The 56,099-nt window shown below is 73.1% G+C and carries 53 protein-coding genes and 3 tRNA genes (1 of these 56 running past the window's edge); 21 read left to right on the top strand and 35 right to left on the bottom strand.

The genetic code is table 11. The annotated features are described in order from the left end of the window. A protein-coding gene (locus ACT7CP_RS00280; RefSeq protein WP_445442887.1) for an MFS transporter crosses the window boundary here: on the top strand, positions 1-102 show its 3' portion. The gene continues 1,284 nt to the left of window position 1, outside the view; only the last 102 of its 1,386 coding nucleotides appear in the window; the start codon falls outside the window, past its left edge; the stop codon is at positions 100-102. Positions 103-114: 12 nt separating this feature from the next. On the opposite strand, the gene pcp is transcribed toward ACT7CP_RS00280, so the two are convergent. Beyond that, positions 115-756 (bottom strand): pyroglutamyl-peptidase I, encoded by a 642-nt coding sequence (gene pcp, locus ACT7CP_RS00275; RefSeq protein ID WP_445442886.1) that lies wholly within the window; start codon positions 754-756, stop codon positions 115-117. Positions 757-938: 182 nt separating this feature from the next. On the opposite strand from pcp, the gene ACT7CP_RS00270 reads away from it, so the two are divergent. From ACT7CP_RS00270 to ACT7CP_RS00255, 4 genes are all read left to right on the top strand, one after another. Further along, positions 939-2,210, top strand: coding sequence for a hypothetical protein (locus ACT7CP_RS00270; RefSeq protein WP_445442885.1), 1,272 nt, complete (start codon positions 939-941; stop codon positions 2,208-2,210). 105 nt (positions 2,211-2,315) lie between these two features. Further along, a complete protein-coding gene (locus tag ACT7CP_RS00265) occupies positions 2,316-3,590 on the top strand; it encodes a hypothetical protein (protein WP_445442884.1) in 1,275 nt (424 codons plus the stop codon). A 117-nt stretch (positions 3,591-3,707) separates the two neighbouring features. Further along, positions 3,708-3,980 carry a hypothetical protein gene (locus ACT7CP_RS00260; RefSeq protein ID WP_445442883.1) on the top strand — a complete coding sequence of 91 codons (273 nt, stop codon included), beginning with the start codon at positions 3,708-3,710 and terminating at the stop codon, positions 3,978-3,980. Positions 3,981-3,994: 14 nt separating this feature from the next. After that, positions 3,995-4,267, top strand: a complete 273-nt coding sequence (locus ACT7CP_RS00255) for a hypothetical protein (protein ID WP_445442882.1) — start codon at positions 3,995-3,997, stop codon at positions 4,265-4,267. Positions 4,268-4,316: 49 nt separating this feature from the next. Here ACT7CP_RS00255 and ACT7CP_RS00250 read toward each other — a convergent pair whose 3' ends face one another. Both ACT7CP_RS00250 and ACT7CP_RS00245 read right to left on the bottom strand, forming a co-directional pair. Beyond that, the gene (locus ACT7CP_RS00250) at positions 4,317-4,967 is read right to left on the bottom strand and encodes a class F sortase (protein ID WP_445442881.1); all 651 of its coding nucleotides are present in this window, start codon (positions 4,965-4,967) and stop codon (positions 4,317-4,319) included. 5 nt (positions 4,968-4,972) lie between these two features. Next, positions 4,973-5,683: a CHRD domain-containing protein gene (locus ACT7CP_RS00245; protein WP_445442880.1), complete on the bottom strand. Its 711-nt coding sequence runs from the start codon at positions 5,681-5,683 to the stop codon at positions 4,973-4,975. Positions 5,684-5,976: 293 nt separating this feature from the next. Here ACT7CP_RS00245 and ACT7CP_RS00240 point away from each other — a divergent pair, with 293 nt between their 5' ends. Together ACT7CP_RS00240 and ACT7CP_RS00235 are read left to right on the top strand one after the other, a co-directional pair. Continuing rightward, a complete protein-coding gene (locus ACT7CP_RS00240; RefSeq protein ID WP_445442879.1) occupies positions 5,977-6,480 on the top strand; it encodes a sigma-70 family RNA polymerase sigma factor in 504 nt (167 codons plus the stop codon). Beyond that, positions 6,477-7,316, top strand: coding sequence for a hypothetical protein (locus ACT7CP_RS00235; RefSeq protein WP_445442878.1), 840 nt, complete (start codon positions 6,477-6,479; stop codon positions 7,314-7,316). Before ACT7CP_RS00240 ends, ACT7CP_RS00235 begins: the two co-directional genes overlap by 4 nt. Positions 7,317-7,377: 61 nt before the next feature. On the opposite strand, the gene ACT7CP_RS00230 is transcribed toward ACT7CP_RS00235, so the two are convergent. Together ACT7CP_RS00230 and ACT7CP_RS00225 are read right to left on the bottom strand one after the other, a co-directional pair. Continuing rightward, positions 7,378-8,145: a meso-2,3-butanediol dehydrogenase gene (locus tag ACT7CP_RS00230; RefSeq protein ID WP_445442877.1), complete on the bottom strand. Its 768-nt coding sequence runs from the start codon at positions 8,143-8,145 to the stop codon at positions 7,378-7,380. 136 nt (positions 8,146-8,281) lie between these two features. Continuing rightward, the gene (locus tag ACT7CP_RS00225; RefSeq protein ID WP_445442876.1) at positions 8,282-9,478 is read right to left on the bottom strand and encodes a glycosyltransferase; all 1,197 of its coding nucleotides are present in this window, start codon (positions 9,476-9,478) and stop codon (positions 8,282-8,284) included. A gap of 63 nt (positions 9,479-9,541) precedes the next feature. Between ACT7CP_RS00225 and ACT7CP_RS00220 the strand changes: the two genes are divergently transcribed. Continuing rightward, positions 9,542-10,438, top strand: coding sequence for a UbiA family prenyltransferase (locus ACT7CP_RS00220; RefSeq protein ID WP_413961868.1), 897 nt, complete (start codon positions 9,542-9,544; stop codon positions 10,436-10,438). Beyond that, positions 10,435-11,868 (top strand): phytoene desaturase family protein, encoded by a 1,434-nt coding sequence (locus ACT7CP_RS00215; protein ID WP_445442875.1) that lies wholly within the window; start codon positions 10,435-10,437, stop codon positions 11,866-11,868. The genes ACT7CP_RS00220 and ACT7CP_RS00215 overlap by 4 nt, the downstream gene beginning before the upstream one ends. 56 nt (positions 11,869-11,924) lie before the next feature. On the opposite strand, the gene cls is transcribed toward ACT7CP_RS00215, so the two are convergent. The 6 genes from cls to ACT7CP_RS00185 form a co-directional block, all read right to left on the bottom strand. Then, a complete protein-coding gene (gene cls / locus ACT7CP_RS00210) occupies positions 11,925-13,391 on the bottom strand; it encodes a cardiolipin synthase (protein ID WP_445442874.1) in 1,467 nt (488 codons plus the stop codon). Positions 13,392-13,560: 169 nt separating this feature from the next. Continuing rightward, entirely contained in the window at positions 13,561-14,151 is a 591-nt protein-coding gene (locus ACT7CP_RS00205) for a dienelactone hydrolase family protein (RefSeq protein ID WP_445442873.1), read from the bottom strand. Positions 14,152-14,233: 82 nt separating this feature from the next. Continuing rightward, a complete protein-coding gene (locus ACT7CP_RS00200) occupies positions 14,234-14,983 on the bottom strand; it encodes a HEAT repeat domain-containing protein (RefSeq protein ID WP_445442872.1) in 750 nt (249 codons plus the stop codon). Beyond that, positions 14,980-15,711 carry an alpha/beta fold hydrolase gene (locus tag ACT7CP_RS00195; RefSeq protein WP_445442871.1) on the bottom strand — a complete coding sequence of 244 codons (732 nt, stop codon included), beginning with the start codon at positions 15,709-15,711 and terminating at the stop codon, positions 14,980-14,982. The genes ACT7CP_RS00200 and ACT7CP_RS00195 overlap by 4 nt, the downstream gene beginning before the upstream one ends. A 90-nt stretch (positions 15,712-15,801) precedes the next feature. Next, entirely contained in the window at positions 15,802-16,911 is a 1,110-nt protein-coding gene (locus ACT7CP_RS00190) for a Gfo/Idh/MocA family protein (protein ID WP_445442870.1), read from the bottom strand. Further along, positions 16,908-17,714, bottom strand: a complete 807-nt coding sequence (locus ACT7CP_RS00185; RefSeq protein ID WP_445442869.1) for a sugar phosphate isomerase/epimerase family protein — start codon at positions 17,712-17,714, stop codon at positions 16,908-16,910. The genes ACT7CP_RS00190 and ACT7CP_RS00185 overlap by 4 nt, the downstream gene beginning before the upstream one ends. Before the next feature lie 240 nt (positions 17,715-17,954). Here ACT7CP_RS00185 and ACT7CP_RS00180 point away from each other — a divergent pair, with 240 nt between their 5' ends. Then, on the top strand, positions 17,955-18,347 hold the full coding sequence (locus ACT7CP_RS00180; RefSeq protein WP_445442868.1) for a VOC family protein: 393 nt from the start codon (positions 17,955-17,957) through the stop codon (positions 18,345-18,347). Positions 18,348-18,382: 35 nt separating this feature from the next. Here the strand turns inward: ACT7CP_RS00180 and glsA are convergent, their stop codons facing one another. From glsA to ACT7CP_RS00165, 3 genes are all read right to left on the bottom strand, one after another. Continuing rightward, positions 18,383-19,354 carry a glutaminase A gene (glsA, locus tag ACT7CP_RS00175; RefSeq protein WP_445442867.1) on the bottom strand — a complete coding sequence of 324 codons (972 nt, stop codon included), beginning with the start codon at positions 19,352-19,354 and terminating at the stop codon, positions 18,383-18,385. A gap of 261 nt (positions 19,355-19,615) precedes the next feature. Beyond that, positions 19,616-21,373: a RecQ family ATP-dependent DNA helicase gene (locus ACT7CP_RS00170; protein WP_445442866.1), complete on the bottom strand. Its 1,758-nt coding sequence runs from the start codon at positions 21,371-21,373 to the stop codon at positions 19,616-19,618. A 141-nt stretch (positions 21,374-21,514) separates the two neighbouring features. Further along, positions 21,515-22,585 carry a GTP-binding protein gene (locus ACT7CP_RS00165; protein WP_445442865.1) on the bottom strand — a complete coding sequence of 357 codons (1,071 nt, stop codon included), beginning with the start codon at positions 22,583-22,585 and terminating at the stop codon, positions 21,515-21,517. A 41-nt stretch (positions 22,586-22,626) separates the two neighbouring features. On the opposite strand from ACT7CP_RS00165, the gene ykgO reads away from it, so the two are divergent. Next, positions 22,627-22,749, top strand: a complete 123-nt coding sequence (gene ykgO / locus ACT7CP_RS00160; protein WP_043667673.1) for a type B 50S ribosomal protein L36 — start codon at positions 22,627-22,629, stop codon at positions 22,747-22,749. A gap of 42 nt (positions 22,750-22,791) precedes the next feature. Here ykgO and ACT7CP_RS00155 read toward each other — a convergent pair whose 3' ends face one another. From ACT7CP_RS00155 to ACT7CP_RS00135, 5 genes are all read right to left on the bottom strand, one after another. After that, positions 22,792-24,012, bottom strand: coding sequence for a sensor histidine kinase (locus ACT7CP_RS00155; RefSeq protein WP_445442864.1), 1,221 nt, complete (start codon positions 24,010-24,012; stop codon positions 22,792-22,794). A 7-nt stretch (positions 24,013-24,019) separates the two neighbouring features. Then, positions 24,020-24,709: a response regulator gene (locus ACT7CP_RS00150; protein WP_445442863.1), complete on the bottom strand. Its 690-nt coding sequence runs from the start codon at positions 24,707-24,709 to the stop codon at positions 24,020-24,022. After that, complete coding sequence (locus ACT7CP_RS00145; RefSeq protein ID WP_445442862.1) at positions 24,706-26,985, bottom strand: bifunctional lysylphosphatidylglycerol flippase/synthetase MprF; 2,280 nt, start codon at positions 26,983-26,985, stop codon at positions 24,706-24,708. The genes ACT7CP_RS00150 and ACT7CP_RS00145 overlap by 4 nt, the downstream gene beginning before the upstream one ends. 151 nt (positions 26,986-27,136) lie before the next feature. Next, positions 27,137-27,895 carry a hemerythrin domain-containing protein gene (locus tag ACT7CP_RS00140; protein ID WP_445442861.1) on the bottom strand — a complete coding sequence of 253 codons (759 nt, stop codon included), beginning with the start codon at positions 27,893-27,895 and terminating at the stop codon, positions 27,137-27,139. Between the two features lie 2 nt (positions 27,896-27,897). Next, positions 27,898-29,070 carry an SDR family oxidoreductase gene (locus ACT7CP_RS00135; RefSeq protein WP_445442860.1) on the bottom strand — a complete coding sequence of 391 codons (1,173 nt, stop codon included), beginning with the start codon at positions 29,068-29,070 and terminating at the stop codon, positions 27,898-27,900. A gap of 159 nt (positions 29,071-29,229) precedes the next feature. Here ACT7CP_RS00135 and ACT7CP_RS00130 point away from each other — a divergent pair, with 159 nt between their 5' ends. Then, positions 29,230-30,075, top strand: a complete 846-nt coding sequence (locus ACT7CP_RS00130; RefSeq protein ID WP_445442859.1) for an SDR family oxidoreductase — start codon at positions 29,230-29,232, stop codon at positions 30,073-30,075. Positions 30,076-30,143: 68 nt separating this feature from the next. Here ACT7CP_RS00130 and ACT7CP_RS00125 read toward each other — a convergent pair. Then, a tRNA-Leu gene (locus ACT7CP_RS00125) sits at positions 30,144-30,230 on the bottom strand. Between the two features lie 222 nt (positions 30,231-30,452). On the opposite strand from ACT7CP_RS00125, the gene ACT7CP_RS00120 reads away from it, so the two are divergent. The 7 genes from ACT7CP_RS00120 to pknB all read left to right on the top strand — a co-directional run bounded on the left by ACT7CP_RS00120 (position 30,453) and on the right by pknB (position 39,677). Beyond that, entirely contained in the window at positions 30,453-31,175 is a 723-nt protein-coding gene (locus tag ACT7CP_RS00120) for an FHA domain-containing protein (protein WP_445442858.1), read from the top strand. Then, the gene (locus ACT7CP_RS00115) at positions 31,172-31,753 is read left to right on the top strand and encodes an FHA domain-containing protein FhaB/FipA (protein ID WP_445442857.1); all 582 of its coding nucleotides are present in this window, start codon (positions 31,172-31,174) and stop codon (positions 31,751-31,753) included. Before ACT7CP_RS00120 ends, ACT7CP_RS00115 begins: the two co-directional genes overlap by 4 nt. A gap of 4 nt (positions 31,754-31,757) precedes the next feature. After that, on the top strand, positions 31,758-33,020 hold the full coding sequence (locus ACT7CP_RS00110; protein ID WP_413961847.1) for a PP2C family protein-serine/threonine phosphatase: 1,263 nt from the start codon (positions 31,758-31,760) through the stop codon (positions 33,018-33,020). Continuing rightward, a complete protein-coding gene (locus ACT7CP_RS00105) occupies positions 33,013-34,410 on the top strand; it encodes an FtsW/RodA/SpoVE family cell cycle protein (protein ID WP_445442856.1) in 1,398 nt (465 codons plus the stop codon). Before ACT7CP_RS00110 ends, ACT7CP_RS00105 begins: the two co-directional genes overlap by 8 nt. Then, positions 34,407-35,858, top strand: a complete 1,452-nt coding sequence (locus ACT7CP_RS00100) for a peptidoglycan D,D-transpeptidase FtsI family protein (RefSeq protein ID WP_445442855.1) — start codon at positions 34,407-34,409, stop codon at positions 35,856-35,858. The genes ACT7CP_RS00105 and ACT7CP_RS00100 overlap by 4 nt, the downstream gene beginning before the upstream one ends. Continuing rightward, positions 35,855-37,777, top strand: coding sequence for a serine/threonine-protein kinase (locus tag ACT7CP_RS00095; protein WP_445442854.1), 1,923 nt, complete (start codon positions 35,855-35,857; stop codon positions 37,775-37,777). Before ACT7CP_RS00100 ends, ACT7CP_RS00095 begins: the two co-directional genes overlap by 4 nt. A 145-nt stretch (positions 37,778-37,922) precedes the next feature. Continuing rightward, the gene (gene pknB / locus ACT7CP_RS00090) at positions 37,923-39,677 is read left to right on the top strand and encodes a Stk1 family PASTA domain-containing Ser/Thr kinase (RefSeq protein WP_445442853.1); all 1,755 of its coding nucleotides are present in this window, start codon (positions 37,923-37,925) and stop codon (positions 39,675-39,677) included. A gap of 233 nt (positions 39,678-39,910) precedes the next feature. Here pknB and ACT7CP_RS00085 read toward each other — a convergent pair whose 3' ends face one another. The 3 genes from ACT7CP_RS00085 to ACT7CP_RS00075 are packed head-to-tail and all read right to left on the bottom strand — an operon-like array spanning position 39,911 to position 41,507. After that, entirely contained in the window at positions 39,911-40,549 is a 639-nt protein-coding gene (locus tag ACT7CP_RS00085; protein WP_445442852.1) for an anthranilate synthase component II, read from the bottom strand. Next, positions 40,546-40,704: a hypothetical protein gene (locus tag ACT7CP_RS00080; protein ID WP_413961841.1), complete on the bottom strand. Its 159-nt coding sequence runs from the start codon at positions 40,702-40,704 to the stop codon at positions 40,546-40,548. The genes ACT7CP_RS00085 and ACT7CP_RS00080 overlap by 4 nt, the downstream gene beginning before the upstream one ends. Before the next feature lie 2 nt (positions 40,705-40,706). Further along, positions 40,707-41,507 carry a class E sortase gene (locus ACT7CP_RS00075; protein WP_413961840.1) on the bottom strand — a complete coding sequence of 267 codons (801 nt, stop codon included), beginning with the start codon at positions 41,505-41,507 and terminating at the stop codon, positions 40,707-40,709. Between the two features lie 106 nt (positions 41,508-41,613). On the opposite strand from ACT7CP_RS00075, the gene ACT7CP_RS00070 reads away from it, so the two are divergent. Continuing rightward, a complete protein-coding gene (locus tag ACT7CP_RS00070; RefSeq protein WP_015488825.1) occupies positions 41,614-41,853 on the top strand; it encodes a cell division protein CrgA in 240 nt (79 codons plus the stop codon). 398 nt (positions 41,854-42,251) lie between these two features. Here ACT7CP_RS00070 and ACT7CP_RS00065 read toward each other — a convergent pair whose 3' ends face one another. Next, the gene (locus tag ACT7CP_RS00065; RefSeq protein WP_445442851.1) at positions 42,252-43,115 is read right to left on the bottom strand and encodes a rhomboid family intramembrane serine protease; all 864 of its coding nucleotides are present in this window, start codon (positions 43,113-43,115) and stop codon (positions 42,252-42,254) included. Beyond that, on the bottom strand, positions 43,115-43,654 hold the full coding sequence (locus ACT7CP_RS00060; protein ID WP_413961838.1) for a peptidylprolyl isomerase: 540 nt from the start codon (positions 43,652-43,654) through the stop codon (positions 43,115-43,117). The genes ACT7CP_RS00065 and ACT7CP_RS00060 overlap by 1 nt, the downstream gene beginning before the upstream one ends. A 121-nt stretch (positions 43,655-43,775) precedes the next feature. On the opposite strand from ACT7CP_RS00060, the gene ACT7CP_RS00055 reads away from it, so the two are divergent. Further along, complete coding sequence (locus ACT7CP_RS00055) at positions 43,776-44,408, top strand: hypothetical protein (protein WP_445442850.1); 633 nt, start codon at positions 43,776-43,778, stop codon at positions 44,406-44,408. A gap of 199 nt (positions 44,409-44,607) precedes the next feature. Here the strand turns inward: ACT7CP_RS00055 and ACT7CP_RS00050 are convergent. The 10 genes from ACT7CP_RS00050 to dnaA all read right to left on the bottom strand — a co-directional run bounded on the left by ACT7CP_RS00050 (position 44,608) and on the right by dnaA (position 56,099). Next, positions 44,608-44,680, bottom strand: a tRNA-Ala gene (locus ACT7CP_RS00050). Positions 44,681-44,760: 80 nt separating this feature from the next. Further along, positions 44,761-44,837: transfer RNA gene (locus ACT7CP_RS00045), tRNA-Ile, on the bottom strand. A 48-nt stretch (positions 44,838-44,885) separates the two neighbouring features. Beyond that, positions 44,886-45,293 (bottom strand): DUF3566 domain-containing protein, encoded by a 408-nt coding sequence (locus ACT7CP_RS00040; RefSeq protein WP_011931227.1) that lies wholly within the window; start codon positions 45,291-45,293, stop codon positions 44,886-44,888. Further along, on the bottom strand, positions 45,286-47,973 hold the full coding sequence (gene gyrA / locus ACT7CP_RS00035) for a DNA gyrase subunit A (protein ID WP_413961836.1): 2,688 nt from the start codon (positions 47,971-47,973) through the stop codon (positions 45,286-45,288). The genes ACT7CP_RS00040 and gyrA overlap by 8 nt, the downstream gene beginning before the upstream one ends. A gap of 82 nt (positions 47,974-48,055) precedes the next feature. Next, a complete protein-coding gene (gene gyrB, locus ACT7CP_RS00030) occupies positions 48,056-50,101 on the bottom strand; it encodes a DNA topoisomerase (ATP-hydrolyzing) subunit B (RefSeq protein WP_445442849.1) in 2,046 nt (681 codons plus the stop codon). A 188-nt stretch (positions 50,102-50,289) separates the two neighbouring features. Next, positions 50,290-50,802 (bottom strand): DciA family protein, encoded by a 513-nt coding sequence (locus ACT7CP_RS00025; RefSeq protein ID WP_012297501.1) that lies wholly within the window; start codon positions 50,800-50,802, stop codon positions 50,290-50,292. Beyond that, positions 50,799-52,016, bottom strand: a complete 1,218-nt coding sequence (recF, locus tag ACT7CP_RS00020) for a DNA replication/repair protein RecF (protein WP_445442848.1) — start codon at positions 52,014-52,016, stop codon at positions 50,799-50,801. The genes ACT7CP_RS00025 and recF overlap by 4 nt, the downstream gene beginning before the upstream one ends. A gap of 7 nt (positions 52,017-52,023) precedes the next feature. Further along, positions 52,024-52,911: a phosphogluconate dehydrogenase (NAD(+)-dependent, decarboxylating) gene (gene gnd, locus ACT7CP_RS00015; protein WP_413961833.1), complete on the bottom strand. Its 888-nt coding sequence runs from the start codon at positions 52,909-52,911 to the stop codon at positions 52,024-52,026. Between the two features lie 20 nt (positions 52,912-52,931). Beyond that, complete coding sequence (gene dnaN, locus ACT7CP_RS00010; protein WP_413961832.1) at positions 52,932-54,083, bottom strand: DNA polymerase III subunit beta; 1,152 nt, start codon at positions 54,081-54,083, stop codon at positions 52,932-52,934. 582 nt (positions 54,084-54,665) lie between these two features. After that, a complete protein-coding gene (dnaA, locus tag ACT7CP_RS00005) occupies positions 54,666-56,099 on the bottom strand; it encodes a chromosomal replication initiator protein DnaA (RefSeq protein WP_413961831.1) in 1,434 nt (477 codons plus the stop codon).

Raw genomic sequence — 56,099 nt, 5'->3', positions numbered from 1 at the left:
ATCACGGGCGACACGCGCTTCGGGATCATCGGGATCGTGATCGTGCTGCTCGCGGGGCTGCTGCTCATGCTGCGGGTGCGGGGGGCGGACGCGCGGGCCTGACCCCGCCGCGGGTCAGTCGAGCGACCCGCCGCCCACCTTCACGTCGGTCGCGTTCTGGAGCGTCGCGCGCACCACGGCCGTGAGGGCCGTCGCGAGCTGGTCCATGCGCATGTAGGGGCGGTCGGTGCCGATCGCCTCCTCCGTCGAGTACGGGATGTGGACGAAGCCGCCGCGCGTGCCCGGGCGATCGCGCAGCTCGTGCATCAGCAGGTAGAAGACGTGGTTGCAGGTGTAGGTGCCGGCGGTCTGCGAGACGACCGCGGGGATGCCCTTCGTGCGGACGGCCGCGACGGCCGCCTTGATCGGCAGGGTGCTGAAGTAGGCCGCGGGACCGCCGTCGACCACCGGCTCGTCGATGGGCTGGAAGCCGGTGTTGTCGGGGATGCGGGCGTCGTCCACGTTGATCGCGACGCGCTCCACCTCGAGCGTCTCGATGCCGCCCGCGAGGCCCACGGAGATCACGACGTCGGGATCCACCTCGGCGAGCGCCGCCCGCAGCGCGTCATCGACCCTCGCGAAGTCGACCGGCAGCTGGCGCACCTGGATCTCGGCGTCGCCGTCCCAGCGGTCGCGGACCTCCTGCACGGCCGTCCACGACGGGTTGCTGGTGTCGCCGTCGAAGGGCTCGAATCCGGTGAGGAGGACGGTGGGCATGGGGGCTCCTGACGTGCGGGATGGGGGTGCGGTGAGGGCGCGTCCGACAGGCGGACGACGCGGGCGACGACCACGCTACGCCTCGCGCGGCTCCGCTCCCGAACGGGGGGATGCGCGCGGCACCGGACAGGACGAGGATCCGCACCATCGGGCGACGGAGCCCGAGGATGGATGGCCCGACGATGATCCGCACCGCACGCAGACGACTCCTCCCGGCCGCCGCGCTGGGCCTCGCGCTCATCACCGGCCTCCCGCTCGCCGGGGTCGCGCCCGCGGGCGCCCAGGTGCGGCCGGCGGGTGACGCGTCGACGCAGGCCGCCGTCACGATCCCGGCGCCCGCGACGTCCTTCTCCGGCTACGGCACGGAGATCGAGCCGACCATCGACGGCTTCGTCACGCCCGATCTCACGGGCATCGCCGACGCCTCCGGCCTCCGGTACGAGTACCAGCTCGACGCCGCGGGTCCCTGGCGCACCGAGGGCACCTCCCCCGTCAGCGCCTGGGGGAGTCCGCTCGTCGTCCCCGCGCCCGCGGGAGCACACGTCATCAGCGTCCGGATCGCCGGCACGATCGACGGCGTGCCCGTCGTCGGGGCGGCATCCACCCCGGAGGCGGTGCGGTCGACCGGCTTCTCCCGGCCGTACACGCCGCAGGTGGTCGTGGAGGGCACCCGCATCACCTTCAGCTGGGACGTCCGCGAGGCCCTCAACGGCAACCTGCCCGAGGACAGCCAGATCTTCTACGAGCTCGACCGGAGCGGCGAATTCGTCTTCACGGACGCCGTGGGATCCGTGACCGTCGACGCGGGGTACGACGCCTCGGTCGCGATCGAGCTCGTCTACGGCGTCGTGCCCGACCTGTGGGCGTACGCGCAGGCGATCGGCACGACCGGCAGTGCGGCCGGATCCCTGCCCCTCACCAGCACCCCACCGCCCGCGATCCTCGGCCGGGCGGCCGTCGGCACGACCCTCGCGGTGCGCACCGGGCTGTGGCAGCCGGCACCCGTGGCCCTCAGCTACCAGTGGCTCGCCGACGGGCGGCCGGTCTTCGGGGCGACGGGCGCGACGTTCACCGTGACGCAGGAGGAGGTCGGCGCGCGCATCACCGTGGCCGTGCGCGGCGCCCGCGACGGCTACGTGTCCGTGACGCGGACCTCGGCACCGACCCCGCGCGTGCCGGAGCTGGTCCTGACGGCCGGCACCCCCTTCGTGACCGGTGTCGCCGCGGTGGGCAGGACCGTGACCGCCCGGACGGGATCCTGGCGGCCCGCGCCCGTGACGTTCACCTACGCCTGGCTCCGCGACGGCCGCCCCATCCCCGGGGCGACCGCGAGCACCTACACGCTGACGGAGGACGACCGCGGACGCCTGCTGAGCGTCCAGGTGCGGGGCGCGTTCACGTCGGCGTTCGGCTACCCCCGGGACGCGGTGAGCGCCGGCCGACGCGTCGCGTAGGCGGACGCCGAGCGGTCGCGCGGACCCGGACGGGGGGAAGCGGGCGGGCGGGAACGCGGAGGAGCATCGACGCGGGGACGAGGACGCCCCAGGAGGAAGGACAGGATGATCCGCACCGCAGGGGGACGCCGTCTCCCGCTCACCGCTCTGGCCGTCGTGATCGCGGCCGGCACCGCGCTCGCGGGGTTCGCGCCCGCGCAGGCCGCGCCCGCGCCGACGCCGGCACCCGCCGCCGACTCCACGACCGCCGCCGCCGCGGTCCGCATCGGCGCACCCACGGTCCGCGGCTACGGCTACGACTTCAGTGCCGAGCCGAACTTCCACGGTGTCGTCTCGGTGGACCTCGGCGACATCGCGGACCGCTCGGGGCTCCGCTACGAGTACCAGCTCGACGGAGCGGGTGCGTGGTCGTCCGAGGGCACGGGCGGGGTGACGGGCGACGAGGACGAGGTCTACATCCCCGCGTCCGCCGGGTACCACCGGATCAGCGTGCGCGTCGCCGGGACCGTCGACGGCATGGCCGTCGTGGGCGCGGCATCGGCCCCCGTGGAGGTCCGCTCGGTGGGCGGCTCGCTCGAGTACACGCCCGAGGTGATCGTGGACGGGCCCTCCGTGACCTTCCGCTGGGACGTGCGCGCGGCCCTCAACGGCTTCACGCCGGAGGAGAGCGACATCTACTACGAGATCGACGGGGGCGAGTACGTGGACGTCGGCGGCGTCGGATCCGTGACCGTCACCCCCGGCTACGGGAAGCGCGTGTCCTTCGACCTGACTTACGGCTACATCGCCGACACCTACCGTTACGCCCACGTGGACGGCGTCACGGCCGACGCTCCGGGGGCGAAGCCGCTGACCGCACGGCTCCCCTCCATCGTCGGCGCGGCCGAGTACGGGCAGACGCTGTCGGTCCGCACCGGCACCTGGCAGCCGGCGCCCGTGGAGCTCGAGTACCAGTGGTTCCTCGACGGCGAGCGGATCCCGGATGCCGAGGCCGCGACCTACACGGTGACCGCCTACGACGCCGGCCACCGCATCACGGTCTCCGTGCGCGGATCCCGCGAGGGCTACGTCTCCGAGACCCGCACCTCAGGGCCGACGAAGAAGGTCGCGTACCCGGTCATCACCGCGGGCACCCCGCGCGTCACCGGCAACCCGGTCGTCGGGCGCACGCTCACCGCGCAGCCCGGCATCTGGAAGCCGTCGTCGCTCGAGCTCGGCTACCAGTGGAAGCGCGACGGCCAGGTCATCCCCGGGGCGACCGCGAAGACGTACACGCTGACGGAGGCCGACCGCGGCCATGCGGTCCACGTGGTCGTGAGCGGCGTCATCTACCTCTACGACGACCAGGCGCGCGCGAGCGCGCGGGTGACGGTGCGCTGACCCGCGCATCCGACCCTCGACGGGCCCGGCTCCTCCACGGGGCCGGGCCTGTCGGCGTCCACCCCGGTGCGCGTGCGATCTCGACGCGGGCGGCTGCCCGGCCGCTACCGTCGGGGCATGATCTCCTCCCCCGGCGCCAGCATCGGCATCGCCCTGTACATCCTCGTGATCCTCGCGCTCGTGGCCCTGGGGGTGCTCGCGCTCGTGGTGGTCATCCGCCTGGCGCTCACCGCCCGGCGCGCGCTGCTCGTCACGACCGAGCTGCAGGAGGCGCGGCTCGAGCTCATCCGCGAGCAGACCGCACGACTGCAGGCGGACGACGAGGACGGTGGGCCGTACGCGCCCGGCGGCGGCAGCAGCGCCGTCGGCCCGGTCGGCCCGGTCGCGTGAGCGGGGACGGGAGCATGGACGGCTCGTACGACAGCATCCTGATGCCCAGCTTCTACGACCTCATCTGGTCGATCCCCCTGCTGCTCGGCACCGTGCTGGTGGCTCTCGTCGCGGTCGCGCTCGTCGTCCTGGTGCGGGTCGCGCTGGTGGGCCGACGCACGTTGGCCGCGACCGCCGCGCTCGACGAGGCGCGCCTCGAGCTGGTGCGCGAGCGCACGGCGCGGTTGCGCGCGGGGCTGGGCGACGACGTCGCCGACGACGCCGGGGCGGCAGGCCCGATCCTCTGATCCGCGCGGCCGTGCGATCCGCCCGATCCGGTCGGTGCGGCCGCCCTCGTCAGCCCACGGGCTCCGCGAACACGACGCGGTTGTCCTCGTAGTGGCCGACGCTGCGGTCGAAGATCCCGCCGCAGGTGATGAGGCGCAGCTGGTCGGTGGGCTGCGCGCCGAAGACGCGCGCCGTCGGGAAGTCGGCCTTGGCGAAGTCGGCGACCTCGGTCACGGCGTAGCGCGTGGTGCCGCCGTCGACGTCCTGCACCGACACCTCGTCCCCGACGCCGAGCTCGGCGAGCCGGGCGAAGGCGGCCGGGCCGACGCGGGAGTCGACGTGCGCGGCGATCACCGTGGGCCCGCGACCGCCGGGACGTCCGCCGCCCGTGAACCAGCCGACGTCGTCGAAGTCGACGGGCACCTCCATGCGGCCGTCGGGGGCGATGCCGAGGTCGATGAGCGGCTGATCGAGGTCGATGGCGGGGATCGTGACGCGGGTCGGGATCGCGCCGATGCCCTGCACGACCTGCGGCGAGGTCGTCGGCGTCGGGTCCGGGCTCGGCGCGGCCGGGGGCGCCGGGCTCGCGGACGCGGCTGGTGCCGGCGGCGGTGCGGGCGCGCATCCCGCCAGCGCGGCCAGCGGGATCAGCGCGGCCGCGAGCACCACGACCCGGCGGACGCGCCGCGCGGGCGACGCGTCCGCCGGACCGCGGTGCACGGGGATCAGGACTCCTGGGCGCGGCGGCGCATCAGGACCACGCCGACCGCGGCGAGCGCGAGCACGCCGCCGCCCGCGACGAGCGGCAGGGCCTCGACGCCGGAGGTCGCGGATCCGCCCGCGCCCGTGTCGACGCCGCCGACCGGTACCTGGGTCAGCTGGCCGCGCACGGCGCCGGCCGCGAACGACGCGGTGTGGCTGTCGGCCGCGAACGCGGACGGGTCGGCCTCGATCTGCGCGACCGTGAAGCCCTCGCCCGTGTCGGCGTTCTGCGGGCTCATGATCCCGGTGGTGAAGGGGCCCTGCATGCAGCCGGAGCTCGTGCGCGTGCCGTTCCCGGCATCCACCGGGTTCGGGAACGCGATGCGGGGCGGGCCGGCCTTGCCCGCGGCGGCCTGGTGGATGTGCGTGGCCGTCTTCGCCGGGCTCTTGTACTCGCCGGTGACGCCCGTGAGGGTGATGTCGTAGCAGATGGTGTTCGACGTGGAGTCGAGGCGGAGGTCGAAGCGGCCGGTCGCGCCGGGCTCGCCGGGGGTCGCGACGCCGTCGGCGTTGAGGACCTGGTCGGGCGTCGCCATCACGGTGAACGCGCTCGTGAAGCGGTCGGGCTCCGGCACGCTGGTCTCGGCGGAAGCCGGGGTCGCGGCGAGCAGGGTGAGGGCGGCCGCGGCGGCGCCCCCGATGGTCATGTTCCGGACGAGCCTCGTGTGCGTCATCGCGTGCAGCCTCTCGTGGGTGGCGGCACCCCGGACGGGCGCCGCTCCTGACAGGGCATACGCATGACGGGCGGGATGCGTTCATCGCGGATCCGGATCTCCTCGGCCGCCCCGCGGCGCGGGGCGGTCATGCGCCTCCCGAGGCCAGCGCGCCTCCTCCCCATGGCGGTGAACGCGGGGCCCTCCCCCGACGTATCCCCCTCCGGGAGGCGCGCATCCGGCGCACCTAGGCTGAGGGGATCACGATGGCGCTCGTCCTGACGCGTCCGGCACCTTCCTCCGAGCGGAGCACGATGAGCGCAGCGACGCCCGGGCTCGACGTGCGCCAGGCGTTCGCGGAGCACGGCGGCGCGCTGCTCGGCTTCGCGATCAACGCCCTGCAGGACCGCCAGCTCGCCGAGGACTGCGTGCAGGAGACGTTCCTCCGCGCGTGGCGGGCCCGCGACTCCTTCGACGGCGAGCGCGGCAGCGCGCGCACCTGGCTGTTCGCGATCGCGCGGCGGGTGATCCTCGACGTGCACCGCGCCCGTGCCCGCGCGCCGCGGATCGTCGCCGAGGACGAGGCGCCCGAGCAGGCGACGCGCGACGCGGATCCGCTCGACCGGCTCGGCATCGTCGAGGGCCTCGCGCGCCTCAGCGACGCGCACCGCGAGGCCGTCGTCGCCGTGCACCTCACCGGCCTCAGCTACCAGGAGCTCTCGGCGTCGACGGGCGTGCCCGTCGCCACCCTGCGGACCCGCGTGTTCCACGCGCTCCGCGCCCTCCGCACGCATCTCGACGAAGTGGATCCCGCATGACCGACGACCGCACCCCCGGATCCGATCCCGCCCCGCCGGACCACCGCGCGCACGAGCCGCGGGACGCGGAAGCCGACGACCGCCGTGCCGAGCTCATCGCCGCGGCCCTCGCCGACGACCTCTCCCCCGCCGAGACCGCCGAGCTCGACGCCCTGCGCGCGTCTGACCCGACGATCGACGAGGAGATCGCGCTGCTCGGCGGGCTGCCGGCGGCGATCCGCGGGGTGGGCGGATGGCGGGAAGCCGAGCCGAGCGACGAGCTGACGCGGCGGATCGGGCTGATCGCGGACGGGCAGGGCGAGGCTGGGAAGGCCGGGGACGCGGGATCCACCCCCGCGCCGCACCCCGACGCGCACGACGCTCCCGACGACCTCGCCGCCCGCCGCGTGACCCGCGGACCGCGCCCCCGGCGCACCGTGTTCCTGATCGCCGGCGCCGCAGCCTGCCTCGCGCTCGGCGCGGCTGGCGGCGCGTTCCTCGCGACCCCACGCGCGGACGTCGCGACCGGCCCGGCCGGCACCCTCGGCGCGCTCGAGGACGTGACCTTCGCGGGAGCGCCCGCGGGCGTCGACGTGGAGGGCGACGTCGTCGCGCACACCTGGGGCACCGAGACCCTGCTGTCGGTCGACGGGCTGCCCGCGGGCGACTCGTTCTCCGTGGTCGTGATCGACGCCGCCGGCGGCGAGCACGCGTCGGGCACGATGCTGGGCTCCGCCGTCCGCATCGACTGCCGCCTCAACGCCGACGTGATGCGCCGGGATGCGGCCGCCGTCGAGATCCGCGACGCCGCGGGCGACCGGGTCGCGGTGGCCGAGCTGCCGCCGGTCACCGCCTGAGCGGATCGGATCGGATCGGACCCGGTCCCGGTCCCGGTCCCGGCTCCGGCCCGACCCCGCCCTACGCCTGCGCAGGCTGCCCGTTGCTGGCCATCGTGCCGCCGTCGACGGGGAGCACGACGCCCGTGATGAACGACGCGTCCGCGCTGGCGAGGAACGCGATGACGCCCGCGACCTCGTCGGGCTGCCCGCCGTGCCCGAGCGGGATGCGCTTCGCGAACTCGGCCATCAGCTCCTCGTCCTCCTCCTTGCCGGCCACGAGGTCCGTCCAGATGAGGCCGGGCGCGACCGCGTTGATCCGCACGCCGTCGCCGCCGTGGTCGAGCGCCGAGGCGCGCGTGAAGTTGCTCACCCCGCCCTTGGCCGCGTTGTAGGCGCTCATGCGCCAGTCGCCGGAGAGGCCGGACACCGACGAGACGTTGACGATGGATCCGCGGGTCACCTTCAGGTGCGGGAGCGCCGCGCGCGTGCCGTAGAACACGCTCGCGAGGTCGGTGTCGATGACGCGGTGCCACTCCTCGTCCGTGATCCCCTCGATGGGCCCGGCCTGGAACGTGCCCGCGTTGTTCACGAGCACGTCGAGCCGGCCGTGCGCCTCGACCGCCGTGGCGACGACGCGGTCGACGTCGGCCGAGACCGAGGAGTCGGCCACCAGCGCGGTGGCGCTGCCCGCGGGGAGCGACGCGGCGACCGCCTGGATCTTCTCCTCCACGCTGTCGGTGATCACGACCTTCGCCCCCTCGGCGACGAAGCGGCGGGCCGTGGCCTCGCCGATGCCGGATCCTGCGCCGGTGATGATGACGACCTTGCCGTCGAAGCGATCGCTCATGGTGCTCCTCCTCGTGTCCACGGGGACGGATCGGGCGCCCGTGCGGCGCTCACACGATCCGTCGCGTCCGAGTCAACTCCCGGTCCGGCGGGCCGTCACCCCGCCGCGGGCGCCGGGCGTGCCCGGCCCGCACCGCTCAGAGGCCCTCGAGCACGTCGACGGCCCGCCGCACCCCGTGCTCCCGCCGCATGAGCCGGCCCACCTCGGCCGCCCGCTCGCTGCGGGACAGGGCGTCGCCCATCGCGGGCACGAGGGCGTCGACCGACAGGCGGCGCGGCGGGATCGGGGCGGCGGCCACGCCCTGCCGGTGCAGCTGGGCGGCCCAGAACGGCTGGTCGGCGGTGACGGGCACGACGACCGCGGGCACGCCGGCCCGGGCGACGGCGTGGGAGGTGCCCGCCCCGCCGTGGTGCACGGCGAGCGCCGCACCCGGCAGCACCTGGTCGAACGGCGCCGACCGCACCGCCAGCACGTCGGGTCCGCGGCATTCCGCCGGCAGCGCGAGCCCGCCCCACCCGGTGACGAGCAGCACCCGCAGGCCGTGGGAGCGGGCGGCCGTGACGATCGCGCGCCCCCGGGCCGACGCATCGCCCGTCGCCATGGAGCCGAACGAGGCGACGACGACGGATCCGCCGTCGAGGAAGTCGCCGACGACCGGATCGAGGTCCGCGGACGGCGCCTCCTCGTACCAGGCGCCCGTCTGGTGCACCCGCTCGGGCCAGTCGTCGGGCCGCGGCAGCAGTCCGGGGCTCACGGCCATGAGCGTCGCGCGCGACGGCGAGCGCCCGGCGGGACGACGACCGCCCGGCAGCTCGGCCGCGGCGCGCGCCACGTCGGCGTCGAAGAGGCGCGCGGCGAAGCGCGGCACGGCGTAGGTGGACCGGTTGCGCACGCCGAGGTCGCGCGTGGCCGTGGGACCTCCGGCGGCGGGGAAGCGGTCGCTGGGGGTGGCCACCGGCGCGAACTCCACCAGCACGCGGGGCACGCCGAGCGCGTCCGCCACCATCGGCGCGCTGAGGATCAGGGAGTGGTGCACCACCACGTCGGGGGCGAAGGCGGCCGTCTCCCGCACCGCGGCGGCGAGCATCCGCCGCATCGCGGGCCGCACCTCCCGGCGCAGGTGGCGCGCGAGGGCCCAGGGGGTGCGCCCGGCGGGGGAGAGCATCCGCTGGGCGTCGAGGCCGAGGCGCACGGTGTCCACGCCCTCGGGGGCGACCGCGTCGTCGGGCAGGGCCAGCCGCACCTCGTGGCCGCGGGACGCGGCGTGTCGCGCCAGCGCCGCGAAGGGCTCCACGTCGCCCCGGGTGCCGGCGGTGAGGAGCATCATGCGCATCCCCCCAGTGTGGGCCCGGAAGCCGTAAGGCCCGCGCCCGCGTGGGCCGCGTACGCTCGGGGGGTGACCGACGGCAGCCAGCGGATGTCGCGCACCGCGCCGCCGGGGATCGGCGAGGCCGTGCGCCGCCTCGTGCTCATCTCCCGACCGGTGCTGTGGATCAACACCATCGGATCCGGCCTCGTGGCCATGTGGCTCACCGGCGCGCTGTTCGACCTGCGCGCCCTGCCGGTCATCCTGTGGCTCACGCTGCCGTTCAACCTGCTCATCTACGGCGTGAACGACGTCTACGACCAGGACACGGACGCCGCCAACCCCCGCAAGGGCTCGCTCGAGGGTGCCCGGATCCGGCCGTCCGAGGTGCGGTTGATCGTCTGGGCCGTCGCGGCCGTCAACATCCCGTTCCTCGTCTACTTCCTCGTCACGCTGCCGCCGCTCGCGAACGCGGCGATCCTGCTCTACGCGGGCGTGTTCGTCTTCTACTCGGCGCCCCCGCTCCGCTTCAAGGCGCGGCCCTTCCTCGACTCGCTGAGCAACGCGGCCTACGCGCTGCCGCTGGTGATCGTGCCGGCGGCCCTCGAGGTCACGCCGGTCTGGCCCGCCGCCCTCGGCCTCATGGCCTGGAGCGTGGCCAAGCACGCCTTCGACGCCGTGCAGGACATCGTGGAGGACCGCGACGCGGGCATCACCACCACCGCGGTGCGGCTCGGCCCGCGCGGGACGGCCCTGTGGAGCGGCGCCTGGTGGATCGTCTCGACGGCGCTGTTCGCCGTGGTGAGCGTGCCCGTCGCGGCCGTCAACCTGCTGATCGCGGGGATCCTCGTCGTGCGCCTGCTGCGCGACCCGACGCCGGAGACCGGCCACCGCCTCTACCGCCTGTCGGTCGCGTTCCCGTACATCGCGGGGTCGTTCGCCGGGGTGCTGCTCATCGTCGCCATCGTGCTGGTGGGCTACCCGTGAGCCGCATCGTCGTGGTCGGCGGCGGGATGGGCGGGCTCACCGCAGCCGCGCTGCTCGCGCACGCGGGGCACCGCGTCACCCTGCTCGAGGCCTCCGCGGAGCTCGGCGGCAAGAGCCGTCGCATCCGCCTCGGGGACGACCGCATCGACACCGGGCCGTCCCTCGTGACGTTCCCGGGGGTGTGGGACGAGCTGCTGCGGCGGCTCGGCGACGGGGGGCCCGCCTCCGATCGCACCCGCGACGACGGCCGGCTCGACCTGGTACGGATGCCCGAGGTGGGCCGCTACTACTTCGACGGCGAGGAGACGTCCCTGCCGGTGGCGCCCGACCACCCCTGGTACCCCGCCTGGCGGCGGTTCTCCGACCTGCACGCGCCGCTCGCCGACGACGTGACCGAGCTGCTGCTCGCCGACCCGCTCGACCGGGCCGCCCTCCCCGCGCTCCGCCGGCTGCTGGCCGTCTACGGCTCGCGCCTCACCACGCGCGCCTACCTCGACGGCCTGCCGTGGCTGCCCGACGGGCTGCGCGAGATCATCGCGATCCACACTCTCAACGCGGGCGTCTCCCCCGCGCGCACGCCCGCCCTCTACGCGAGCATGCCGGCGATCATGGCGGAGACCGGCGCCTGGGTGCCGCGCGGCGGCGTGTACGAGATCGTGCTCGCGCTGGGTCGTCTGGCCGAGGCGGCCGGGGTCGACGTGCGCACCGGCGAGGCCGTCACCCGCATCGAGCGCGGGTCGGTCACCACCGCCGTCGGGCGCTATCCCGCCGACCTCGTCGTCAGCGCCCTGGACGCCGATCGGCTGGCCGCGCTGACGGGCCCGTCGCGGATCCCGCCGCTCCCCCGCCTGCGCCCCCGCACCCTCTCCTGCTCGGCCATCGCGGTGTACGGCGTGCTGCGGGAGGAGCTGCCCGCGGAGATCGCGACGCACAGCGTGGTGCTGCCGACGAGGCCCGCCGCGCTGCACCGCAGCCTCGAGGCGGGCGACGAGCCGGCGGACACCATGGTGTTCGTCAACCAGTACCGCGCGGGCGAGGTGTACCCGAACCCGCGCAGCACCGTCGGGATCCTGCTGACCGCGCCCGCCGACGGCGGCCGCTACACGGCCGAGCACCCCTTCGTGCGGCGCGAGGTCGACCGCGTCTCGGCGGCCATGGGGCTCGACGGGCCCCTCACCGACCTCCTCGACGAGCGGATCGTGCTCGATCCGCAGTACTACTGCGAGGGCGGCGAACCGCACGGCGCCCTCTACGGGGCGGCGCGTCCGCCGTGGCTGAGCGGGCCGTTCCACCGCCCGTCGTACAACGACCCCTGGCGGCCCTGGCTGTGGCGGGTCGGCGCGTCCGTGCACCCCGGCGGCGGCATCCCGGCGGTGGTGGGCGGCGCGATGATCGCGGTGACGCGGCTGCTCAAGTCGAACCCGGTCTGACGCGGGGGGCGCTGCGGCGGAGCCCACGTCACCGCCCGACCGCACGCGGGACGCGGCTACTGCACCGCCGCCGTGAGCCGCGCGACGTTGTCGAGGATCTGGATCGCGGCCGGCCGCCCCAGCCAGTCGTCGAGGTGGATCTCGTGCGACGCCTCGCGGTAGCCGTCCTCGATCGCGCGCAGCTGGTCCACGAAACGGCTGCTGCGCACCATGAGCGACACCTCGAAGTTGAGGCTGAAGGAGCGCATGTCCATGTTGCTCGACCCGATGACGGCCACGTCGTCGTCGACCGTGAAGTGCTTCGCGTGCAGCACGGTCGGCTTCTCGTAGAGGAAGATCCGCACCCCGGAGCGGAGCAGCATCTCGTAGTAGGAGCGCTGCGCGTGGTGCACGAGGAGCTGGTCGGCCACCTCGCACGCGAACAGCTGCACGTCGACCCCGCGCTCGGCGGCCGTCGTGATCGCGTAGAGCATCGAGTCGTCGGGCACGAAGTAGGGGCTCGTGATGATCAGCCGCTCCTGCGCGCCGTAGACCAGCGCGTTGAAGAGCCGCAGGTTGTTCTCGCCGTCGAACCCGGGTCCGCTCGGCACCACCTGGCACTCGACCGCGTCGTCGCCCGTGCGCGGCGCGACCGGCTCGCGCTCGTCGAGCTCGGGCAGGTCGTCGGTCTCGCTGTACCAGTCGGTGATGAAGAGGGCGTTGAGGCCGGTCGCGGCGGGGCCGTCGAGCCGCACCATGAGGTCCTTCCAGCGGAGGCCGTCGCGGGCGCTGCGCCGCTTGCCGTAGCCGGAGTCGATCATGTTCTGCGATCCGGTGAACGCCACGTCGCCGTCGACCACCACGATCTTGCGGTGGTTGCGGAGGTCCGGCCGCCGCCACTGGCCCTGGAACGGGTGGAAGGGCAGCATCTCCTGGAACGGGATCCCGTTCTCCTGCAGCCAGCGCCGGGTGGAGCGGCCGTGCGGGTTGCGGATCGTCGCCCAGTGGTCGAAGAGGACGCGGACCGTGACGCCCCGGTCCTGCGCGGCCCTCAGGGCGTCGAAGAAGGGCGCCGTCGTGCGGTCGCGGGCGAGGATGTAGAACTCCACGTGCACGTACCGCTCGGCCTCCGCGACCGCCTCGGTCATCGCCTGGATCGCGTCCTCGTAGTCGGGCAGGAGCGTGGCCGTGTTGCCCGGCACGAGCGGCATCGACCCGAGCCGGCGGTTGAGGTGCACCACGGATCCGAACCACGGCGGATCCGCGAACGTCTCGCCCTCGGTGTCGATGCTCGCCGTCGCGTCGAGGATGGAGTCGTTGATCTCGCGCTGCTTCTGCCGGCGGTCGGCCGGGAGCTTGGAGCTGCCGAGGAGCCCGAACAGGATGCTGCCGGGGACGGGGGCCACGAAGATCACCATGAGCCAGGCCATCGCCGAGCTCGGCCGACGGTTGCGCGGCACGGCCGCCACGGCGGCGATCCGCACGAGGACGTCGACCACGAGCAGCACCGGGGCGAGGGACTTGAGCTTCGAGCGCCAGTTCACGGGCGGATCCTCCTGGGTCGGGCGTCAGGCGTCGGGCGGCCGGTCGCGGGCGAGCGGGACGGCCCCTCGTCGGCGCGCGCGTCCATCCCATCACGCGAGCGTGCCCCCCGTCGGGCCCGGTCGCGGCCCCACTCCGGGGGCTCCGGCACGGCGACGGCCCGATCGCCCCTCAGCCGATGCGCGCCAGGAGCTCCCGCGACCGCTCCACCACGAGCGCGGTAGCGACCGGATCCGACGACGGCAGCGACGCGTCCGTGAACAGGTGGGCGTCGCCGTCGTAGGCGAAGACCTCGGCGAGCTCCGGGCCGACGAGGTCCACCAGCTCGCGCGCGCCCGCGAGGTCGCCCTCGCCCGCGAAGAACGGATCCCGCTCCATGCCGTGCACCTGCACGGGCACCCCCGCGGGCCACGGCCCGAACGACCACTCCGCCGACAGCGGCACGAACGACTCGTAGAGGAGCGCGCCGCGGGCGCCGGGGCGGGTCTGCGCGAGGCGCTGGGCGATGGATCCGCCCCAGGAGACGCCCGCGTAGACGAGCCCGGCGGGCAGGCCCGCGAGGGCGCGCTCGGTGCGCTCGGCGACGACGTGGTCGGCGAGCCCGGCCATCAGCGCCAGGCCCTCCTCGATCGACCCGGGCAGCTCGCCGTCGAACAGGTCGGGCACGTGCACGACGTGGCCGCCCTCCCGCAGCGCGTCCGCGAGGGCGTGGATCCCGGGGGTCCGGCCCTGCACGTGGTGGAACAGCACGATCTCGGCCATGGGTGCGCCTCCCGTCCGCCGCGCGGACGCGGGTCGCGGTCCGCGCCTCGCGGGCCGTCGCTGCCCACGATAGGGAGGCGCGTCAGCGGGGGGAAGGGCGGTCGCCGCGGGGATCCGCGAGGTGCGCGCCGAAGGACCGGCGGCGGGCGTCGTCGATCGCGTCGTCGAAGCGGAGGTCGGGGTCGCGGAGCATCGCGACGGTGGCGAGCGCGTGGATCCGCACCCGCGCGTCCGCCGCCTGCCGCGACCGCTCGACGACCGGCAGCGACGCCCGGCCGACGGCGACGAAGGCGCGCGTGAGGCTGTGCTGCATCTCGGCGGATCCGCGTCCGAGCTGCGAGGCGAGCTCGCGCAGCAGGAACCGAGCGCCCGCGGGGTCGCGGTCGGCGTCGAGGAGGCCGGACGCCGTCCGCCAGGCGGTGCGCGCGACGTGCTCGTCGGGATCCCGCAGCAGCGGCCGCGTGATCGCCGGGAGCGCGCGCCGGTCGCCGATCTTGGAGAGCGTGTGCAGCGCCTGGCTGCGCGCCTGCGGGATGGGCGAGGTCAGCTCGGCGACGAGCGGCGGGATCGTGAGCTCGCGGTCGTGCCGGAGGAGCGCCCACGTGAGCATCTCGCGCACGTTGAGGTCGGGCTCGACGCGGCAGCGGTGGATCAGCCCCTCGACGAGCGCGGGATCCGGCCGGGTGCCCGCGGTGAGCGCGGCCTGGAGGCGGGCCGACGGGTCGGGGGCGCGGAGCGCGGCGGCGAGGCGGGCGGCGATCTCGGCATCGGCGGGGCGGTCGGGGCGAGCCGGCCCGTCGTCGGGGGCGGGGTCGCGGGCGGCGTCGCTCACAGCATGTCCTCGATCGCGGCGAGCACCCGGTCCGGGTCCTCGAGCTGCATGTCGTGGTGGATCCCCGGCAGCCGTCGCACGTCCCACCCGGCACGCTCCAGCTCGGCGGCGTACGCGTCGGGCAGGACGGCGGGCGACTCGTCGGAGAGCACGATCGTCGACGGAACGGCCGGCGCGCTCACCGCGAGCGGGTGGAAGGCGACGTCGCGGAACACGTGCATGGCCATGCCGCGGTCGAAGCGGGCCGCGGCGGCGTCGAGCGACGCGCGCACCGCGGCCGGGTACGCGGCGCGCACGCGGGCGGCGGCCCGGGCCCGCGGGATCTGCGCGGCGGCGAGGCCCACGAGCGGCGCCGCCCAGAACAGGCGGCCGCGGATGCCCGTGGTCGGCAGCGCGAGCCGGAACCCGGGGTCCAGGTAGATCGCGCGCGCGGGCTCGAGGCGGGCGACGGCGCGCACCAGCACGGATCCGCCGAGCGAGTGCCCGACGACCGCGTCGAGCCCGCGCGGGAGCGACGCGGCGACGTCGTCGGCCATCTCCTCGATGCCGTACGCGGGCGCGCGATCGCTCCGCCCGTGGCCCCGGAGGTCGACCGTCGTGACGGTGAAGCGCCCCGTCGCCACGAGCCGGTCGACGAGGGGCGCCCAGGTCGCGCCGTCGCCGCCGAGCCCGTGCACCAGGCCGACGTGGCGCGCGCCGGAGCCCGTGGTGACGCGGTGCAGCTGCATGGATCCAGTCTCCTCCCGTGCGGACGGCGGACGCGCGCCGGCCCCGCACCTGAGAGGGGATGCGGGGCCGGGCGTCGTGCGGTCGCGGCGCTAGAGCGTCGCGGCCGCCGGGTCCCAGTCCTCGGCCAGCGGCGTCGGCTGCGCGACGCTCGACGCGACCCGCACGACCTGGCGGCTCTCGGCCGCCTCGGAGATCGCGAGCAGCACGTCGAGCACGTGGGCCGCGACCTCGCCGGATGCGCGGACCGGGTCGCCGCCGCGGATGCTGCGCGCGAGGTCCAGCACGCCGGAGCCCCGGCCGTACGTGGATCCGGTCGCGGTCAGCGTCTCGGGCTCCTCCTGCCCGAAGCGCCACAGCTGGCTCTCGCCGTCGAACATGTTCGGGTCGGGGAGCACGATGGTGCCCTCGCTGCCCGAGATCTCGACGAAGCCGGCCCGCGGCAGCGCGTTCTGGAAGCTGAAGGTCGACTGCGCCGACTGCCCGCCCGCGAACGAGATGAGCGCCGCGTGGTGCGTCGGCACCTCCACCGGGAAGTCGGTGCCCGCGCGGGGTCCGCTGCCGATGGTGCGCGTGGTGCGCGAGGTCGAGGAGACCGCGCTCACCGACTCGGCGGCGCCGAAGGCGTGCACGAGCGTCGTCACGTAGTACGGGCCCATGTCGAACAGGGGGCCCGCGCCGTGCGCGAAGAGGAACTCGGGGTTCGGGTGCCAGGCGTCGGGGCCGGGCACGTGGAAGATCGTCGTCGCCGTGAGCGGCTCGCCGATGTCGCCGCGGGCGATGGCGCGCATGGCGCTCTGGATCCCCGCGCCGAGCACGGTGTCGGGCGCGCACGCGACCTGCACGCCGGCGGCGCGCGCCGCCTCGAGCAGCTCCGCGCCGGACGCGTGGTCGAGCGCCAGCGGCTTCTCGCTCCACACGTTCTTGCCGGCCGCGACGATCTGGCGGCCGACCTCGGCGTGCACGGCCGGGATCGTGAGGTTCACGACGATCTCGATCTCGTCCATCGCGAGGAGCTCCTCGACGGTGCCGTGGTGCGGCACGCCGTGCTCCTCGGCGCGCGAGCGCGCGCGGTCGAGGTCGATGTCGGCGACGAACAGGACCTCGAGGTCCGGGAACGCCGTCATGTTCTCCAGGTAGGTGCCCGAGATGACGCCCGCGCCGATGACGCCGACGCCGACGCGGCCGGTGCCGCCCGTCACTTGTCGTTCTCCTGCAGCCAGGCGAAGGACGCCGCGATGCCGTCGAACACGTCGCCGGCGTAGTCGTCGAACTCGACGACGCGGAGCGCGTGGGGTGCCGCTGCGAGCACGGCGGCGACGTCGACGTCGCCCTGGCCCGCGGGCTCCTGCATCTTGAAGGCCTGCGCGAGCTCCGGCGGCACGACGAGCGCGGACTCGGCGCTCGGGAGCACGTTGGCGATCGCGTCGGAGATCTTGCCGTCCTTCACGTGCAGGAACTGCACGCGGTCGCCGAGCTGACGGAGAAGGGCGGGCGTGTCCATGCCGCCGACGGTCGACCAGAACGTGTCGAGCTCGAGCACGACGTCGGCGTTCAGGCGCTCGACGAAGAGCTCGTAGACCGGGCGTCCGTCGACCTTGTTCGCGAACTCCCACTGGTGGTTGTGGTAGCCGAAGGCGAGGCCGCGGGCGGCGGCCTGGACCTGCAGCTCGTTGACGCGGTCGGCGATCCGGTGCGCGTCGTCGGCGGTCTGCCAGCGCTCCGAGGGGATGAACGGGTCGATGACGGTCTGGATCCCGAGCTTCGCGGCGGCGTCGAAGGTGCGGGCGGCCTGGTCGTCGTCGCCGTCGATGACGGGCGCGTGGCCGGAGGGCGCGGTGACGCCGGACGCGGCGAACGCGGTCGCGAACTCGTCGGCGCGCTCGACGAACGCGTACGGCTCGACCTGCGTGTAGCCGATCTCGGCGACGCGGGCGACGGCGCCCTGCAGGTCCGCGGAGACAGCGTCGCGGACCGTGTAGAGCTGGACGGAGGGGGCGGTCATGGTCGCTCCTTTCAGGAGGGTGACTGGTGGCCCACGGCCGCCGCACGCTCCCGCCGTCGCGTCTGGACGGCTGAGCCACGATGCCCGCAGGGTTCGACCGGCGCGAGACGCGCCGCAGCGTCAAACCTACCGTCGGTCGGGCTCCGGATCCCAGAGGTCGGGGCGACGGATCCTGGTCAGCGCGCGATCCGGGGTGCCAGGCTGGCAGCACCCGCTCGACGACGCGACGAAGGAGCCGCCATGAGGATCCACCGCACCATCACCGTGCTCGACGCCCCCGACCTGGCCGTCGAGAGCGCCTTCTGGGCCGCGCTCCTCGAGGGCGAGGTGGAGGGCACCGACGACGACTGGCACAGCATCCGCGCCGGGGACGGCTCGCGCCTCGCGATCCAGCTCGCGCCCGACTTCGTGCCCCCGGTCTGGCCGGGCGAGGGCCCGCGCCAGCAGCAGCAGATCCACCTGGACCTGTACGTCGACGACCTCGACGAGGGCCGCGAGCGCGTGCTCGCCCTCGGCGGCCGCCTGCTCCAGCCGGCCGAGGACCCGACGGCGCCCGACCGCTTCGACGTGTACGCGGATCCGGCGGGGCACCCGTTCTGCCTGTGCGTGACGAGCGGGGACGCGGGGTCGTAGGCGATCGCGCGGCGACCGCCGGCGACAGAGCCGGCTCAGTCGCCCTCCCCCGACGCCCCGAACGCGTGCAGCCCCAGCCCCTCCGCGAGCGCCCCCGCGAGCACCGCGCCGCGCACGCTCGTGCCCTGGTCGTCGAGCGGAGGGCTGAACACCGCGGCGCCCAGGCGGCCCGGGGCGGAGAGGACGATCGCGCCCGAGACGCTCGACTTCGCGGGCACGCCGACCTGCCGCATCCACCGCCCGGAGCCGTCGTAGACGCCGCACGTGGCCATGACCGAGACGACGTCGCGCGCCACGTCCTGCGGGATGACGCGTGACCCCGTGAGCGGGTTACGGCCACCGCACGCGAGCGTCGCGGCCATGGCCGCCAGGATCTCCGCGCTCACCCGCACCGCGCAGGCCCGCGCGTAGGCGGCCACCGCGTCGTCGGCGGAGACGTGCAGCGTGCCCTCCGAGCGCATGAGGTGGGCGAGCGCGTGGTTGCGGTCGCCGTGGAGCTGCTCGGACGCGGCCACGTCCTCGTCGACCTCGAGGTCGCGACCGGCGAAGGCGCTGAGGCCGGCGAGGATCCGCGCGTTCCGCTCCTCGAGGCCGGTCCCGCGCACGAGGCTCGCCGTGAGGATCGCGCCCGCGTTCACCATCGGGTTCGGCGGCCGGCCGGTGCCGCTCTCCAGCTTGATCGCGTCGAATGCCTCGCCCGTCGGCTCGATGCCCACCCGGTCGAGCGCGGCGCCGTCGGTGTCGGCGAGCGCCAGCGCGAAGAGGAACGGCTTGACGGCGGACTGGATGGAGAAGGGCTCGGCGCTGTCGCCCGCCGCGTGCGTGCGGCCGTCGGGGGTGACGAGCGCGATGCCGACGAGCCGCGGATCCGCGTCCGCGAGCTGCGGGATGCTGTCGTCGACCTGCCCGCCGTCCTCGTCGGCGACCGACGCGAGCAGGGCGTCGAGGTCGAGCGCGTGGGCGGCGTCGTGGGCGGCGTCGTGCGAGGCGGATCCGGGAGGGGGCATGGTCCCACCCTGCCAGCGCCCGCGGCGGACGATCGCGTCCGGGTCCGCGATGCGGAGGGGGAAGGCCCGGCCTCCGTGCACGGAGGACCGGGCGGGATGGGCATCTCCCCGAGACGCCCATGCATCGCGAGGACGTCCCACCCGAAGGGCTCGTCCCGCACGGTCGAACGTAGGCCCTGCGGTGGATCCATCCGCAGCATCGACCTTCCGCGGCTAGTCCACCCGGTCAGCCGACGGTGTCGCGGGGATCCGTGCCCCCGATCACGCCGGCTGCAGCAGGTCCCCGTCCTCGACGAGCTTCAGCGACAGCACGCGGTACCCCTCCTTCTCGAAGAAGACGGTGATCCGGTCCTCCTCCGTGCTCATCACGGTGCCCGGTCCCCACTCGGCGTGGGTGACCTGCGACTGCGCCGGGAACCGGTCGTCGGGCGCGTCCTCGGTCGTCTCCCCGGCGTCGGCCGTGCCCATCGCCTCCTCGTGCGCCTCGTCCCCGTCGAGCCGGTCGCACACGTCGCAGTTCGTGCAGCGCACCGGGGAGTCCTCGCCGAAGTAGCCGAGCAGGTACTGGCGGCGGCACTGCATCGTCTCGGCGTAGCCGCGCATCATCTCCAGGCGCGAGACCTCGATGCGCTCGCGCTCCTCGGCCACCTCCTTCGCGCGGGCGGCGGCCTCGCGCGGGTCCAGCTCCTCGGTGACGTACGCGCCGTCGCGGTCGGATCCGAGCACGCCCGCGTCCACGAGCAGGTGGAGCACGCCGCCGACGGTGCGCGCGGACATCCCGGCCCGCTCCGCGACCGCGGCGGGCCGCACCGGACCGTCGGCGCCGGCCACGGCGACCGCCGCGTACACGTCGCGGAGGCTGGCGGGTCGGGGCGTGCGCGCCGCGAAGAAGCGGCGGAGGCCGAGGTCCTCGGGGCGGTAGTGCAGGATCCCGACGGCGGGCTCCCCGTCGCGACCGGCCCGCCCGACCTCCTGGTAGTACGCGTCGACGGACTCGGGCGGCGCAGCGTGGATCACGTACCGCACGGTCGGCTTGTCGATGCCCATGCCGAAGGCGCTCGTCGCGACCACGACGTCCACGTCGTCCTCGTGGAAGGCCGTCTGCACGCGATCGCGCTCGGCCGCCGGGAGGCCCGCGTGGTACGCCGCGGTGCGGAGGCCCGCCGCCTGGATCTCCTCCGCGTACTGCTCCGCGTCCTTGCGCGTGGCCACGTAGACGAGGCCCGGCTGCGCCTGCTCCCCGACGTGGGCGACGATCGCCCGGCGCTTCTCGGACTCCTCCGTGTGCCGGCGCACCTCGAGGCGGATGTTCGGCCGGTCGAAGCCGGACGACAGCACGAACGGGTCGCGGAGGCCCAGGCGCTCCTCGATCTCGACGCGGACGGGCGTGGATCCGGTGGCCGTCATCGCGACGGTCGGCGGGTGGCCGAGGGCGTCGATCACGCCGCCGAGGCCCAGGTAGTCCGGCCGGAAGTCGTGGCCCCACGACGCGACGCAGTGCGCCTCGTCGATCACCACGAGCGAGACCCCGCGCGCCACCAGCCGCTCGACGACCTCGTCGCGCGCGAGCTGCTCCGGCGTGAGGAACACGATCCGCGCGCCGGGCTCCTCGACGGTCGCCCACGCCTCGTCGAGCGCCTTCCCGCGGATCGTGCTGTTGATCACGCGCGCGGGCGGCGCCGCGGGCGCGTCCTCGAGGTTCTGCACCTGGTCGGCCTGCAGCGCGATGAGCGGCGAGACCACGACGGTGAGGCCCTCCATCAGCACGGTGGCGACCTGGTAGATGGCGGACTTGCCGTAGCCCGTGGGCATCACGACGAGCGCGTCGCGGCCGCGGACGAGCGGGCCGATGGTGCGCAGCTGGCCGTCGAGGAGGTCGTCCCAGCCGAAGGCCTCGCGCGCGACGCGGACGGCGTCGTCGGGGCCGGGGCCGGGCGTCGGCTCGGGCAGGAGGGCGGGATCCTCGACGCTGCGGTCGGTCGTGCGGGTGGCGGCCTCGGCCGTGCGGTTCTGCTTCACCTCCCCACTGAACGCCGCGCGCCGAGCAGTGCCCAGGGTCTTGACGCCGCTCTCGGCGCACCGTCACCCTCGCCGCGCATCCGGGCGCGCCGCGTGCTCCGCGCGTGCCCCGTGGGCGCTCCTCGTGCGCTCCTCGTGCGCTCAGTCGGCCTCGATCCGCGGGAACGGATCCGCGTATCCCGCCCACGCCGCCGGCCCCGCCGCGAGCTCCGCGCCCGTCAGCACGGCCCGCCCGATCGCGCGGCGCAGCACGGCCGGCCGCAGCCCCTGGCCGAAGAACGCGATCTCCGTTCCGTGCGGGGCGTCCGCGCGCCAGGGGTCGATCCCGGTCGGCTGGAGGGTCAGCATCGACCCCACGCTCGACCACCCGCCCACCTCGCCGGGCCGCGACGCGAGCGACACGAAGCCCTTCGAGCGCTGCACCAGGCCGGCGCGATCGGGCCGCAGCTCATCCTCCACCGCCCGCGCGAGCCGCTCGGGGTGCAGCGGCCGCGGCTCGTTCACCACGACGGAGCCCACGGGGCCGTCCAGCCGGTCGATGTCGGCGGGCCGGGACGCGGATCCCGCCGCCGCGATCTCCCGCATCCACCCCGCGGACGCCGCGAGGCCCGGCACGTCGCCCCAGCGCGGCAGCCGCCCGAGCGCGAGCGGGCGGCGCGCGTCGAGCACGGTCGCCCGCGGGGCGAGCCGGCGCACGAGCGCGACCAGCGTGCCGCGGGACTCGAGCGGCACCCGGGCCATGCCGGTCAGCACCACGACGGTCGCGTACTCCACGAGGTCCGCGAGCGTCTCGGCCTCCTCGAACGCGTCGTCGACACGGCCGCAGGCGATGGCGTGCAGCCGGTCGGCGGGCACGACGGAGACGACGTGGCGGAGCCCGAAGCCGGATCCCACGCCGCCGACCGCGCGCTGCACCTCGTGCTCGCGGCGCAGCAGCAGGTCGAGCCCCATGCCGGTCGCGCGCGCGTCGGCGGTCGCGGGGATCCCGACCACGGCCTCGACGCCCGGCCCGCGCGCGGCCAGGTCGTCGAGGAAGCGCGCGATGGGCTCGACCGGATCGACCTCCTCGGGCGGCAGCACGAGGAGCTGCGCGGCGACGTCCGCGACCGCGTCGCGCAGCACCGAGCGGAGGCCGGATCCCTCCCCCACCACGAGGACGACGCCCGACGGCGGCTGCGGGTAGACGGGGAGGGGGACGTCGCGGGCGGGCATGGCGGTAGTCTATTGAGAACTCTTCTCACGAAAGGACCACCATGAAGGTGCGCAACTCGATCAAGGCCCTGAAGAAGCTCCCCGGCGCGCAGGTCGTGCGCCGTCGCGGCCGCGTCTTCGTCATCAACAAGCTCACCCCGCGCAACAAGGCGCGCCAGGGCTGATCCCGACGGCGGGCGACCGGGATCGCCCGGCGGGACCGCCCGTCAGAGCGGGAAGCGCAGCCGCAGCAGGTGGGATCCGTCGGGCCGCTCCTCGGCCGCGAGGCTCCCGCCGAGCAGCTGGGCGCGCTCGCGCAGGCCGGTGAGCCCGTGGCGCCCGCTCGGCAGCTCGAGCAGCGGCAGCGTCGCGCGTCCGGCCTCGACCTCGACGACCACGTGGCCCGCCTCCAGCCGGCCGGTGATCCGCACGGCCGCGCCGGTCGCGTGCTTCCGCGCGTTCGTGAGGCCCTCCTGCACGGTGCGGTAGACCGCGCGCTGGGCCGCGGCGGACAGGTCGGCGGGGAGGTCGAGGTCGGTCTGGACGCGGATCCCGCTGGCCGCCACGAGCGCCGGGACGTCCCCGAGCGTCGGCTGCGGCGCCAGCTCGCGCCGCTCCCCGCCCGCCGCCCGGAGCACCTCGACCATGCCGCGCAGCTCCTCGAGGGTCACCGTGCTGAGGCCGCGGATGGTGCGGGCCGCCTCCCGGGATCGCTCGTCGGCCGCACCCACCTGCATCGCGCCGGCCTGCACGGCGATGAGGCTCACCTGGTGCGACACGACGTCGTGCATCTCGCGCGCGAGCACCGCGCGCTCCCGGGAGAGCGCCACCTCGGCCGCCTGCCGCTGGCCGAGGCTCTGCGCCTCCCGCAGCTCGCGCAGCTGGGCCGCCGCCATCCGCCGCTCGCGGAGGAACGCGCCGAGCAGCGCCGGGCCGACCGTGTACAGGGTCGCGTCGACGAGCGGCTCGACGACCGACTGCAGGTCGTCGGGCGGGGACACCGGCAGCAGGTACGCGACGACGGCGACGCCGCTCGCGGCCCCCACGCGCCAGCGCTCGGTGCGCGAGAGGCCGAGGTCGAAGAGGGCGACCATGAGGGGCACGTAGGCGATGCCGACGTAGAAGGCGGGCATCGCGGCGAGCAGGCTGAGCCAGGCCCACCGTCGGCGGAGCAGGAGGCCGAGGCACGCGACGACGCCCGCGGCCGCGTCCCACGGCGACTCGGACGCGGTGATGAACGTGTACGACGCGGCCAGGGCGACCCCCGCCACGAGGAGGTCGACGAGGGCGGCGCGGATGCGGTCGGCGGCGGTGGCCTGCCGGTCCGCGGTGGCGGCGGTGGCGCGCGGGTCCTCGAGCTCGTCCTCGTTCGGGTCGGCGTCGGCACCCGCACCGATGCCGGCCGGAGCCGCCGCGCCGCCCGCTCCCCCGCGCCGGCTCAGCCGCATCGCGGGATCACCGCCGGGGCACGAGCCCGGCGCGGTCGGCGACGACGGCCGCCTCCACGCGCGAGCCGACGCCGAGCGCCTGGACGATCGAGCTGACCGTCTCCTTCACCGTGCCGAGCGTGAGCCCGCACTCCGCGCCGATCTCGGCGTTCGACAGCCCGCGCGCGAGCGCCCGCAGCACGGTGACCTCGCGGTCGCCGAGCCGGGCGACGCGCGCCCGCTCGGCGTCGTCCTCGAGGGAGCGGAAGAGCCGGCCGGGCCGCAGCCCGGGCGCGAGCACGACGCCGCCGGACGCGAGCGTGAGCACGTGGCGCGCGAGCTGCTCCGGATCCGTGTCCTTGAGCAGGAAGCCGGACGCGCCGCGGTGCAGGGCCTCCAGCACCTGGTCGTCCGTGTCGAAGGTCGTGAGCATGGCGACCGCGGGCGGACGCGGCTCGGCCATCAGCTCGGCGAGGATCGTGAGGCCGTCGGGCGCGGGCATGCGGATGTCGAGGAGCACGACGTCGGGCGCGTGCTCCCGCACGGTCGCGACGGCGGTGTCGCTCGACACGGCCGCACGCACCGCGATGCGCGGGGACGCCCCGAGCACCATCGCGATGCCGGAGCGCACGAGCGACTCGTCGTCGACGACGACCACGGTGACGACGGGCTCGGCGGGGGCGGGGCGGTCCGGGTGCGCGTCGGATCCGGTGCTCACGCGTCCCGCCTCCCGCTGCCGGATCCGCCGTCGGCGCCGGTCGCGCCGCCGCGGTCCCCCGCCTGGCCGAGGCTAGCGCCCCGGGCCGCGCGCCTCGCCGCGCGCGCCGTCCGCCGGACCTCCCGGGAGTGCGCCCGCGCCGCCCCGAGCGCGCCGGCCAGCTGCCGGATCCGGAGCGTCGGCACGTAGGCGGCCGTGAGCGCGCGCCCGATCGGCGCGAGGTCGGCCGCGGTCGGGCAGGCGAGCCAGAGCGTCTCGTAGCGCGGATCGAACTTGGCCTTGAAGCGCAGCAGCGAGGTGAAGCCGTACGACGGCTCGAGCACGCGACCGGTCGCGGTGAGCAGGCGCGCCACCACGCGGTCGACCGCCCCGCGCGGCCGGGCCGTGCCGACGCCGGCGAGCGGCGTGCCCGACAGGCTCAGCGTCGCGAGCCCCTCCTCCTGGAACGCACGGGCGGCGGTCGCGATGAGGAACTCCATCACGCCGGGCATCGGCTCGACGCCGCGGCGCATCACGTCGAGGGTGCGGCCGACGAGCAGCCCGTCGCGGAAGACGGGGAGCCAGCTCGTGACGCCGTGCACGCGGCCGGCGGCGTCGACGGCGAGGAGTATCCGGACCTCCGAGTCGTCGAGCTCGCGCAGGCCGCCGAGGGTGAAGCCCATCTCGGGGAGCGCCTTGGCGTCGGCCCAGTCGCCGCTCAGCGCGTCGACGGCGCGGCGGAGGTCGTCGGGCAGGCCGCGGTACGTGTCCCAGCGCGCCTCGAGGCCGTCGCGCGCGGCGCGGTTGGTCGCGGTGCGCAGGTCCTGGCGCCGCTTGCCGGAGGTCGAGAAGGACGCGAGGTCGATCACCGCCTCCTCGGCCACGGGCGTGACGCTCCAGCCGAGCTCGGCGAACACCGGCAGGTGCCGCGAGTGGATGCTGTAGAACGCCGGCACGAGGCCGCGTGCGGAGCAGTGGCGGGCGAAGGCGCGGATCGTCGCGGGCGCGTCGGCGGCGGAGGCCATCGGGTCGGAGACGGTGAGGGCCACGCCGTGCGCGGCGCGGTAGGCGACGGCGCCCCGCGCGGACGCGTCGCCGTCGTCGGCCGCGAACCAGTGGCTGCTGCCCGACCACGTGCCCATGAAGCCGAGCGATCCGGCGTCCGCGGACCTCAGCTGCGCGAGCACGCGGTCGCGGTCGGCCGGGCGCCCCTCGACCGCGGCGCGTTTGCCGAAGGACCGCCGCCGGGCGACGAGCACGACGAGGGCCGTCGCGGGCAGGAGCCACGTCGTGAGCACCAGCACCGGCAGCTCGACGTCGCTCCAGGAGTCGATGGGGAAGGCGAACCAGTCCTCGGTGAGCGGGATCACCGTGTAGTACCAGGCGAGCAGCCCGGTCACGAGCAGGAGGGCCGTGATCCCGAGCACGAGCCCGAGGCGCCGGCCGCGCAGCAGCAGCGCGACCGCGACGATGAGGACGCAGAGCACCGCGACCGTGCTGCCGGGGTCGAGCAGCGTCGCCATGGCGCTCAGCACGCCGACCGCGTCGCCCGAGACGGCGGCGATCCACCAGCTGAGGGTCACGGTGCCGAGCAGGGTGGCGGCGACCATGCGGGCGCTCGACGCGGCGGCGTCCTGCCAGGCGGGGCGCGCGGACAGCGGCACGAGGATCCGGCCGAGCCCCAGGCCGATGAGGAGCGCGACCCCGCGCGTGAGGTCGACCCCGTGGCCGGCCGCGAGGAGGCCCGCGAGGACCGCGGCGAGCAGGGCGGCGCGGAGGCCGTCGCGGTGGGAGGGGGCGAGCCCGCGGCTGGCGGCGGCGGCCACCGCGACGAGCACGACCGAGGGCGCCCACAGCCGGTCGGCCGCGTCGACCTGCGAGTACCAGTCGCCGAGCGCGACGCCCGCGGCGAGGAGGAGGGAGGCGACCGCGACGGGCGCCAGCGACCCGAGGGCGGCGACGAGCGCGGTGCGGAGGACGCCGATCCGGCTCTCCGACCAGGCCAGCACCATGATCGCGAGGGCCACCGCGACGGCGGTCGCGGCGGGGTGCGCCAGCTCGCCGAGGGCGGCCATGGCGCCCATCCAGGCGCTGCCGGCGGGGACCGCGAGGACCGCGAGCGGGTGGCGGGCGACGGCGCGGCCGAGGATCCGGAGGGCTCCGGCCGGCGCGGCGGGAACGGTGGGCTCGGCGGGCTCGGCCGTCGTCTCGTCCGCGTCGCCCGACGGCGGGATATCGGCGGGGTCGGCGGACGGACGGGCGGGGCGGGCGGCGGGGGCGAGCGTCGGGTGGGGCACGCCCCCAGTGTGCGGAGCGGGCGTGCGCGGGCGCGTCCGCCTGGGGATCCGCGGGGCCCGCCCTTCGGCTGACCCGCTCCGCCGATCGGCTGGCGCCCCGCCGCGGGTGCTTCGGGCGGGCCCGAGCGGTGCCGGATCCGGACCCGCGGGATCAGGCCGTCGCGCCCGCCCCGCCCGTGCCGACGGCTGCACCGGCGCCCGCGCCCGAGAACCGCGTCGACGCGTCCTCGCCCTGCCGGAGCAGCGGCAGGTGCTCGACGCGGTGCGCGGCCCGGCGCAGCGCATCGCCGGCGGTGCCGAGCGCGGGACGCCATGAGGCCGGGCCGCGGTGGGTGAGGACGTCCACGGCGTCGCGCACCCGGTCGAGCACCGACAGCGGGATCGCCGCGAGCGCGTTGCCCGGCGGGCGCCGGGACACCACGGGGTGCGCGCGCGTCGGCGCGGTCCGGCGGACCACCTCCCACGCGATCCCGAGCAGCCGCAGGTCGCGCACGCGCACCTTCTCCTGCAGGCGCGGGAACAGCTCGTCCTCCTCGTCGCGCACGTCCTCGCCCAGCACCTCGACGAGCCGGTCGAGCAGCGCCGCGCGCCCCGGATCCCCGGCCGGCAGCGTCTCCAGCGTGGTCACGAGCTCGTTGACCTCCTGGTGCTCGCGCTCCACCTCGAGGGTCAGCTCCTGGCCGTCCTCCAGCACCCGCCGCATCACGGGCCAGAGCACCGACTCCTCGGCGAAGGCGTGCGGGAACACGAGGCGGTAGATGCGCATCAGCACGAGCGCCTCGTGGTCGCCCTCCGCTCCCCGCAGCTCCTCGAGGAGCGCGTTCAGCTTCACGTGGTCGCTCTTCTGGCGGGCGAGCACGCTGAGCGGCCCCCCGAGCTCCCGGGTGCTCTGCTCGGCGACGGATCTCATGGTCATCCCCTCCGGTTCGTGATGCGTGCGGTGCCGCCCGACGCGGGTCGCGCGGGCAGGAAGCGCGCCGCCGCGACGACCGCCGCGACGACCGCGGCACCCCCCGCGAGCACGCGACGGTGCTCCTGCACCGCCAGGTAGTAGGAGCGGCGGCGCACCCAGCCCTCGTGGGTGCCGCGCTCGGCCGGGCGCGGGGAGGGCTGGCGCAGCCCGCTGTCCCCGGGGGGCCGCGAGGGCCGGCTGGACCGCTGCGACCAGAGCATGTACCGCTCCATCACCAGGTCCGTCAGCCGCGGCGCGACCGCGCCGGCCACCGCGCCCAGGTGCGCCTGCACCCCGATGTAGAGGTCGCGCGTCGGGTGCTCGGCCGCCCACAGCGCGGCCTCGGCGACGGCCTCGGGCGGGTAGATCATGCCGCGGTGCGCGGGCTGGCGCTCGGCGTGGCTCTGCGCGTGCTCGTTGTAGGGCGTGTCGATGCGGCCCGGGTGCAGGAGCGTGACGGAGATCGGCAGGCCCTGCGCCTCGATGTCCATGCGGAGCGCGTCGGTCCAGCCGTGCACCGCGTGCTTGATGCTCGAGTAGGTCGACTGCAGCGGGGTCGCCCGGTCGCCGAAGACGCTGCCGACGTTGACGATCGCCCCGCCGTAGCCCTTCCGGCTGCGCATGTGCGCGACCGCGGCGAGCGAGCCGTGCACGACGCCCCAGTAGTCGGTGTCCATCATGCGGCGCATGTCCTCGAGCGGGACCCGGTCGGCCAGGCCGAAGACGCTGACGCCGGCGTCGTTGATCCACGTGTCGAAGCGGTGGTGCTCGGCGAGCGCCGTGGCGGCGATGCGCTCCACGTCCGCGGCCACGCCCACGTCGGCGACCACGGCGGTCGCCCGGCCGCCGCCCGCGACGATCCCCGCCACGACCTCCTCCAGCGCCTCGCCGTTCCGCGCCGCGAGCACGACCGCGGCCCCGCGGGCCGCCGCCATCCGCGCCGTGACGCGCCCGATCCCGCTGGACGCGCCCGTGATCACCACCACCTGGTCCTCGAGCGGGAGCAGCGGGGGGCGCTTCCCCCGTCGCCACAGCGAGGCGAGCGGGGCGCCGACCGGTGACGACGCGCGGTCGCGGTCGCGGTCGCCGTCGGCGGAGGGGGCTGCGGATGCGGTCACGTCGCTCTCGGTCATGGCGCCATCCAACGCGCGGTGCGCGCATCCGCCTCGGGGGTTGATCCCGCTCCCGGTCTGTGGCAGCGGATCGCCCCGCGAGCGTGTCAACCCCCGGGGCGGCGCCACGGCCGCGGAGTGGGATGGCGGGACACGACACCTACGAGAAGAGGAGCAGCCATGTCCCAGCCCGAGCAGCAGCAGCAGGTCCCCGGCACCGAGGGCGACCTGACTCCCCAGGCCGACCACGGCGAGGAGAGCTACCGCGGATCCGGCCGCCTGGAGGGCAAGGCCGCCGTCATCACCGGCGCCGACAGCGGCATCGGCAAGGCCGTCGCGCTCGCCTACGCGCGCGAGGGCGCCGACGTCCTGATCCACTACTTCTCCGAGCAGGAGGACGCCGACGCCGAGGACACGCGCCGCCTCGTCGAGGAGGCCGGCCGGAAGGCGGTCGTCGTCCGCGGCGACCTCGCGGACCCCGCCCACTGCCGCGACGTCATCGCGCAGGCGGTCGACGCGTTCGGCCGCGTCGACGTGCTCGTCAGCAACGCCGCGTTCCAGATGTCCCGCGACTCGATCGTCGACACCCCCGACGAGGAGTGGGACCGCACGATCGCCACCAACCTCAGCGCGTTCTTCCACCTCACGAAGGCCGCGGTGCCGCACATGGCGCCCGGATCCTCGATCATCGGCACCACGTCGGTGAACTCCGACAACCCGCCGCCGTCACTCCTCGCCTACAGCGCCACGAAGGCCGGCATCGCGAACATCGTCGGCTCCCTGTCGCAGATGCTCGCGGAGCAGGGCATCCGCGCGAACAGCGTGGCGCCCGGCCCCATCTGGACCCCGCTGATCCCCGCCACCATGCCCGCGGAGGAGGTCGCGTCCTTCGGCCAGCAGGTGCCGCTGGCCCGCCCGGGCCAGCCGGCCGAGGTCGCGCCCGTGTTCGTGATGCTCGCGAGCGACGAGGCGAGCTACGTCTCGGGTGCCCGCGTGGCCGTGACGGGCGGCCAGCCGATCCTGTAGCCGTCCGCACCGCTACTGCCGGATACGCGAGAAGGCCCCCGGGATATCCCGGGGGCCTTCTGCCCTGCTGGTGCGCGAGGGGGGACTTGAACCCCCACGTCCTCACGGACACACGGACCTGAACCGTGCGCGTCTACCAATTCCGCCACTCGCGCCAACCGGACGACATTATCACGCCCGGGAGCCGATCCCGTGCCGCACCGGGCAGCGGATCCGCGGCGCGACGGCCCGCGGGCACCGCCGTGACGGCCCCGGTCCCGGCCGGCCGCGGGCCGTCGCCGCACCCGCCACCGGGTCGGTGTCCAGGGCGAGGTCGCGCGAGTTGGCTACGATCTCCCTATTCATCCGCGGAAGGACCGCGCGAGGACGGATCACACGTGGGAATCCTGGACAACTTCGAGAAGGGCCTCGAGCGCGCCGTCAACGGCGCCTTCGTGAAGACCTTCAAGTCCGGCCTGCAACCCGTGGAGATCGCCGCGCAGCTCCGACGCGAGCTCGACACGCACGCCGCGATCGTCGACCGCGACCTCATCCTCGTCCCGAACTCCTTCACCCTCCGCGTCTCCCGGCCCGACGCGGAGCGCATGGCGAGCATCGGCACCGCGCTCACCGACCAGCTGCGCGTGTCCGTCGAGAAGCACGCCTCCTCGCAGGGCTACCAGTTCGCCGGCGCCGTGCAGGTCGGCTTCCGCGAGGACGACTCCATCCCCGAGGGCGTGCTCGAGATCGACAGCCGCACGGCCGAGGGCAGCGTCACGTGGATGCCCGTCGTCGACGTCGCGGGAACCCGCCACCCGCTCGCGGTCGGCCGCACCGTCATCGGCCGGGGCAGCGACGCCGACATCACGGTCGACGACCCGGGCACCTCGCGCCGCCACGTCGAGATCGCGTGGGACGGATCCCGCGCCCAGGTCCGCGACCTCGGCTCCACCAACGGCTCCGAGCTGAACGGGGCGCCCGTCACCAAGGCCCCGCTCCCGCCGGAGTCGGTCATCCGCATCGGCCGCACCACCATCACCTTCCGCGTCGTCCCGCAGGCCACGGAGGAGCGCGACGGCCAGCGTCCGCGCCGCGACGACGGCTTCTGGGGGGCCTCATGACCGAGCTGACCCTCCTCGTCCTCCGCCTCGTGTTCCTCGCGGTGCTGTGGCTGTTCGTCTTCGGCATCGTCTACGCGCTCCGCTCCGACCTCTTCGGCCAGCGCGTGCGGAAGCTCCGCGAGGAGACGGGCTCCGGCGGCGGATCCCCGTTCCCGCAGTCGCCGTACGCCGCCGCCGCCGCTCCCCCGCGCGCCGCGCAGCAGCCCGTGCAGCCGCCGCCCATCTCGACGATGCCGTCGGGTGCCAACTCCGGCGCCGTCCCGTCGCGCGCCAAGGCCACGACCGCCACGGCCCGCCACCTCGTCATCACCTCGGGCGCCAAGTCCGGCACCGAGATCCCGCTCGGCACGGAGCCGCTCACCATCGGCCGCTCCGGCGAGTCGGGCCTCGTGATCCGCGACGACTACACGTCCACCCACCACGCGCGCCTGCTCCTCTGGAACGACGAGTGGATGATCCAGGACCTCGACTCGACCAACGGCACCTTCCTCGACGGCAAGCGCGTGAGCGTCCCGACGCAGGTGCCGCTCGACACGCCGATCCGCATCGGCGCGACCAGCTTCGAGCTCAGGCGGTAGCGGCGTGGCGACAGTGACGCAGGCCGCCGCCGTCTCCCACGTGGGCAAGGTCCGGTCGAACAACCAGGACTCGGGCTACGCGGGGCGGAACCTCTTCGTCGTCGCCGACGGCATGGGCGGGCACGCGGGCGGCGACGTCGCCTCCGCGGTCGCCCTCACGCGCATCGTCGAGGCCGACAAGCCGTACGCCTCGGCGCACGATGCCGAGTTCGCGCTCCAGGCGGGCCTCGTCGCCGCCAACCAGCTCCTCGCCGAGACGGTGTTCGAGCACTCCGAGCTCACCGGCATGGGCACCACCGTCAGCGCGCTCGCCCGCGTCGACCGCCACGTCGCCATCGCGCACATCGGCGACTCGCGCATCTACCTGTTCCGCCGCGGCGAGCTCAGCCAGGTCTCCGCCGACCACACCTTCGTGCAGCGCCTCGTCGACAGCGGCCGCATCACGCCGGAGGAGGCGCTCGTGCACCCCCGCCGCTCCGTCCTGATGCGCGTGCTCGGCGACGTCGACGCGGCCCCCGAGGTCGACACGCAGGTGCTCGACACGCACACGGGCGACCGCTGGCTGCTCTGCTCGGACGGCCTCAGCAGCTATGTGGCCGAGGAGCGGATCACCGAGATCCTCGCCACCGCGGGCACGCCCGAGTCCATCGCGGACGCGCTCGTGAAGGAGTCGCTCGACCACGGCGCGCCCGACAACGTCACGGTGGTCGTCGTCGACGTGCTCGACGAGGACGACGACGTCGCCGCCTCCCGCCCGGAGCCCGAGCCGGTGCTCGTCGGATCCGCGGCGCAGCCCCTCGCGTTCGGCGACGAGCCCTCGAGGCGCGCCGTCCGGATCCCGTCGCTGCTGCTGCACCCGCTGCGCGCCACCACGGCCGTGCGCGACGCGCAGTTCGAGCCGGAGTCCGACGAGTACCTCGAGGCCCTCATCGCGGAGGACCGGCGCCGCGCGCTCCGTCGCCGCATCACGTGGCTCGTGGGCGTCGCCCTGATCCTCGCGGGCCTCGTGCTCGCGTGCGTCCTCGGCTACCGCTGGACCCAGTCGCGCTACTACGTGGGCGAGGCCGACGGCACCGTCGCGGTCTACAACGGCGTGCAGCAGACCATCGGCCCGATCGAGCTCTCCCACGTCTACGCGCGCACCGAGGTGCGCGTCGACGACCTCCAGCCCTTCTACCGCCAGCAGGTCGAGCAGACCATCAACGCCGACTCGCTGGCGGGCGCGCAGGAGATCGTGAACCGGCTGCAGGAGGCCTCGGGTGGCTAGGGCCGGCGTCGCGGACGCCCCCGCACGGCCCCGCGAGCGCGCGCCCCGGGTGCCGCGCATCCGCGTGCCCCGGCGCCTCCGGAACCTCGAGCTCGCCCTGGTCGTCCTCGCGTCGATCATCAACGGCGGCGCGCTCTACCTCGTGCAGCTCGGGGCGCTCGGCGCCTTCGACCAGAGCTTCTTCCTGCCCGCGACGGGCCTCGCGGTCCTCGTGCTCGGCATGCACGTGGCCCTCCGCTGGCTCGCGCCCGACGCGGATCCGTTCATCCTCCCCATCGCCACGGTCCTCAACGGCCTGGGGCTCGCGGCCATCTACCGCCTCGACCTCGCGGGCGGATACTCCGGCTGGGAGAGCGTGGCCGTCCGGCAGATCGTGTGGTCGGGCCTCGCGATCGTCTGCGCCCTCGCGGTCATCGTGCTGCTGAAGAACCACCGCGTCCTCCAGCGCTACCGCTACATCGCCATGTTCACGGGCCTCGTGCTGCTGCTCCTGCCGATGCTCCCGGTCATCGGGCAGAACATCAACGGCGCCCGCGTCTGGATCCACATCGGCGGCTTCTCGTTCCAGCCCGGCGAGATCGCGAAGATCTGCCTCGCGGTCTTCTTCGCCGGCTACCTCGTCACGGCGCGCGACAGCCTCTCGATGGTGGGCGTCAAGGTCCTCGGGATGCGCTTCCCGCGCGTCCGCGACCTCGGCCCGATCCTCCTGGTCTGGGCCGTGTCGATGAGCGTCCTCGTCTTCCAGCGCGACCTCGGCACGTCGCTGCTGTACTTCGGCCTCTTCATCGTGATGACCTACGTGAGCACCGGACGCATCGGCTGGGTGATCCTCGGCGCCGTGCTGTTCCTCGGCGGCGCGTACGGCGCGAGCACGCTCGGCTACGTCGGCGGCCGCGTGGACGCGTGGCTGAGCCCGTTCGACCCCGCGGTGTACGAGGCGGACGGCGGCAGCTACCAGCTCGTGACGGGCCTGTTCGGCATGGCCTCCGGGGGCCTGTTCGGGCAGGGGCTCGGCAGCGGCATGCCCAACCTCACGCCGCTCGCCAACAGCGACTTCATCCTCGCGAGCCTCGGCGAGGAGCTCGGCCTCACGGGCGTCTTCGCGATCCTCGCGCTCTACCTCCTGCTCGTCTCGCGCGGCTTCCGCATCGGCTTCGCGGGCCAGGACGACTTCGGCAAGCTGCTCGGCATCGGGCTGTCGTTCGTCATCGCGCTGCAGGTGTTCATCGTCATCGGCGGCGTCACCCGCGTCATCCCGCTCACCGGCCTCACGACGCCGTTCATGGCGGCCGGCGGATCGTCGCTGCTGGCCAACTGGATCATCGCGGCCCTGCTGCTGCGCCTGTCCGACACCGTCCGCAACCAGCCCCGATTGGTGGTCGAGTCGTGAACCGCGAGCTGAAGCGCGTCTCCGTGTTCGTCCTGGCCATGTTCGTGGCCCTGTTCGTCGCGGCCTCGGTCATCCAGGTGATCGCGGCGCCCACGCTGCAGGCGGATCCGCGCAACAGCCGCACCATCATCGCCAGCTACTCGGCGGAGCGCGGCTCGATCCTCGTCGACGGCACGCCGATCGCCTCCTCGGTCCCTGTCGACGACCGCTACAAGTTCCTCCGCACGTACGCGCAGCCCGACCTCTACAGCGCGGTCACCGGCTACTACACGCTCGGCCAGGGATCCACGGGCCTCGAGGACTCCATGAACGACGTGCTGAGCGGCACGAGCGGCACGCAGTTCTTCGACAGCCTCACCCGCACCTTCACGGGCCAGGACCCGAAGGGCGCGTCCGTCGAGCTCACGATCGACCCGAAGGTGCAGCAGGCGGCGTACGACGCGCTGGGCTCGCTGCAGGGATCGGTCGTCGCGATCGAGCCGTCCACCGGCCGCGTCCTCGCGATGGTCTCCAAGCCCGGCTACGACCCCAACGCGCTCGCGTCGCACGACCGCGACGCCGTGAAGCAGACCTACACGTCGCTCCTCGCGGACCCGGCGAACCCGCTCATCGACCGGGCCGTCAACAGCCTCAACCCGCCCGGATCCACGTTCAAGCTCATCACCGTCGCCGCCGCCCTCGAGTCCGGCCAGTACACGCCCGACTCGCTCCTCCCCAACCCCGCGACGTTCACGCTCCCGGGCACCGGCACGGTCATCACGAACGCGGGCGAGGGCGCCTGCGGCCCCGAGCCCGAGGTCACGATCGCGACGGCCCTGCGCCTCAGCTGCAACATCCCCTTCGCCCAGCTCGGCATCGCGCTGGGCTCGGAGCGGATCGCCCAGATGGCGGAGGCCTTCGGCTACGGCAAGTCGATCGACGTCCCCATGGCCAGCGCGAAGAGCGTCTTCTCCCCCGACCTCGACGACGCGCAGACCGCGCAGTCCGCCTTCGGGCAGCTCGACGTGCGCGCCACGCCGCTGCAGACCGCCATGGTCACCGCCGGCATCGCCAACGGCGGGGACGTGATGAAGCCGAGCGTCGTGGACAGCGTCCTCAACCCCGACCTCAGCGAGCTGTCCGGCTTCTCCCCCAGCCGCTTCGCCGACCCGATCTCGAAGGAGACCGCCGCCACCATGACCCGGATGATGATCGACGACGTCCAGAGCGGCGTCGCCTCCAATGCGAGAATCAGTGGCGTCGACGTGGCGGGCAAGACGGGCACGGCCCAGAACGGCGCCGACGACCCGTACACCCTCTGGTTCACCGGCTTCGCGCCGGCGGAGTCGCCGGAGGTGGCGGTCGTGGTCCTGGTGGAGGACGGCGGCGGACGAGGACGATCGGGCTCGGGGAACACCCTCGCCGCCCCCGTGGCGAAGAAAGTGATTGAGGCGGTGCTGGACAGATGAGACCCACGAGCGGACTGACCTTCGGAGGGCGTTACCAGCTGGGCGACCGGATCGCCATCGGCGGCATGGGCGAGGTGTGGGAGGCCACCGACCTCGTCATCGGGCGCAAGGTCGCGATCAAGATCCTCAAGGACGAGTACCTCGGCGACCCCGGGTTCCTCGAGCGCTTCCGCGCCGAGGCCCGGCACGCCGCGCTCGTCAACCACGAGGGCATCGCCAACGTCTTCGACTACGGCGAGGAGGACGGCAGCGCGTTCCTCGTGATGGAGCTGGTGCCCGGCGAGGCGCTCTCCACCATCCTCGAGCGGGAGCGCGTGCTCTCCACCGACAAGGTGCTCGACATCATCGCCCAGACCGCGCTGGCGCTCCACGCCGCGCACCAGGCCGGGCTCGTCCACCGCGACATCAAGCCGGGCAACCTGCTCATCACGCCCGACGGCCGCGTCAAGATCACCGACTTCGGCATCGCGCGCATCGCCGACCAGGTGCCGCTCACCGCGACCGGGCAGGTGATGGGCACGGTCCAGTACCTCTCCCCCGAGCAGGCGAGCGGCCACCCCGCGTCGCCGTCGACCGACGTCTACTCGATGGGCATCGTCGCGTACGAGTGCCTGGCCGGCCGCCGACCCTTCACGGGCGAGTCGCAGGTCGCCATCGCCATGGCGCAGATCAACGAGCAGCCGCCGGAGCTCCCGGTCACGGTCGCCGAGCCGGTCCGCAACCTCGTCATGTCGTGCATCGCCAAGAAGCCGGCCGACCGCCCGCAGAGCGCGGCCGCCCTCGCGCGCGCCGCGCAGGCGCTCCGCCGCGGCGACGTCGCGACGGCCACCATCGCCGTGCCCGCCGTCGCCGGCGCCGCCGCCCTCGCCGACCCCGGCGCGGCCACCCAGGCCACGCAGCTCATGCCATCCGGCCGTCGCGTCGACACGGGCGCCACCACCGTGCTGTCCTCCGCCCCGCGCGCCGGAGCACCCGTCCCCCTCGTCTTCGACGACGAGGACGACGAGGAGGCCGACCAGCCCCGCGCCCGCAAGCGCGCCATCTGGATCTTCGTCGTCGTCGCGCTCCTCGTGGTCGCGGCCATCGTCGCCGGCCTCATCGCCCTCACGAGCGACCGGGACCCCGCCGACCCTGCGCCGACGCCCGTCGCGTCGTCCGCGTCGCCGACGCCCACCCCCACGCCCACGCCGACACCCACCCCCACGCCGACCGCGAGCACCGTCGAAGTCAACCGCGACGACTACATCGGCCGTGACCAGAAGACGGTGTCGGACGAGCTCACGGCCCTCGGCCTCAAGGTCACCGTCGTGACCGGGAGCGCCGCGCCGTCGGGTGAGGAGGAGGGTCGCGTCACCGCGATCACCCCCACCGGCAGCGTCGCCAGGGGCGCCACCATCCAGATCACCGCGTACGGCGCGCCCACGCTGCCCACCGCGGCGCCCGGCACGCCCACGGTCGAGCCCACCTCCGTGCGCGCCGGCCAGGCGGTCGACATCTCGTGGCCCGCGTACTCCTGCCCGGCCGGGCAGACCCTCAACGGCTACCAGGTCCAGACGGACTCGGTGTCGAGCGGCGCCACCGGCACCTGGGGCGGCAGCACGAACCCGACGAACGCCCAGACCACCTCGGGCGAGATCACGGCGGGCACGAGCCCCGGCACGTTCACCGTCAAGTACCTCGCCATCTGCGGAACGAACGAGTCGCCGTACAGCAGCACCGTCACCGTCACCGTGGAGGCCGCTCCCGGCGGCACCGGCGGCGGGACGGGCGGCGGGACCGGCGGCACGGGCGGCGGCACCGGCGGGGGAACCGGCGGCACGGGCGGCGGGACCGGCGGCACGACCGGCATGGCGCCGATCCCCGCCCCGGGCCGCGCGGACGGGCACTCCCTCGTCTCCAGCGCGCACCGCGACTCCTGACCCGCGCGGTCGAGCCGGCCGACGCCCACGCGTCACGGGCCGCCGGCCGCCCGTCGGGCCGCCCGTCGGGCCGCCGCCCGGACGCCCAGCGGAGCCCGGGTAAGCTCATCCCCGTCCGAATCCCGATCCCGACGAGAGGCAGTCCGTGACCGACGCGCGTGTGCTGGGCGGCCGCTACGAGGTCGGGGCGCTGCTGGGTCGCGGGGGCATGGCGGACGTCTTCGAGGGCGTCGACGCGCGCCTCGGTCGCCGCGTGGCCGTCAAGGTCCTGCGTCGCGGCCTCGCCGAGGATCCCGCCTTCCGCAGCCGCTTCCGCCAGGAGGCCCAGGCCGCCGCGCGCATGTCGCACCCCACCATCGTGCGGGTCTTCGACGCGGGCGAGGACGTCGTCACCGACCAGGATGGCGCATCGCACACGGTCCCCTTCATCGTCATGGAGCGGGTCGAGGGCCGCCTCCTGAAGGACGTGATCACGGACGGCCCGCTCGATCCGGACGAGGCCGTCCGCATCATGCGCCAGGTGCTCACCGCGCTGGAGTACTCGCACCGCGCGGGCGTGGTCCACCGCGACATCAAGCCCGGCAACATTATGGTCACGCCCGCGGGCCAGGTGAAGGTCATGGACTTCGGCATCGCGCGCGCCGTCTCCGACACCTCCGCCACCATCGCGCAGACCACCGCGATCCTCGGCACGGCCCGCTACTTCTCCCCCGAGCAGGCCAAGGGCGAGTCGGTCGACGCGCGCACCGACCTCTACTCCGCCGGCGTCGTCCTCTTCGAGATGCTCACCGGCCAGGCCCCCTTCCGCGCCGACACCGCGGTCGCCGTCGCCTACCAGCACGTCAGCGAGACGCCGGTGGCCCCCAGCAACGTCGAGGAGGGCGTCTCCCCCCAGCTCGACCAGGTGGTCCTGCACGCCATGGCGAAGGACCGCTACGCGCGCTTCCAGACCGCGGGCGACTTCCGCACCGACCTCGACCGCGCCGCCGAGGGCACGCTGCCCCCGCGGGAGGCGCCGACGAACGACGTGGGCGCCACGCTCTTCGGCGCGTCCGCCGGCCCGTCCTCCTCCCAGCAGGCGCTCCGCCAGCTCGGAGTCGACGACGACCGCACCGTCCGCACGCAGAGCCGGCCGCCGGTGCCGTGGATCTGGGCGGGCGTCACCGTGGTCGTCGTGATCCTCATCGCCGTCGTCATCTGGGTCACCAACCTCAGCTCCATCGGCCCGCCGGACATCAGCCCCACCGTCCCCGACGTCGCGGGATCCACCTACTCCAGCGCCGCCGCGGCCCTCGAGGAGGCGGACCTCGTGCCGCTCGAGCGTGACGAGGCGAGCACGACGGTCAAGGAGGGGATCGTGCTCCGCACCGATCCCGATGCCGGCGAGAACGTCGCCTCCCAGACCGAGGTCGACGTCATCGTGTCCTCCGGTCCGCCGGAGGTCCAGGTCCCGAACGTCGCCAACATGGACGAGGGCACGGCCACCGCCAGCCTCCAGTCGGCCGGCCTCACGGTCGGCGAGGTGACCCGCCAGTCCTCGCCCTCGGTGCCGGACGGCGTCGTCCTGCAGTCGGAGCCGGCGGCGACCCAGCAGGTCGACCAGGGATCCGCGGTCAAGCTCGTCCTGTCCAACGGCAAGGTCACCATGCCGGACGTGCTGGGACAGCCGCTGGTCGATGCGCAGAGGCTCCTCGAGGAGTCGGAGCTCGTCGTCACCACACGCCGTGACCCGTCCTGCGGCCGCGCCGACGGATCGCCCGTGAACCAGCAGTCGGTGCCCCCGGGCGATGTCGCCCAGCGCTCCACCGTCGCCCTCACGTACTGCACGGGTGCCGTCCGCAGCACGCCGGCACCGACGCCCACACCGAGCGCTCCGACCACGCCTCCCGCCCGCGGCTGAGCGGGCAAGGCGTCCTCGGCATCACCAGGCCGCACCTGCGTTTCACCTCGCCTCGCCTCCGGGGGATCCCCGCAGGGATGCGTGACGCTCGTGCTCAGCCGGCAGATGATCCCGTCACCGGCCGAGCTCCCGGCTCACGCCTGCAGGTGAGGAGCCGGGGCCCCTGGCTCGCGAGCTGCAGGTCGCGCATCGTGGACGACGAACGCGGCCCGTGCAGCGCGTGGGGCGGCGGCTCAGGCGATGCGGACGAGCGGCGACAGCCGCGACGAGGTGTCCCGCGCTCCCGCGAGCCCCGCGCCCTCGAGCCAGTTGCCGAGCATGCGGTAGCCGCCCTCGGTGAGGACCGACTCGGGGTGGAACTGCACGCCGACGATGGGCGCGGCCTCGTGACGCAGGCCCATGATCACGCCGCCCTCGGTCCGCGACGTGACGACCAGGTCGGACGGGACGGTGCCGTCGACGACCGCGAGCGAGTGGTACCGCGTGGCCGTGAACGGCTGCGGGACGCCGAGGTAGAACTCGCCGTCATCGTGCGTGACCAGGGACGTCTTGCCGTGCATGAGCTCCTCGGCGTTGGTGACCGTGGCCCCGAACGCCTCGGCGATCGCCTGGTGCCCCAGGCACACGCCGAGCAGCGGAGTGCCCGACTCGAGGGCGGCCGTCACCGTGGGGATGGAGACGCCCGCCTCCGACGGCTTGCCGGGCCCGGGCGACACGAGGACGGCGTCGTACTCCGAGATCACGCCCGCCATGTCCGCGGCCGCGTGGTCGTCGTTGCGCATGACCACCGTCTCGGCGCCCAGCTGCTGCAGGTACCCGTTGAGCGTGTAGACGAAGCTGTCGTAGTTGTCGATGACGAGTACGCGGGTCACTGATGCACCGTGACTTCCTGGGTGTTGACGATGGAGTCGACCCAGGGGAAGACCCAGGTGACGAGCGAGAAGAGGACGGCTGCGAGCAGCACGACGAGGATCAGCAGCCGCACCCACACGGGCCCGGGGAGGATGCGCCAGAACGCCGCGTACACCGTCAGCCCGCCTGCGCGAACGACGTGCCGGCCAGGGAGGCGGGCTTCGCGGTGTCCGAGCGCGGCTGCCACGACTCGAAGACGCTGTACGCGACCACGCGCTCGGCGGCCGAGAAGAGCGGGTTGCAGCTCGTCATGGTGAGGATGCGGTCCCCCGGCTGCGCGTCGGGTGCCTGCGGCACCTCGTTGAGCACGTCGACTCCGGTGGGCTTCACGTACTCGAGTGTACGGAAGCGGTACGTGTACCAGCCGTCCTGCGTCTCGACCACGATGGCGTCGCCGACCCGGAGGTCGGTGATCTGGTTGAAGGGCTTCCCGTAGGTGGTGCGGTGCGCCGCCACGGCGAAGTTGCCGATCTCCCCGGGCATCTGCGTCTCCCGGTAGTGGCCGACCTTGCCGAGGTTGAGGACGTTGCCGAGCCCCACGCCGGTCGCGACCGGCACCACGTAGTCGGGGCCGAAGCGCGGGATGTAGATGTTGCCGAAGTCGGTGGCGTCGCTCGCGGGCGCCGTGGTGATGACCGGATCCCCGGGAGCGGCGGGCGAGGCGTCGGGCTCCGCAGGGGCCTCGGCCTCCGGTGCCGCCGTCGCCCAGCTGCGACTGTTCTCGAGCGCCTGGTCGCGCTGGCCGCTGCTCACCACGATGTCGTTGAACCACAGCTGCCAGCCCAGGAACAGCATGATGAGCACGCCGGCCGTGAGGAGGAGCTCGCCGAGGACGCCGACCGTGCCCAGCACCACGTCGTTCCGCCGACCGCGGCGCCGCGTCGCGCGGCGGGTGGGGGCGGGATCCTGTGCGGTCATGTGCCGATTGTAGGTGGCCCGCATGCACGGGACGCCTCGCCGGGAGCCCCTCGGGAAGCGGGCATCCTCCCGGCCCGGTGGAGGAGGGTACCGGTAGGATCTCGGCATGGCCCGCGACAAGACGACGAGACCCTCCCGCCAGGAACGCGTGCGCGACGAGGACGCCCCGAACCCGGTGTGGTTCAAGCCCATCATGTTCGGCTTCATGCTCGTGGGCCTCGCCTGGCTGATCGTGTACTACGTCAGCCTCAACGCCTTCCCCATCCCGGACCTCGGCGTCGGCAACATCCTCATCGGCTTCGGTCTGATCCTGGTCGGCTTCCTCATGACCACCAGGTGGCGCTGACCGCAGCGCACCCCTCCCGAGCCCGTCACCCCACCAGGTGGCGGGCTCGTCTGCATCCTGGGCAGCGCCGGCCGGGACGTTGTCCACAGGATCCCTGTGCACAAGCCTCCACACATGTGGACAACCATGTGGGCTCCGACGTGGTCCTCCGTCGCCGAGGCGGGTTACCGGCGGAAGCGCGTGCTCGTCGGGATCCACGGCTGGAGCCGCCCGGATCCGGCTCCTGCCGGACCAGCCCGGCGGCCCGCTAATCACACGCGTGTAACTATCCCCACTGTGGACTGGCCTGTGGATAACCTCGGGCCGCCGCGTGATGGCGGCGATGCGCGCCTCGGAGCGCTCGGGGCATGACGGCTCGTCTGCCTCCAGGGGAGACGAACGAGCCCGAGGGGTCGGGGTCAGATGGCGACGGGGACGACGGCCGCCGCCACCACGAGCGCCGCGGCGAGGCCCACCAGCGAGCCGATCTGGAGCCCGTGCTGGCGGGCGTCCCGCGTGCGCAGGAGGATCAGCGCGACGGCCGCCCCGGTGAGGAGTCCGCCGACGTGCGCCTGCCAGGAGACGCCCTGGACGATGAAGCCCAGCAGCAGGTTGAGCACGATGATGCCGAGCAGCGGTCCGACGTTGCCCCCGAGCTTCCGGGCGAGCACGAAGTACCCGCCCATGAGGCCGAAGATCGCGCCCGAGGCGCCGACGACGGCCGTGAGCGGGTCGCCCATGGCGGCGCCGAGGACCTCGACGGCCAGGGATCCGCCGATGGCCGACAGGAGGAAGAGAGCCAGGAAGCGGGCACGTCCGAGCATGGGCTCGAGGACGCGTCCGAAGACGAAGACCGACAGCATGTTGAGCAGGATGTGGAAGATGCTGTCCGGGGAGTGCGTGAACGCGCTCGTGAGCATGCGCCACGGTTCGTAGTCACCGGAGGCGAGGCTGCCGTACACGGGTGCGAACCACAGCGACGTGGTCACGTAGCCGCCGACGACGGGCAGGACCTGCAGGACCCAAACCACGGCACAGACCGCCATGATCGCGTACGTCACGACAGGAGCGGAACTCCGCCTCATCCGCGTGACGAACGGGGCCCGTGAGCGAGGAGCGGTGCGGCGCTGCTCCTTCATGTCCTCCGGGCAGATCACCCCGACGGCGGCCGGCGTCTGGCACTCCGGGCAGATGGTCCGCCCGCATCGCTGGCACAGCACGAAGCTCTGCCGGTCGGGGTGCCGGTAGCAGCGGTCGGCCGCCGTACGGGGTGAATCGGTCATCAGACCTTCTCGACGGTGACGCTCTCGATCACGACGTCCTCGCGGGGACGGTCGCGGCCGTCGGTCGCGACGGCGTTGAGCGCGTCGACGACCTTTCGGGAGGCCTCGTCGGCGACCTCGCCGAAGATCGTGTGCTTGCCCTGGAGCCACGTGGTGGGCGCCGTGGTGATGAAGAACTGCGAGCCGTTGGTGCCGCGGCCGCCCTGGGTGCCGGCGTTCGCCATGGCGAGGATGTAGGGCTTCGAGAAGTCGAGGTCGCGGCTGATCTCGTCGTCGAACTGGTAGCCGGGGCCTCCGGTGCCCTGGCCCAGCGGGTCGCCGCCCTGGAGCATGAAGTCCTTGATGATGCGGTGGAAGACGACGCCGTCGTACAGCGGGTCGGTCGACTTCTTGCCGGTCTGGGGGTGGGTCCATTCCTTCTCGCCCGTGGCGAGGCCGACGAAGTTCTCGACGGTCTGGGGCGCGTGGGACCCGAAGAGGTTGAGGACGATGGTGCCGTGGTTGGTCGTCATGGTGGCGACGTGAGTGTGCGCAGACATGGAGCCATGGTCTCACGGCGGAGCTGGGACTCGGCGGACGCACAGGCTCCGTCGTGTTTGCCCGCGGAGGCACCCGTGCCAGACTGGGATTCCTGGCGAAATCACACCGATGGAGGTCCCCTTGGGTCTGTCACGCAAGAACAAGAAGGAGTTGGCGAAGCTCCGCACCCACGCGGCCGCCGTCCTCAAGGAGCAGCGCGAGGTCCTCGACCGGGCCAACGTCGTCGTGGCCGAGGCCGCGCACACCGCGCGCAAGCTCTCCGACCAGCACGTCGCCCCCGCCGTCAAGCGCGGCGTCGACGACCACATCCGTCCCGGCTACGAGGCGGGCGCCGAGCGCGTGCGCAGCGCCGCCGACTCGGCCTACCGGGGCTTCACGCACACGGTCCTCCCCGCCGTCGCGGGTGCCGCGGGTTCCGCGGTCGCCGCGACCGAAGGCATCCGCAACAGCAAGCAGGTCAAGGACGCCGTCACGAAGGCCGGCAAGGTCTCCTCGAAGGCGCAGGAGTTCGGCAAGCACTACGTCGACAACGGCCGCAGCTACGTGGGCCGCTACGTGCCCGCCGTCGCGCCCGTGGCCGCGAAGAAGGGACTCGGCTTCGGCGGGGTCGCCCTCATCGGGCTCGGCGTCGTCGTCGTGGGCGGCGTCGGCTACGCGCTGTTCCAGACGTTCCGTGCAGACGACGACCTGTGGATCGCCGACGACGAGCCCGAGGCCGTGGACGCGACCGCGAAGGACCAGCCCGCGAGCTGATCACCGCACGTCGATCGCCACGCGATCCCCCGAAGGCCCGGACACCGACAGGTGCCCGGGCCTTCGTCGTGGGAAGGACGCGCTCACACCGCATCTGCCGGGAGCGAGCGGGCGTGCTGCCGACGCGGAGCACGGCTCGGAAGCGCTCGAGCCACGAGCGGCCGAGAAGAAGGAGCCCGGAGCGATCACGGGCGTGGTGTGGAGTCACGGGGAATCGAACCCCGGACCTCCTGCTTGCAAAGCAGGCGCTCTACCAATTGAGCTATGACCCCGATCGGCGAGCGACGGATCGCAGGGCGACCGGCCGACTCGATTCCCGCCACGCCCCCGGATCACGCGGATCCGGGGGTGTTGGTGGGGATACCAGGATTTGAACCTGGGACCTCTTCATTATCAGTGAAGCGCTCTAACCAACTGAGCTATATCCCCATCGGGCAGGTACACGTTACCGTACGCCTGCCCGTTTCTCCCAATCGGCTACGCGTTGGTGAAGCCGACGAGCACACCGCCGGTGATGCGCACGCTGAGGTTGTACAGCAGCGCGGCCACGGCACCGAGGACGGTGCCGACGACGATGTTCAGCACGGCCACGACGATCGCGAAGCCGAGGACCTGACCCAGGCCGAAGACGTCCTGGAGCGAGAAGTCCGCGGATCCGGAGACCTCCTGGAACAGCTGGTCCACCGTCCCGAACACGTTCGTGGTCTGCAGGACCACGTAGATGAGGAACGTCGCCACGACGGTGATGATGCCGAGCACCACGGAGAAGAGGAACGCGAGCTTCAGCGCCGACCAGAAGTCGACGTACACGAGCTTGAGACGCACCTGCTTGGTGGTTGTCGCTCGCGACGACTTCTTCGCGAGCTTCTCGGCGACACTACTCATCGGGTGTTCCCTTCCCAGCAGCGGTACCGTCGGACGCGTCGGGCGCAGCTTCGGGGACCACCAGGTTGCGTTCGGAGTTCTTGGCCAGTGAGATGATCCTGTCGTCGTCCGCGAATCGGGCGAACACGACACCCATGGTGTCTCTGCCCTTCGCCGGGACCTCGGCCACGGAGGAGCGTACCACCTTGCCGCTGGCGAGCACGACGAGGATCTCGTCCTCCTCGCCCACGATCAGCGCGCCGGCGAGGTCGCCGCGGGCCTCCTGCAGCTTGGCCACCTTGATGCCCATGCCGCCGCGGTTCTGCACGCGGTACTGGTCGGCCGCGGTGCGCTTGGCGAAGCCGCCCTCGGTGACGACGAAGACGTATCCCTGGTGACCGACGACGGAGGCGCTCAGCAGCGTGTCGTCCCCGCGGAACGACATGCCCTTCACCCCCGACGTCGAGCGGCCCATCGGACGCAGCGCCTGGTTGTCGGCGGAGAAGCGCAGCGACATGCCCTTGCGGGACACGAGGAGGAGGTCGTCGTCCTCGTCCACCAGGAGCGCCGACACGAGCGCATCGCCGTCGCGGAGGTTGATCGCGATGATCCCGCCCGTGCGGTTCGTGTCGTACTCGGTGAGCGCGGTCTTCTTCATCAGGCCGTCGCGGGTGGCGAGCACGAGGTACTGCGCCACCTGGTAGTCGCGGATGTCGAGGACCTGCTGGATCTCCTCGTCCGGCTGCATGGCGAGCAGGTTGGCGACGTGCTGGCCCTTGGCGTCGCGTCCGGCCTCCTGCAGCTCGTACGCCTTGGCCCGGTAGACGCGCCCCCTGTCCGTGAGGAAGAGGAGCCAGTGGTGGGTCGTCGTGACGAAGAAGTGCTCGACCACGTCGTCGGCCCGCAGCTGCGCGCCGCGCACGCCCTTGCCGCCGCGGTGCTGGCTGCGGTAGTTGTCGATGCGCGTGCGCTTGATGTACCCGCCGCGCGTGACCGTGACCACCATCTCCTCCTCGGGGATGAGGTCCTCCATGCTCATGTCGCCGTCGAAGCCGAGCATGATCTCCGTGCGCCGGTCGTCGCCGTACTTGTCGGTGATCTCCTGCAGCTCGGTGCTGATGATCTCCCGCTGCACGGACGGCGTCGCCAGGATGTGCTTGTACTCGGCGATGCGCTCCTCGAGCTCGGCCGCCTGGTCCTGGATCTTCTGGCGCTCCAGCGCGGCGAGCCGGCGGAGCTGCATCTCGAGGATGGCGTTGGCCTGCAGCTCGTCGATGTCGAGCAGCTTCATCAGGCCGCTGCGCGCGACCTCGACCGTCTCGGACCGGCGGATGAGGGCGATGACCTCGTCGAGCGCGTCGAGCGCCTTCAGGTAGCCGCGCAGGATGTGGGCGCGGGCCTCGGCCTCGTTGAGCCGGTACTGGGTGCGGCGCACGATGACGTCGACCTGGTGGTCGACCCAGGCGGAGATGAAGCCGTCGAGCGCGAGCGTCCGCGGGATCCCGTCCACGATCGCGAGCATGTTCGCGCCGAAGTTCTCCTGGAGCTGCGTGTGCTTGTAGAGGTTGTTCAGCACGACCTTCGCGACCGCGTCGCGCTTCAGCACGATGACGAGGCGCTGGCCGGTGCGGCCGGAGGTCTCGTCGCGGATGTCCGCGACGCCGCCGAGCTTGCCGTCCTTCACGAGCTCGGCGATCTTGATCGCCAGGTTGTCGGGGTTCACCTGGTACGGCAGCTCGGTGACCACGAGGCACACGCGGCCCTGGATCTCCTCGACCGCGACGACCGCGCGCATCGTGATGGACCCGCGGCCCGTGCGGTAGGCGTCGATGATGCCCTTGGTGCCGAGCACCTGCGCGCCCGTCGGGAAGTCGGGCCCCTTGATCCGCTCGAGGAGCGCCTCGAGGAGCTCCTCCCGGTTCGCGTCCGGGTGGGCGAGCAGCCACTGGGCGCCGGCGGCGACCTCGCGGAGGTTGTGCGGCGGGATGTTGGTGGCCATGCCGACCGCGATGCCGACGGATCCGTTGACCAGCAGGTTCGGGAAGCGCGACGGCAGGATCTTCGGCTCGAGCGTGCGGCCGTCGTAGTTGTCCTGGAAGTCGACCGTGTCCTCGGTGATGTCCCGGACCATCTCCATGGCGAGCGGGGCCATCTTGGTCTCGGTGTACCGGGGGGCGGCCGCGCCGTCGTTGCCGGCCGAGCCGAAGTTGCCCTGGCCGAGCGCGAGCGGGTAGCGCAGGCTCCACGGCTGGACGAGGCGCACGAGCGCGTCGTAGATGGACGAGTCGCCGTGCGGGTGGAACTGGCCCATGACCTCGCCGACCACGCGGGCCGACTTGAAGAACGAGCGGTCGGGGCGGTAGCCGCCGTCGTACATGGCGTAGATCACGCGGCGGTGGACGGGCTTGAGGCCGTCCCGGACCTCGGGGAGCGCGCGCTGCACGATGACGCTCATCGCGTAGTCGAGGAACGAGCGCTGCATCTCGAGCTGGAGGTCCACCTGCTCGATGCGGTCGTGGGTGACGACGACCGTGGCGTCGGGGTCGATGATCGCGCCCGGCAGCGAGTCGGACGCCGCGGCGGCGGAGGACGCCGGCGTCACGCCCTCCTGCGGCAGGGCGTCGTCGGTCGACGGCGCCTGCGCGTCGTCCGGGGTCGCCCCCGTGCCCTGCTCGTCGTCCGGAGTGATGTCGTCGGCCATGGAGGTCCCGTTCAGATGTCGATGGAGCGTGGGGGCGGTGCCGGGCGGCGGTCGGGATCGGGCCGGACCGCCGCCTGGTCGATCAGATGTCGAGGAACCTGACGTCCTTGGCGTTGCGCTGGATGAAGCTGCGGCGGGACTCGACGTCCTCGCCCATCAGCGTCGAGAAGGTCTCGTCGGCGCCGGCGGCGTCGTCGAGGGTGACCTGCATGAGCGTGCGCGTGGCCGGATCCATGGTCGTCTCCCACAGCTCCTTGTAGTCCATCTCGCCGAGGCCCTTGTAGCGCTGGATGCCGTTGTCCTTGGGGATCCGCTTGCCGTTCGCCTGGCCGTGCGCGAGCAGCGCGTCGCGCTCCGCGTCCGTGTAGACGTACTGGTGGTCGGCGTTCGACCACTTCAGCCGGTACAGCGGCGGCTGCGCGAGGTAGACGTAGCCGAGCTCGATGAGCGGCCGCATGTAGCGGAACAGCAGGGTGAGCAGCAGGGTCGTGATGTGCTGGCCGTCGACGTCCGCGTCGGCCATCAGCACGATCTTGTGGTACCTGACCTTCTCGGCGTTGAAGTCCTCGCCGATGCCCGCGCCGAACGCGGTGATCATCGACTGCACCTCGTTGTTCTGCAGCGCACGGTCGAGGCGCGCCTTCTCCACGTTGAGGATCTTGCCCCGCAGCGGCAGGATCGCCTGCGTCGTGGGGTTCCGGCCCTGCACCGCGGATCCGCCGGCCGAGTCGCCCTCGACGAGGAACACCTCGCTGAGCGCGGGGTCCTTGCTCTGGCAGTCCTTGAGCTTGCCGGGCATGCCGCCCGACTCGAGCAGCCCCTTGCGACGGGTCTGCTCGCGCGCCTTGCGGGCGGCGAGCCGCGCCTGCGACGCCTGCATGCCCTTGCGGATGATGTCCTTGGCCTGCGCCGGGTTCTTCTCGAACCAGTCGCCGAGCTGCTGCCCGACGATGCGCTGCACGTAGGCCTTCGCCTCCGTGTTGCCGAGCTTGGTCTTCGTCTGGCCCTCGAACTGCGGCTCGCCGAGCTTGACGGAGATGACGGCCGTGAGCCCCTCGCGGACGTCGTCGCCCGTGAGGTTCTCGTCTTTCTCGCGGAGCAGCTTGTTCTCGCGCGCGTAGCGGTTCACCAGCGTGGTGAGCGCCGCGCGGAACCCCTCCTCGTGCGTGCCGCCCTCGTGCGTGTTGATCGTGTTCGCGTAGGTGTGGACGCTCTCCGTGTAGGAGGTGGTCCACTGCATCGCTACCTCGAGGCTGATCTTCTTGACCGTGTCCTCGGACTCGAAGGCGATGACGTCGGTGTTGACGACCTCGGTCTTCTTCGCCTTCACGAGGTGCTCGACGTAGTCGACGAGGCCGCGCTCGTAGAGGAACTTCTCCGTGCGGTGCTCCGCGGGGTCGCCCGAGCGCTCGTCGTGCAGCGTGAGCGCGAGCCCCTTGTTGAGGAACGCCATCTGCTGGAAGCGCGCGCGGAGGGTGTCGTAGTCGAACTCGACCGTCTCGAAGATCTCGCGGCTCGGCCAGAACGTGATGGTCGTGCCGGTCTCGGTGGACCCCTCGCCCTTCTCCAGCGGCGCGTCCGGCACCCCGATGGTGAAGCTCTGGCGCCACACGGCGCCCTGGCGGCGGACCTCGACGTCGAGGCGCTCCGACAGCGCGTTGACCACGGAGCTGCCGACGCCGTGCAGGCCGCCGGAGACCGCGTACCCGCCGCCGCCGAACTTGCCGCCCGCGTGGAGCTTGGTGAGGACGAGCTCGACCGTGGAGATCCCCTCGACCGGGTGGACGTCGACGGGGATGCCGCGGCCGTCGTCGACGACGCGGATGCCGCCGTCACGGCGCATGGTGACCTGGATGTCGCTCGCGTAGCCGGCGAGGGCCTCGTCGACGGAGTTGTCGACGATCTCGCTCACCAGGTGGTGCAGGCCGCGCGGTCCGGTGGACCCGATGTACATGCCGGGCCGCTTGCGCACGGCCTCGAGGCCCTCGAGCACCTGGATCTCGTTGGCGCCGTAGTCGTTGCTCACCTGCTGGCGGGTGATGTGGTCGGAGTCGTTGTGCGTCTCCTCGACCTCCACCTCGTCGGTGGTGGAGTCGTCGGGGAGGTCCTGTGAGGCATCCGATGTCATGAAGTGGTGGCTCCTGCCGCGTCGACGCGCCCCTGCCCGACGGCGGTCGCGCACCGATCACCAGGTGATCCGCCGACCGTCGTCCCTGGACTGCGGGCGACCATTCATTCTATCGCAGGAGTACGCTCCGCACCTCCTATCCGGCCGTCTGACGCGCTTTCGCGGCGGGGGTGACCTGATTCGCCTCCCTAGCCGTAGGTATCGCGCGGGCCCCGCCCTGGGATCGACCTGGGACCCTTTTTCCAGGACGGGGCGTTCGGCCCCTGGAAGCGGATCGACCGGATGCCGGCGTCGGGGAAGCGCTCCGCGATGCGCGTCGTGATCTCCACGCGCATCAGCCGCAGCTGCGTCGCCCACGCCGTCGACTCGCACTCGACCGTCAGGAGACCGTCCTCGATGCCGACAGGAGAGGAGTGCACGGCGGTCTCCTCGCCGGCGATGGTGGTCCACGCGGCCATGAGCTCGGCCTGCGAGAGCGAGGAGGTCCACCCCATCCGCGAGGTGAGCGAGTCCATCACGTTGCCGAGCGAGTCGGGATCCCGCCCGGGCTGGAACGGGGAGCTGCCGGCCTTCTGCTCGCGCCGCTTGCGCGCCGAGGGCGAGCGGACGGACGCATCGCCGAACACGCGGCGGAACCGGCGGTAGACGGCGACGGCCTCGGACTCCGGCATCGGGCCGCCGTCGGGGGCGCGGGGGATCACGCCACTCCCCCGTCGACGCGCGGCGATGCCGGCACCGCCGCCGTGGGAGCGTCGACGATCTCGCCGGCCCGGATGTGCACGGCGTTGGCCGCGAGGTGCGCCGGCACGTCCTCGAGCACCGCGGCCGTGATGAGCACCTGCTCGAAGCCGGTCACGGCCTCCGCGAGACGCCCGCGCCGAGCCTGGTCGAGCTCCGCGAACACGTCGTCGAGGATCAGCACGGGATCGCCCGTCTGCGAGTCCCGTCGCAGCAGTTCGGCCGACGCCAGCTTGATCGCGAGGGCGAACGACCACGACTCCCCGTGGCTGGCGTAGCCCTTCGCGGGTAACCCGTTGAGCCGGAACAGGACGTCGTCACGGTGCGGGCCGACCAGGGTCAGCCCGCGCTCGAGCTCCCGGGGGCGCATGCGGGCGATCGCCGCGGCGAAGACCGGCACGACGTCCTCGGTCCTCGTGAAGCGGGCTCCGTCGCGCGCGCCCGTCTCGTCGACGATGTCGTCCTCCCCCGGGTCGTCCGCGAGGATGCTCAGCTCCGGACGCGCGGACGGTCCGTGATCGGATCCCGCCACCGCCAGGTACGCGCGGGCGAGCTCCGGCTGCAGCGCCTCGACGAGCGCGCCGCGGGCCGCGATGATCTGCGAACCGATGGACACCAGCCGCTCGTCCCAGATGTCGAGCGTGCCGAGCTGGTCCGCCTTCATCCCGCGTGCGCGCGCGGACTTCAGCAGCGTGTTGCGCTGCTTGAGCGCCCGCTCGTAGTCGGAGAGGACCCCCGCCAGCCGCGGGGTCCGCAGCACGAGCAGCTGGTCCAGCAGCCGGCGCCGGCCGGACGGATCGCCCCGCACGAGCGCCAGGTCCTCCGGCGCGAACAGCACGCTCGAGAAGTACCGCGGCAGCTCGCGCGGCTTGGTCGGCGTGCTGTTGACCTGAGCCCGGTTGGCCGCCGAGCGGTTGATCTGCACCTCGACCCGGAGTTCCCGGCCGGCGTGCTGCAGCAGCGCGCGGATCACGGCGGACTCCGCGCCCTGGCGGATGAGCGCCTGGTCGGTGGAGACGCGGTGCGACCCGAGCGTGCTCAGGAAGCCCAGCGCCTCCACCAGGTTCGTCTTGCCCTGCCCGTTGCTGCCCACGAAGAGGGTGGCACCGGGCAGGAGCTCGACGTCCGCGCGGGTGTAGTTGCGGAAGTCACCCAGGGAGAGGTGACGGACGATCATCCGGTGGTCAGGACTTCTTCTGCACCGCGTGGCCGCCGAACTGGTTGCGCAGCGCCGCGACCGCCTTCATGGCCGGCGAGTCCTCCTGGCGGGAGGAGAAGCGCGCGAAGATCGACGCGCTGATGGCGGGCATGGGCACCGCGTTGCTGAGCGCCTCCTCGATGGTCCAGCGACCCTCGCCGGAGTCCTGGACGAAGCCCTCGATGTCGGCGAAGCCCGGGTCCTCCTTGAGCGCCTTGACCAGGAGCTCGAGCAGCCAGGAGCGGACGACCGTGCCGCGCTGCCAGGCCTCGAACGTGCCGGTGACGTCCTTGATGATGTCGGTGCGCGCGGCGAGGAGCTCGTAGCCCTCCGCGAAGGACTGCATCATGGCGTACTCGATGCCGTTGTGGACCATCTTCGCGTAGTGACCGGCGCCGGAGTCGCCGACGTGGACGAAGCCCTCCTCGCGCGGGCCCTCGGGACGGAGCGCGTCGAAGACGGGCATCGCGCGCTCGACCTGCTCCTGGGGTCCGCCGACCATGAGGCCGTATCCGTTCTCCAGGCCCCAGACGCCGCCCGAGACGCCGGCGTCGACGAAGTCGATGCCCTTGTCCTTGAGGAGCCCCGCGTGGGCGAAGTCGTCGGTGAACTTGGAGTTGCCGCCGTCGATGACGAGGTCGCCCGGCTCGAGGATGCGGGCGAGGTCGCCCACGACGTTCTGCGTCACCTTGCCGGCCGGGACCATGACCCAGACCAGACGGGGTGCGGGGAGCGCGGCGGCGAGGTCGTCGAGCGTCGCCACGTCGGAGACGTCGGGGTTCGTGTCGTAGCCGGTCACCTCGATGCCGTTCTTCTCGAGGCGCGCGCGCATGCGGGCGCCCATCTTGCCGAGTCCGACGAGTCCGATGTGCATGTTCTCTCCTTGATCGCGGTCTAGCGCAGCAGCAGGTTGGGCTGCAGCAGGTACCGGTAGTTGTCTGCTCCAGCCTGGTCCTTCGACGACTGACTGGTGATCAGCACGGGACCGGGCTTGTTGGGGTTGTCCGTCTTCGTGAACGAGAGGCGGACGAACTCGGAGTGGACGGCACCCAGGCCGTCCAGCAGGAACTGCGGCTTGAGCGAGACCACGGTGTCCACGCCGGTGAGGAGGGCGTCGATGCTCTCCGATGCCTGCGCGTGCTCGGAGCCGATGGCCTCCAGGGTGAGGCCGTCGATGGTGAAGGTGAAGCGGAGGGCGGCCTCGCGCTCGAGGACGAGCTGCACGCGCCGGGTGGCCTCGATCAGGTCGGCGGTGTTGATGACCGCGTAGTTGTCGACCGTCTCGGGGAACAGGCGCTTGACGGGCGGGAAGTTGCCGCGGATCAGGAGCGAGGTGACCGTCTTGCGGTCGGCGCTGAAGGCGATGAGCTGGCGGTCGTCGGTGTCGGTGATGGCGACCGAGATCGTGCCGCTGTGGCCGAACGTCTTGCCGATCTCCTGCAGCGTGCGCGCGGGCACGAGGGCGGTGCGGGTGGTGCCGTCCGTCGTGGAGTCACCGCCGTCCCAGTCGATCTCCCGCACCGCGACGCGGTACCGGTCGGTCGCGATGAGGCCGAGGCTGGTCTCCCCCACCTCGAGCTGCACGCCGGTGATCACGGGCGTCACGTCGTCGCGGGAGGCCGCGACGGCGACCTGGGACACGGCAGCCGCGAACTGCTCGGCCGGCAGGAGCCCGGACTGCTCGGAGATCTGCGGCAGGGTCGGGTACTCCTCGACCGGCATGCTCAGCAGCGTGAAGTGCGCGGACCCGCAGGAGACGCTGATCTTGGAGTCCTCGGTGGTGAAGCGCACGGGGGCGTTCGGCAGCCGGTTCGCGATGTCCGCCAGGAGGCGCCCGGAGACGAGCACCCGGCCGGACTCCTCGATGTCGGCCTGGATCTGCGTGCGGGCCGAGACCTCGTAGTCGAACGACGACAGCGTCAGTCCGTCCTCGGTCGCCTCGATGAGCACACCGCTCAGGATCGGGAGGGTCGTGCGCTGCGGCAGGAGCTTGACGGCGAAGGACACCGCCTCGCTGAAGACGTCCCTGTTGACTTGGAACTTCACGTTGTGGACCCCTCGATGAGCGGAAGATTTGTCGGTCAATGCTAGCCGTGCCGACGGGGGCACCCGGGACCGTCGATCCGTCCACACCCTGAGGTTCTTGGGCGACATCCAATGAAGGGTTTAAGGATCAATAGTCTTAACCGCTGTGGAATCTGTGGACAACTCCCGGAGTCCCGGTCATCGAGCGGGAACTACACGTCTGGAAGTTGTGGGACGGGTGTGGAGCGGCCTGGGGAGTCGACGGAACGACGTCGTCGCGATGAGCTCGGTTCCACAGGCGCCGCCCGCGAACCCACATCCGCTCCGGCGGTTCTCCACAGTTATCCACACCTTGTGCACACTGTGGGGAAAGCCCGTTCGAGCAGCTGCGGAGGTCGCTCGAGCACCTCGGACGCCCCTCAGAGGGTCCACCAGGGTCGTCCGTGTCGTGCGGAGAGGACGCTGCCGGTGTGCGCACACCCCTCGCAGCAGCTGGGCCTCGGCTCTCGTCCCGGGTACGACGAAGGGGCCGGACCCCTGGTCCGACCCCTCTCGCTCGCGTCCGCGCCGCCCCGCGCCTCTGAGGCCCCGGAGCGATCGGCGTCACATCTTGCCGTAGCGGTGATTCTGCTTGATCCGGCTCGTGAGCTCCGTCACCTGGTTGTAGATGGAGCGGCGCTCCTTCATGAGCTCGGTGATCTTCTTGTTCGCGTACATGACGGTGGTGTGGTCGCGGTTGCCGAACAGCTGGCCGATCTTCGGCAGCGAGAGGTTCGTCAGCTCACGGCAGAGGTACATGGCGATCTGCCGTGCGGTGGCGACCGCCTGCGAGCGGGAGGACCCGTAGAGGTCGTCGACGGTGAGCTTGAAGTAGGCCGCGGTGTGGTTGATGATGTCGACCGGCGCGATGACGTTGTCCTCGTCCAGCGTGATCAGGTCCTTCAGCACCGTCTGCACGAGCGCCAGGTCGACCGGCGTCTTGTTGAGGCTGGCGAACGCCGTGACGCGGATGAGCGTCCCCTCGAGCTCGCGGATGTTCGACGTGACCTTGGTGGCCATGTACTCGAGGATGTCGTCCGGCACCTGCAGCTTCTCGCTCTGCGCCTTCTTGCGCAGGATCGCGATGCGGGTCTCGAGGTCCGGCGCCTGCACGTCGGTGATGAGGCCCCACTCGAAGCGCGACCGCATCCGGTCCTCGAAGCCTGTGAGGTGCTTCGGCGGGAGGTCGCTCGTGATGACCACCTGCTTGTTGTGGTCGTGCAGCGTGTTGAAGGTGTGGAAGAAGGCCTCCTGGGTGGAGTCCTTGCCCTGGAGGAACTGGATGTCGTCGATCAGGAGGATGTCGTTGTCGCGGTAGCGCGACTGGAACAGCGACGAGCGGTTGTTCGCGATCGAGTTGATGAAGTCGTTGGTGAACTCCTCCGAGCTCACGTACCGCACGCGGATGCCGGGATAGAGGCTGATGGCGTAGTGCCCGATGGCGTGGAGGAGGTGCGTCTTGCCCAGCCCCGAGTCCCCGTAGATGAACAGCGGGTTGTACGCCTTGGCCGGCGCCTCGGCGACGGCGACGGCGGCCGCGTGGGCGAAGCGGTTGGATCCGCCGATCACGAAGGTGTCGAAGCCGTACTTCGGGTTGAGGCGCGAGTCGCCGCGGGAGGGGGACGCCGGGAGACCGGGGTTGTCCGTCGGGGCCGTGATGGTGGGGGTCTCGATGTACGGCTGCTCGGCTGCCGGCTCGGGGTGCTGGGCGAACGCGTCCTGCGCGATCTCGGGGTTCACGACGATGGCGAAGTTGCTCACGCCGGCCGCCTCGTCGAGCGAACCGATGGCGTTGAGGAGGGGGACGCGGATCCGCTGCTCGAGCATCCCGCGCGTCAGGTCGTTGGGCACCTCGAGGTAGAGGGTGCCGGTCATCACGCCCTTGGGCTCCACCAGGCTGATGAACCCGTGCAGCTGCGGGGTGATCCGGTCGTCCGCGGTGAGGGCGGAGAGCACGTTCTGCCAGATCGCGTGCGTCGGGTCGGAGCGGTCGGACAT

Source organism: Clavibacter rahimiani (genome assembly GCF_052654495.1).
The sequence above is the reverse complement of the archived record's forward strand: the minus strand, read 5'-3'. Positions and strand labels throughout refer to the sequence as shown.

Excerpts from the sequence above, each read along its gene's own strand:
- ACT7CP_RS00240 (WP_445442879.1), top strand. The coding sequence starts at position 5,977 with ATGAGCGCAGCGACGCCCGGGCTCGACGTGCGCCAGGCGTTCGCGGAG.
- ACT7CP_RS00180 (WP_445442868.1), top strand. The coding sequence starts at position 17,955 with ATGAGGATCCACCGCACCATCACCGTGCTCGACGCCCCCGACCTGGCC.
- pcp (WP_445442886.1), bottom strand. The coding sequence starts at position 756 with ATGCCCACCGTCCTCCTCACCGGATTCGAGCCCTTCGACGGCGACACC.
- gyrB (WP_445442849.1), bottom strand. The coding sequence starts at position 50,101 with ATGACATCGGATGCCTCACAGGACCTCCCCGACGACTCCACCACCGAC.
- ACT7CP_RS00060 (WP_413961838.1), bottom strand. The coding sequence starts at position 43,654 with ATGTCTGCGCACACTCACGTCGCCACCATGACGACCAACCACGGCACC.
- ACT7CP_RS00270 (WP_445442885.1), top strand. The coding sequence starts at position 939 with ATGATCCGCACCGCACGCAGACGACTCCTCCCGGCCGCCGCGCTGGGC.
- ACT7CP_RS00130 (WP_445442859.1), top strand. The coding sequence starts at position 29,230 with ATGTCCCAGCCCGAGCAGCAGCAGCAGGTCCCCGGCACCGAGGGCGAC.
- ACT7CP_RS00095 (WP_445442854.1), top strand. The coding sequence starts at position 35,855 with ATGAGACCCACGAGCGGACTGACCTTCGGAGGGCGTTACCAGCTGGGC.
- ACT7CP_RS00230 (WP_445442877.1), bottom strand. The coding sequence starts at position 8,145 with ATGAGCGATCGCTTCGACGGCAAGGTCGTCATCATCACCGGCGCAGGA.
- ACT7CP_RS00165 (WP_445442865.1), bottom strand. The coding sequence starts at position 22,585 with ATGCCCGCCCGCGACGTCCCCCTCCCCGTCTACCCGCAGCCGCCGTCG.
- glsA (WP_445442867.1), bottom strand. The coding sequence starts at position 19,354 with ATGCCCCCTCCCGGATCCGCCTCGCACGACGCCGCCCACGACGCCGCC.
- ACT7CP_RS00260 (WP_445442883.1), top strand. The coding sequence starts at position 3,708 with ATGATCTCCTCCCCCGGCGCCAGCATCGGCATCGCCCTGTACATCCTC.
- ACT7CP_RS00235 (WP_445442878.1), top strand. The coding sequence starts at position 6,477 with ATGACCGACGACCGCACCCCCGGATCCGATCCCGCCCCGCCGGACCAC.
- ACT7CP_RS00205 (WP_445442873.1), bottom strand. The coding sequence starts at position 14,151 with ATGGCCGAGATCGTGCTGTTCCACCACGTGCAGGGCCGGACCCCCGGG.
- ykgO (WP_043667673.1), top strand. The coding sequence starts at position 22,627 with ATGAAGGTGCGCAACTCGATCAAGGCCCTGAAGAAGCTCCCCGGCGCG.
- ACT7CP_RS00075 (WP_413961840.1), bottom strand. The coding sequence starts at position 41,507 with ATGACCGCACAGGATCCCGCCCCCACCCGCCGCGCGACGCGGCGCCGC.
- ACT7CP_RS00265 (WP_445442884.1), top strand. The coding sequence starts at position 2,316 with ATGATCCGCACCGCAGGGGGACGCCGTCTCCCGCTCACCGCTCTGGCC.
- ACT7CP_RS00135 (WP_445442860.1), bottom strand. The coding sequence starts at position 29,070 with ATGACCGAGAGCGACGTGACCGCATCCGCAGCCCCCTCCGCCGACGGC.
- ACT7CP_RS00255 (WP_445442882.1), top strand. The coding sequence starts at position 3,995 with ATGGACGGCTCGTACGACAGCATCCTGATGCCCAGCTTCTACGACCTC.
- ACT7CP_RS00040 (WP_011931227.1), bottom strand. The coding sequence starts at position 45,293 with ATGAGTAGTGTCGCCGAGAAGCTCGCGAAGAAGTCGTCGCGAGCGACA.
- ACT7CP_RS00140 (WP_445442861.1), bottom strand. The coding sequence starts at position 27,895 with ATGAGATCCGTCGCCGAGCAGAGCACCCGGGAGCTCGGGGGGCCGCTC.
- ACT7CP_RS00070 (WP_015488825.1), top strand. The coding sequence starts at position 41,614 with ATGGCCCGCGACAAGACGACGAGACCCTCCCGCCAGGAACGCGTGCGC.
- ACT7CP_RS00195 (WP_445442871.1), bottom strand. The coding sequence starts at position 15,711 with ATGCAGCTGCACCGCGTCACCACGGGCTCCGGCGCGCGCCACGTCGGC.
- ACT7CP_RS00225 (WP_445442876.1), bottom strand. The coding sequence starts at position 9,478 with ATGCGCATGATGCTCCTCACCGCCGGCACCCGGGGCGACGTGGAGCCC.
- recF (WP_445442848.1), bottom strand. The coding sequence starts at position 52,016 with ATGATCGTCCGTCACCTCTCCCTGGGTGACTTCCGCAACTACACCCGC.
- ACT7CP_RS00185 (WP_445442869.1), bottom strand. The coding sequence starts at position 17,714 with ATGACCGCCCCCTCCGTCCAGCTCTACACGGTCCGCGACGCTGTCTCC.
- gyrA (WP_413961836.1), bottom strand. The coding sequence starts at position 47,973 with ATGGCCGACGACATCACTCCGGACGACGAGCAGGGCACGGGGGCGACC.
- gnd (WP_413961833.1), bottom strand. The coding sequence starts at position 52,911 with ATGCACATCGGACTCGTCGGACTCGGCAAGATGGGCGCCCGCATGCGC.
- ACT7CP_RS00245 (WP_445442880.1), bottom strand. The coding sequence starts at position 5,683 with ATGACGCACACGAGGCTCGTCCGGAACATGACCATCGGGGGCGCCGCC.
- ACT7CP_RS00155 (WP_445442864.1), bottom strand. The coding sequence starts at position 24,012 with ATGCGGCTGAGCCGGCGCGGGGGAGCGGGCGGCGCGGCGGCTCCGGCC.
- ACT7CP_RS00115 (WP_445442857.1), top strand. The coding sequence starts at position 31,172 with ATGACCGAGCTGACCCTCCTCGTCCTCCGCCTCGTGTTCCTCGCGGTG.
- ACT7CP_RS00065 (WP_445442851.1), bottom strand. The coding sequence starts at position 43,115 with ATGACCGATTCACCCCGTACGGCGGCCGACCGCTGCTACCGGCACCCC.
- dnaA (WP_413961831.1), bottom strand. The coding sequence starts at position 56,099 with ATGTCCGACCGCTCCGACCCGACGCACGCGATCTGGCAGAACGTGCTC.